53 protein-coding genes, 1 tRNA gene and 1 pseudogene (2 of these 55 only partly in view) are annotated in these 54,964 nt (G+C 65.6%); 26 read left to right on the plus strand and 29 right to left on the minus strand.

Going from position 1 to position 54,964, the window contains the following annotated elements:
* The 3 genes from ACQR1H_RS07435 to ACQR1H_RS07445 form a co-directional block, all read right to left on the minus strand.
* Window positions 1-275: the 5' end (the start) of a Bug family tripartite tricarboxylate transporter substrate binding protein gene (locus ACQR1H_RS07435; protein WP_434907356.1), read on the minus strand. 712 nt of this gene lie to the left of the window's left edge; 275 of the gene's 987 nt are visible here — the first part of the coding sequence; it begins with the start codon at window positions 273-275; the stop codon falls past the left edge of the window.
* An 86-nt stretch (window positions 276-361) separates the two neighbouring features.
* Window positions 362-1,558 carry a CaiB/BaiF CoA transferase family protein gene (locus tag ACQR1H_RS07440; protein WP_434907357.1) on the minus strand — a complete coding sequence of 399 codons (1,197 nt, stop codon included), beginning with the start codon at window positions 1,556-1,558 and terminating at the stop codon, window positions 362-364.
* Between the two features lie 17 nt (window positions 1,559-1,575).
* Complete coding sequence (locus ACQR1H_RS07445; protein WP_315805583.1) at window positions 1,576-2,463, minus strand: IclR family transcriptional regulator; 888 nt, start codon at window positions 2,461-2,463, stop codon at window positions 1,576-1,578.
* A 189-nt stretch (window positions 2,464-2,652) separates the two neighbouring features.
* Here ACQR1H_RS07445 and ACQR1H_RS07450 point away from each other — a divergent pair, with 189 nt between their 5' ends.
* Window positions 2,653-3,048 (plus strand): rhodanese-like domain-containing protein, encoded by a 396-nt coding sequence (locus ACQR1H_RS07450; RefSeq protein WP_315805584.1) that lies wholly within the window; start codon window positions 2,653-2,655, stop codon window positions 3,046-3,048.
* 2 nt (window positions 3,049-3,050) lie between these two features.
* Here ACQR1H_RS07450 and ACQR1H_RS07455 read toward each other — a convergent pair whose 3' ends face one another.
* The 6 genes from ACQR1H_RS07455 to ACQR1H_RS07480 form a co-directional block, all read right to left on the minus strand.
* Window positions 3,051-4,280 (minus strand): MFS transporter, encoded by a 1,230-nt coding sequence (locus ACQR1H_RS07455; protein ID WP_316239590.1) that lies wholly within the window; start codon window positions 4,278-4,280, stop codon window positions 3,051-3,053.
* Window positions 4,277-4,606: a hypothetical protein gene (locus tag ACQR1H_RS07460; protein WP_315805586.1), complete on the minus strand. Its 330-nt coding sequence runs from the start codon at window positions 4,604-4,606 to the stop codon at window positions 4,277-4,279. Before ACQR1H_RS07460 ends, ACQR1H_RS07455 begins: the two co-directional genes overlap by 4 nt.
* Window positions 4,603-5,175 carry an isochorismatase family protein gene (locus ACQR1H_RS07465; protein ID WP_434874775.1) on the minus strand — a complete coding sequence of 191 codons (573 nt, stop codon included), beginning with the start codon at window positions 5,173-5,175 and terminating at the stop codon, window positions 4,603-4,605. Before ACQR1H_RS07465 ends, ACQR1H_RS07460 begins: the two co-directional genes overlap by 4 nt.
* 50 nt (window positions 5,176-5,225) lie before the next feature.
* A complete protein-coding gene (locus tag ACQR1H_RS07470; RefSeq protein ID WP_316239592.1) occupies window positions 5,226-5,681 on the minus strand; it encodes a MarR family winged helix-turn-helix transcriptional regulator in 456 nt (151 codons plus the stop codon).
* 212 nt (window positions 5,682-5,893) lie between these two features.
* Window positions 5,894-7,450, minus strand: coding sequence for a glycine betaine ABC transporter substrate-binding protein (locus tag ACQR1H_RS07475; protein WP_434907358.1), 1,557 nt, complete (start codon window positions 7,448-7,450; stop codon window positions 5,894-5,896).
* Window positions 7,447-8,241 (minus strand): ATP-binding cassette domain-containing protein, encoded by a 795-nt coding sequence (locus ACQR1H_RS07480; protein ID WP_315805590.1) that lies wholly within the window; start codon window positions 8,239-8,241, stop codon window positions 7,447-7,449. The genes ACQR1H_RS07475 and ACQR1H_RS07480 overlap by 4 nt, the downstream gene beginning before the upstream one ends.
* Before the next feature lie 154 nt (window positions 8,242-8,395).
* Here ACQR1H_RS07480 and ACQR1H_RS07485 point away from each other — a divergent pair, with 154 nt between their 5' ends.
* The 6 genes from ACQR1H_RS07485 to ACQR1H_RS07510 all read left to right on the plus strand — a co-directional run bounded on the left by ACQR1H_RS07485 (window position 8,396) and on the right by ACQR1H_RS07510 (window position 14,406).
* Window positions 8,396-9,202 (plus strand): ABC transporter ATP-binding protein, encoded by an 807-nt coding sequence (locus tag ACQR1H_RS07485; protein WP_315805599.1) that lies wholly within the window; start codon window positions 8,396-8,398, stop codon window positions 9,200-9,202.
* A gap of 215 nt (window positions 9,203-9,417) precedes the next feature.
* Window positions 9,418-10,203, plus strand: coding sequence for an ABC transporter permease (locus ACQR1H_RS07490; RefSeq protein ID WP_315805591.1), 786 nt, complete (start codon window positions 9,418-9,420; stop codon window positions 10,201-10,203).
* A 220-nt stretch (window positions 10,204-10,423) separates the two neighbouring features.
* Window positions 10,424-11,437 carry an ABC transporter substrate-binding protein gene (locus ACQR1H_RS07495; protein WP_434848271.1) on the plus strand — a complete coding sequence of 338 codons (1,014 nt, stop codon included), beginning with the start codon at window positions 10,424-10,426 and terminating at the stop codon, window positions 11,435-11,437.
* Window positions 11,438-11,440: 3 nt separating this feature from the next.
* Window positions 11,441-12,157 carry an NUDIX hydrolase gene (locus tag ACQR1H_RS07500; protein ID WP_434907359.1) on the plus strand — a complete coding sequence of 239 codons (717 nt, stop codon included), beginning with the start codon at window positions 11,441-11,443 and terminating at the stop codon, window positions 12,155-12,157.
* A complete protein-coding gene (locus ACQR1H_RS07505; protein ID WP_315805594.1) occupies window positions 12,154-13,074 on the plus strand; it encodes a polyphosphate kinase 2 family protein in 921 nt (306 codons plus the stop codon). The genes ACQR1H_RS07500 and ACQR1H_RS07505 overlap by 4 nt, the downstream gene beginning before the upstream one ends.
* A gap of 177 nt (window positions 13,075-13,251) precedes the next feature.
* Window positions 13,252-14,406, plus strand: a complete 1,155-nt coding sequence (locus ACQR1H_RS07510; RefSeq protein WP_315800429.1) for an IS4 family transposase — start codon at window positions 13,252-13,254, stop codon at window positions 14,404-14,406.
* Window positions 14,407-14,580: 174 nt separating this feature from the next.
* On the opposite strand, the gene ACQR1H_RS07515 is transcribed toward ACQR1H_RS07510, so the two are convergent.
* The gene (locus ACQR1H_RS07515; RefSeq protein ID WP_434907360.1) at window positions 14,581-17,331 is read right to left on the minus strand and encodes an EAL domain-containing protein; all 2,751 of its coding nucleotides are present in this window, start codon (window positions 17,329-17,331) and stop codon (window positions 14,581-14,583) included.
* Window positions 17,332-17,483: 152 nt separating this feature from the next.
* Window positions 17,484-18,761, minus strand: coding sequence for a FecR family protein (locus tag ACQR1H_RS07520; protein ID WP_434907361.1), 1,278 nt, complete (start codon window positions 18,759-18,761; stop codon window positions 17,484-17,486).
* A 127-nt stretch (window positions 18,762-18,888) separates the two neighbouring features.
* Between ACQR1H_RS07520 and ACQR1H_RS07525 the strand changes: the two genes are divergently transcribed.
* Window positions 18,889-20,685, plus strand: coding sequence for a ShlB/FhaC/HecB family hemolysin secretion/activation protein (locus ACQR1H_RS07525; protein WP_434907362.1), 1,797 nt, complete (start codon window positions 18,889-18,891; stop codon window positions 20,683-20,685).
* A 137-nt stretch (window positions 20,686-20,822) separates the two neighbouring features.
* On the opposite strand, the gene ACQR1H_RS07530 is transcribed toward ACQR1H_RS07525, so the two are convergent.
* Together ACQR1H_RS07530 and ACQR1H_RS07535 are read right to left on the minus strand one after the other, a co-directional pair.
* Window positions 20,823-21,005, minus strand: coding sequence for a hypothetical protein (locus ACQR1H_RS07530; protein ID WP_316179851.1), 183 nt, complete (start codon window positions 21,003-21,005; stop codon window positions 20,823-20,825).
* Window positions 21,006-21,279: 274 nt separating this feature from the next.
* Complete coding sequence (locus tag ACQR1H_RS07535; RefSeq protein WP_315803783.1) at window positions 21,280-22,527, minus strand: multidrug effflux MFS transporter; 1,248 nt, start codon at window positions 22,525-22,527, stop codon at window positions 21,280-21,282.
* Window positions 22,528-22,732: 205 nt separating this feature from the next.
* On the opposite strand from ACQR1H_RS07535, the gene ACQR1H_RS07540 reads away from it, so the two are divergent.
* From ACQR1H_RS07540 to ACQR1H_RS07550, 3 genes are all read left to right on the plus strand, one after another.
* Window positions 22,733-23,053: a hypothetical protein gene (locus tag ACQR1H_RS07540; RefSeq protein ID WP_315803782.1), complete on the plus strand. Its 321-nt coding sequence runs from the start codon at window positions 22,733-22,735 to the stop codon at window positions 23,051-23,053.
* Window position 23,054: 1 nt separating this feature from the next.
* The gene (locus ACQR1H_RS07545) at window positions 23,055-23,687 is read left to right on the plus strand and encodes a CAP domain-containing protein (protein ID WP_434907363.1); all 633 of its coding nucleotides are present in this window, start codon (window positions 23,055-23,057) and stop codon (window positions 23,685-23,687) included.
* 169 nt (window positions 23,688-23,856) lie between these two features.
* Complete coding sequence (locus tag ACQR1H_RS07550; RefSeq protein WP_316239601.1) at window positions 23,857-24,213, plus strand: hypothetical protein; 357 nt, start codon at window positions 23,857-23,859, stop codon at window positions 24,211-24,213.
* A 64-nt stretch (window positions 24,214-24,277) separates the two neighbouring features.
* Here ACQR1H_RS07550 and ACQR1H_RS07555 read toward each other — a convergent pair whose 3' ends face one another.
* Window positions 24,278-25,003, minus strand: a complete 726-nt coding sequence (locus ACQR1H_RS07555) for a Crp/Fnr family transcriptional regulator (protein ID WP_315803779.1) — start codon at window positions 25,001-25,003, stop codon at window positions 24,278-24,280.
* Window positions 25,004-25,125: 122 nt separating this feature from the next.
* Between ACQR1H_RS07555 and ACQR1H_RS07560 the strand changes: the two genes are divergently transcribed.
* Window positions 25,126-25,362, plus strand: coding sequence for a hypothetical protein (locus ACQR1H_RS07560; RefSeq protein ID WP_315803778.1), 237 nt, complete (start codon window positions 25,126-25,128; stop codon window positions 25,360-25,362).
* 6 nt (window positions 25,363-25,368) lie between these two features.
* Here ACQR1H_RS07560 and ACQR1H_RS07565 read toward each other — a convergent pair whose 3' ends face one another.
* The gene (locus ACQR1H_RS07565; protein WP_434883285.1) at window positions 25,369-25,956 is read right to left on the minus strand and encodes a TetR/AcrR family transcriptional regulator; all 588 of its coding nucleotides are present in this window, start codon (window positions 25,954-25,956) and stop codon (window positions 25,369-25,371) included.
* 199 nt (window positions 25,957-26,155) lie between these two features.
* Here ACQR1H_RS07565 and ACQR1H_RS07570 point away from each other — a divergent pair, with 199 nt between their 5' ends.
* On the plus strand, window positions 26,156-26,446 hold the full coding sequence (locus ACQR1H_RS07570; protein WP_315803776.1) for a hypothetical protein: 291 nt from the start codon (window positions 26,156-26,158) through the stop codon (window positions 26,444-26,446).
* 127 nt (window positions 26,447-26,573) lie between these two features.
* Window positions 26,574-27,137, plus strand: coding sequence for an HXXEE domain-containing protein (locus ACQR1H_RS07575; RefSeq protein WP_316239604.1), 564 nt, complete (start codon window positions 26,574-26,576; stop codon window positions 27,135-27,137).
* 10 nt (window positions 27,138-27,147) lie between these two features.
* Here ACQR1H_RS07575 and ACQR1H_RS07580 read toward each other — a convergent pair whose 3' ends face one another.
* From ACQR1H_RS07580 to ACQR1H_RS07610, 7 genes and pseudogenes are all read right to left on the minus strand, one after another.
* A complete protein-coding gene (locus ACQR1H_RS07580; RefSeq protein WP_434874863.1) occupies window positions 27,148-28,320 on the minus strand; it encodes a PepSY-associated TM helix domain-containing protein in 1,173 nt (390 codons plus the stop codon).
* A 17-nt stretch (window positions 28,321-28,337) separates the two neighbouring features.
* Window positions 28,338-30,635 carry a TonB-dependent siderophore receptor gene (locus ACQR1H_RS07585; protein ID WP_316239606.1) on the minus strand — a complete coding sequence of 766 codons (2,298 nt, stop codon included), beginning with the start codon at window positions 30,633-30,635 and terminating at the stop codon, window positions 28,338-28,340.
* A 347-nt stretch (window positions 30,636-30,982) separates the two neighbouring features.
* Window positions 30,983-32,434 carry a sensor histidine kinase gene (locus tag ACQR1H_RS07590; RefSeq protein ID WP_315803773.1) on the minus strand — a complete coding sequence of 484 codons (1,452 nt, stop codon included), beginning with the start codon at window positions 32,432-32,434 and terminating at the stop codon, window positions 30,983-30,985.
* A gap of 235 nt (window positions 32,435-32,669) precedes the next feature.
* On the minus strand, window positions 32,670-34,226 hold the full coding sequence (locus ACQR1H_RS07595; RefSeq protein ID WP_434907364.1) for a serine hydrolase domain-containing protein: 1,557 nt from the start codon (window positions 34,224-34,226) through the stop codon (window positions 32,670-32,672).
* 117 nt (window positions 34,227-34,343) lie between these two features.
* A pseudogene (locus tag ACQR1H_RS07600) lies at window positions 34,344-34,638 on the minus strand (type II toxin-antitoxin system RelE/ParE family toxin).
* Window positions 34,635-34,880 carry a CopG family ribbon-helix-helix protein gene (locus tag ACQR1H_RS07605; protein WP_315803771.1) on the minus strand — a complete coding sequence of 82 codons (246 nt, stop codon included), beginning with the start codon at window positions 34,878-34,880 and terminating at the stop codon, window positions 34,635-34,637. Before ACQR1H_RS07605 ends, ACQR1H_RS07600 begins: the two are co-directional and overlap by 4 nt.
* 98 nt (window positions 34,881-34,978) lie before the next feature.
* Window positions 34,979-35,710: an alpha/beta fold hydrolase gene (locus ACQR1H_RS07610; protein ID WP_434907365.1), complete on the minus strand. Its 732-nt coding sequence runs from the start codon at window positions 35,708-35,710 to the stop codon at window positions 34,979-34,981.
* Between the two features lie 996 nt (window positions 35,711-36,706).
* Here ACQR1H_RS07610 and ACQR1H_RS07615 point away from each other — a divergent pair.
* From ACQR1H_RS07615 to ACQR1H_RS07650, 8 genes are all read left to right on the plus strand, one after another.
* Entirely contained in the window at window positions 36,707-36,832 is a 126-nt protein-coding gene (locus ACQR1H_RS07615; RefSeq protein ID WP_315803769.1) for a hypothetical protein, read from the plus strand.
* Between the two features lie 127 nt (window positions 36,833-36,959).
* Entirely contained in the window at window positions 36,960-38,534 is a 1,575-nt protein-coding gene (locus tag ACQR1H_RS07620; RefSeq protein WP_316179867.1) for a 2-isopropylmalate synthase, read from the plus strand.
* Window positions 38,535-38,824: 290 nt separating this feature from the next.
* Window positions 38,825-39,841 carry a TRAP transporter substrate-binding protein gene (locus ACQR1H_RS07625; RefSeq protein WP_315803767.1) on the plus strand — a complete coding sequence of 339 codons (1,017 nt, stop codon included), beginning with the start codon at window positions 38,825-38,827 and terminating at the stop codon, window positions 39,839-39,841.
* A gap of 121 nt (window positions 39,842-39,962) precedes the next feature.
* Window positions 39,963-40,529, plus strand: a complete 567-nt coding sequence (locus tag ACQR1H_RS07630; RefSeq protein WP_315752772.1) for a TRAP transporter small permease — start codon at window positions 39,963-39,965, stop codon at window positions 40,527-40,529.
* Window positions 40,526-41,851, plus strand: a complete 1,326-nt coding sequence (locus ACQR1H_RS07635) for a TRAP transporter large permease (RefSeq protein WP_315756319.1) — start codon at window positions 40,526-40,528, stop codon at window positions 41,849-41,851. Before ACQR1H_RS07630 ends, ACQR1H_RS07635 begins: the two co-directional genes overlap by 4 nt.
* Before the next feature lie 149 nt (window positions 41,852-42,000).
* Entirely contained in the window at window positions 42,001-42,600 is a 600-nt protein-coding gene (locus tag ACQR1H_RS07640; protein ID WP_434907366.1) for a Spy/CpxP family protein refolding chaperone, read from the plus strand.
* 165 nt (window positions 42,601-42,765) lie between these two features.
* A tRNA-Lys gene (locus ACQR1H_RS07645) sits at window positions 42,766-42,841 on the plus strand.
* A gap of 986 nt (window positions 42,842-43,827) precedes the next feature.
* Window positions 43,828-44,259: a glycosyltransferase gene (locus tag ACQR1H_RS07650; protein ID WP_434907386.1), complete on the plus strand. Its 432-nt coding sequence runs from the start codon at window positions 43,828-43,830 to the stop codon at window positions 44,257-44,259.
* 158 nt (window positions 44,260-44,417) lie between these two features.
* On the opposite strand, the gene ACQR1H_RS07655 is transcribed toward ACQR1H_RS07650, so the two are convergent.
* Window positions 44,418-45,743, minus strand: a complete 1,326-nt coding sequence (locus ACQR1H_RS07655) for an ATP-binding protein (RefSeq protein WP_434907367.1) — start codon at window positions 45,741-45,743, stop codon at window positions 44,418-44,420.
* Window positions 45,740-46,402: a response regulator transcription factor gene (locus ACQR1H_RS07660; RefSeq protein ID WP_315803763.1), complete on the minus strand. Its 663-nt coding sequence runs from the start codon at window positions 46,400-46,402 to the stop codon at window positions 45,740-45,742. The genes ACQR1H_RS07655 and ACQR1H_RS07660 overlap by 4 nt, the downstream gene beginning before the upstream one ends.
* Before the next feature lie 168 nt (window positions 46,403-46,570).
* On the opposite strand from ACQR1H_RS07660, the gene ACQR1H_RS07665 reads away from it, so the two are divergent.
* The 4 genes from ACQR1H_RS07665 to ACQR1H_RS07680 all read left to right on the plus strand — a co-directional run bounded on the left by ACQR1H_RS07665 (window position 46,571) and on the right by ACQR1H_RS07680 (window position 50,893).
* Entirely contained in the window at window positions 46,571-46,975 is a 405-nt protein-coding gene (locus ACQR1H_RS07665) for a PepSY domain-containing protein (RefSeq protein ID WP_316179878.1), read from the plus strand.
* A gap of 238 nt (window positions 46,976-47,213) precedes the next feature.
* Window positions 47,214-47,684, plus strand: a complete 471-nt coding sequence (locus tag ACQR1H_RS07670; protein WP_434886352.1) for a DUF2271 domain-containing protein — start codon at window positions 47,214-47,216, stop codon at window positions 47,682-47,684.
* A 16-nt stretch (window positions 47,685-47,700) separates the two neighbouring features.
* Complete coding sequence (locus tag ACQR1H_RS07675; RefSeq protein ID WP_434907368.1) at window positions 47,701-49,905, plus strand: PepSY domain-containing protein; 2,205 nt, start codon at window positions 47,701-47,703, stop codon at window positions 49,903-49,905.
* Entirely contained in the window at window positions 49,886-50,893 is a 1,008-nt protein-coding gene (locus tag ACQR1H_RS07680) for an FAD:protein FMN transferase (protein ID WP_434907369.1), read from the plus strand. Before ACQR1H_RS07675 ends, ACQR1H_RS07680 begins: the two co-directional genes overlap by 20 nt.
* 159 nt (window positions 50,894-51,052) lie before the next feature.
* On the opposite strand, the gene ACQR1H_RS07685 is transcribed toward ACQR1H_RS07680, so the two are convergent.
* The 5 genes in view from ACQR1H_RS07685 to ACQR1H_RS07705 are tightly spaced (at most 27 nt apart) and all read right to left on the minus strand, a layout consistent with a single transcriptional unit that may run on beyond the window.
* Window positions 51,053-51,904 (minus strand): F0F1 ATP synthase subunit gamma, encoded by an 852-nt coding sequence (locus tag ACQR1H_RS07685; protein WP_434848129.1) that lies wholly within the window; start codon window positions 51,902-51,904, stop codon window positions 51,053-51,055.
* 3 nt (window positions 51,905-51,907) lie between these two features.
* Window positions 51,908-53,440 carry a F0F1 ATP synthase subunit alpha gene (locus tag ACQR1H_RS07690; RefSeq protein ID WP_315803757.1) on the minus strand — a complete coding sequence of 511 codons (1,533 nt, stop codon included), beginning with the start codon at window positions 53,438-53,440 and terminating at the stop codon, window positions 51,908-51,910.
* Window positions 53,437-54,153 carry an ATP synthase F0 subunit B gene (locus ACQR1H_RS07695; RefSeq protein ID WP_315803756.1) on the minus strand — a complete coding sequence of 239 codons (717 nt, stop codon included), beginning with the start codon at window positions 54,151-54,153 and terminating at the stop codon, window positions 53,437-53,439. The genes ACQR1H_RS07690 and ACQR1H_RS07695 overlap by 4 nt, the downstream gene beginning before the upstream one ends.
* Window positions 54,154-54,180: 27 nt before the next feature.
* Entirely contained in the window at window positions 54,181-54,426 is a 246-nt protein-coding gene (locus tag ACQR1H_RS07700) for a F0F1 ATP synthase subunit C (protein WP_315803755.1), read from the minus strand.
* Window positions 54,423-54,964, minus strand: the 3' portion of a protein-coding gene (locus tag ACQR1H_RS07705; RefSeq protein ID WP_434907387.1) for a F0F1 ATP synthase subunit A. It continues 145 nt past the right edge of the window; only the last 542 of its 687 coding nucleotides appear in the window; its start codon lies beyond the right edge, outside the window; the stop codon is at window positions 54,423-54,425. Before ACQR1H_RS07705 ends, ACQR1H_RS07700 begins: the two co-directional genes overlap by 4 nt.

Raw genomic sequence — 54,964 nt, forward strand, 5'->3', positions numbered from 1 at the left:
CCGTCGGGTGCGGCGCGGGCGACGACGTCGTTGGCGATGCGGCTGCCGGCGCCCGGCTTGTTCTCGATGATGAACTGCTGACCGAGGTGATGTTCGAACTCCGTCGCCAGAAGGCGCAGTGAGATGTCGCTGGCGCCTCCGGCGCCATAGGGACAGATCAGCCGCACCATGCGGGTCGGCCACTCGCCCTCGGCGCGTGCGGGATGGCTGCGGCCCAGGGCCAGCGCGGCCCCGGCACCGAGCAGGCCACGGCGCGTCATCGTCAACGGTCTCATCGCGCATCTCCCTGTCTGCTGCATCCCTTGTCCGGGCTGCTCCGGCGCGTTCTTCGCTGCGCCTGGTCGTATCTGCTCGCGCCGCGTCAGATCACCTTCCTGCGCGCGAGATCGTCCATCTCCTGGTCTGACAGTCCAAGCCAGCCCTGGTAGATCTCCAGGTTGTCCTGGCCGACGTCGCCCGCGGCATGGCGCAGCGCCGCGGGATCGTTGCCAAAGCGCGGTACGACGTTCGACATTGCCACCGAGCCGAAATCGCGGTCGGGCACGCGCGTGATCATCTCGCGCGCGATCGCCTGCGGATCAGCTGCGATCTGGTCGATCGCATAGATCGGCGCGATCGTTCCCTTGGCCGCGGTGAAGCGCGCGACGACATCATCGAGGTCATGCGCGGCGCACCAGGTGGCGAAGATCGCGTTGAGCTCGGCCGAATGCTTCACCCGCGAGGCATTGTTCGCGAAGCGCGGATCCTCGATCAGGTCAGGACGGTCGATCGCGCGACAATTGGCGGCGTAGAGCGCGTTGGTCGAGCCGGCGAGCGTCACCCAGCGATCGTCGCGGGTGCGATAGACCGCGGCCGGCGCCGAGTAGCCGTTGGCATTGCCGATCCGGCTGCGGCTGAAGCCGAGCTGGTCGTGCTCGACGGGCAACACGTCGAGCAAGCGGAAGACAGCCTCGGTCAGCGCCAGATCGATCTCCTCGCCCGGCGCCTCGGGATCGCGCGCCCGCTTCCACAACGCCGCGAGCACGCCGAGTGCGCCGAAGGTGCCGCCGATGGCATCGCCGATCGGATAGCCCGGATGGGTCGGCTCGCCCTCGGCCTCGCCGGTGATGTAGGTGAGCCCGCCCATTGCCTCGAAGATGCGGGCAAAGCCCGGACGGTCCTTGTACGGCCCGTCCTGCCCGAACGCGGTGGCGCGCAGGATGACGAGGCGCGGCTGGATCGACCACAGCACCTCTTTCGTCAGCCCCCAGCGATCGAGCGTGCCGGGGCGGAAGTTCTCGATCAACACGTCGAAGCGCGGCAGCAGCCGCTTGAACAGCGCGAGCCCGTCGGGCGTGCGCAGGTCGAGCGTCGCGAAGCTCTTGTTGCGATTGGCGGTCTTCCACCACAGCGGCTTGCCGTCCTTGAACGGCGGAAAGGTGCGGACACCGTCGCCTTGGCCCGGCATCTCGATCTTCAGGACGTCGGCGCCGTAATCGGCGAGCAGCGTGGCCGCGAACGGCGCCGCTATGATCGTGGCGATGTCGAGAACGCGCAAACCCTGGAGTGGCCCGGCCATGTCGTGATGCACCTGTCTCAGCCGGCTTCGGCCGCAAGCGCCGGCTCCGGCGCGCGCCTGATGATCTCGGGCTCGGCTTCGTTGATGAGCGCCCGGATGCTGGCGGCGAGCGCCGTGATGCGCGGGCCGATCTCGGCCTCGAGCTGGCCCGGCTGCAGCCGGAAGGCGGGAATGCCGCAATTGATCGCGAAGGCGCGGCCGGAGCTGGCCGCGTAATGCAGCGGCGCGGCCACGGCGTGAATCGCCGGCATGTATTCGCCGATGCAGGTGCAGAAACCGCGATCGGCACATTGCGTGATGCCGCCGAAATAGAGTGCGGAAAAATCGCTCCATTGCTCGGCGTCGCCGGCGGCGAGCTGCGCGTCGAAACGCGCGGCCGCGCCTGGCGGCAGGATCGACGACGCGGCGCGCCCCATCGCGGTCGCGACCACCGAGATCGGCATGCCGATGTCGGGAACATGCGGGCCGACGTCGCCGGAGCGCGCGGTCTCGACATAGACCACGGCGCTGCCGTCGAGCAGGCCGATCGACACCGTGCCGCGGACGCTCGCGGCGAGATCCTGCATCAGCGGCCGCGCGATCTGCCGGAACGGCATGTCGGCGAGCAGCGGATGCGCCATCCGCAACGCGCGGATGCCGAGGCGATACTTCGCGAGCGCCTGATCGAACGAGAGGTAGCCGAGTTCGGTGAGCGTGTGGGTCAGCCGGGCCACGGTCGGCCGTGGAATCCCGGTCCGGACCGAGATGTCCATGTTGCCGAGCACCGCCGACCCGGTCCCGAACGCCTCCAGCACGAACAGGCCCTTGGCCAAGGTCGTGGCAAAGGCGGCATCGCTGGCGCTGTCCGCCAGCATCGTTTCGACGGCGCGGTCGCGGTTGATCGGGACAGGACGGGAAGAGGACATGGTCGAAGAATGACCGATCAACTCCCATGAGTCCATATGCTTGTTCTATATTGCTATTATCGTCCACTATGTGGACAAATCCGGCGAGCGCAACGTCCTTTGCTGATCCGGCGCCGGTCCCCTGATCGAGGGTTGTGAACCGGCCGGCGGCCCGCTACCGCTGTTTCGTCAACGTCCGGGAGGAAATCGATGTCGACCTCAGTCAAGCAGATGCTGGAAGCCGCCAACGCCGCGGTGCCGAAGATCACGCCGGCCGAGGCGCAAGCGATGATCGCCAAGGGCAACACGCTGGTGCTCGACGTGCGCGATGCGCCGGAGGTCGAGAAGAGCGGCAAGATCGAAGGCGCTCACCACGTCTCGCGCGGCATGCTCGAATTCCGCGCCGATCCGGACTCACCCTATCACGACAAGAATTTCAGCAAGGACAAGAGCGTCATTCTGTATTGCGCCTCCGGCGGCCGCTCGGCGCTGGCAGGGAAGACGCTGAAGGACCTCGGCTACGACAAGGTCTTCAATGTCGGCGCGTTCAAGGATTGGGCCGAGAGCGGCGGCGCGGTCGAGAAGCCGATCGAGCCGGGGATGTGAGATCACGTTCGATGCGGCGTTCGCATCGCTGCGATGGCAACGAGCGCGGCAGCGAGACCTGACGCCGCGCCGACGCCGAGCGCCCAGCGCGGGCCCAGGCTGTCGGCCACCCAGCCCACGATCGGTGCGCCGATGGGCGTGCCGCCGAGTGCGACGCCGACGCGCAGCGCCATCACCCGGCCGCGCATGGAGGGCTCGGTCGCAAGCTGCATCAGGCTGTTGGTGGTGTTGGTGAACATGAGCGCCGCGACGCCGATGACGACGAGCGCGGCGCCGAATAGCCAGATGGTCGGGGCGAGCGCGGCCAGCGTACAGCCTAGTCCGAACAGGCCGCTGCCTGCGAGCAGCGCGCCAAATCTCGGCCGGTGCCGGCTGGCGTTGAACAGGGCGCCGGCAACCGTGCCGACGGCCATGACCGAGGACAGCAGGCCGTAGCCGCGTGCATCGCTGTGAAAGACCTTGATCGCCATCGTCGAGACGAAGATCTGGAAGTTGAGCCCGAACGTTCCGATCAGGGCGAGCATGATCAAAGTGGCCCGAAGCTCCGGGTGGGACCATGCATAGTCAAAGCCGGCGGTGACGCTCGCCAGGACGTTCCCCTTGGCGTGCTGCGCCCGCGGGTTCGGACGCAGATCGGCGATGCGGAGCAGGTTCAACGACGCCAGCACGGCCATGAACGACGCGCCGTTGATCAGGAAGGCCCAGCCGGTGCCGAACGCGGCGATCACCATGCCGGCGATTGCCGGGCCGATCATCCGCGCGGCGTTGAACGATGTCGAGTTGAGCGCGATCGCGTTGGGCAAATCGTCGTTCCCGACCAACTCGGCGACGAACGTCTGGCGCACCGGAGCGTCGAAGGCTGCCGCGCAGCCGAACAGGAATGCGAACACGTCGACTTGCCAGAGCTGGACGACGCCGGTCACGGTGAGAAGGCCGAGGATGAGCGCGAACGCTCCCATCGTCGCCTGGGTGGCGATCAAGACCCGTCGCTGATTGAAATGGTCGGCCACGTAGCCGGTCAGAGGTAACAGCAGGAGCTGCGGCCCGTACTGCAGCGCCATCACCGTGCCGACGGCGGACGCGTTATGCGAGGTGAGCTGGATCAGCACCAGCCAAGTCTGGGCGGTGCGTTGCATCCAGGTGCCGATATTGGAGACGAGCGCGCCGGCCGCCCAGACCCGGTAGTTGAACTTGTGCAGCGACCGGAACATGCCCGGCGCCTTGCCCGTCATGATCGCTTCCGCAGATCGCCACCATGGAGCGCGCCGAAGTGTCGCGCGAGCATCAGGCCGATGGCGAGCGAGCCGAGGCCGAGAGCCACGACATCGCTTGTGTTTCTCAGTTCGAAATCGCCGACGCGGCAGACCAGCAGATAGCCGACGGCGACGTTGAACAGGCCCCAGAGCACGTTCACCGTCGACGAGGAGAGGCCGCGTCCCGAAGGTTTCGCGAACGGGCTCTGGAACGGCTGACCCATCAGGCCGGCCACGACATGCGGAACGGCGTTGGCCAGGAAGGCGCCGCCGAAGAAATAGGAAAAGAGATCAAGCCAGGTCATGTCAGGGGGGTCCTCGCGTCGAGCAGTCGGATGATGTCCGCAGACGTGCCGGTTTCGCCCAGTCGCGGAAAGACATGGGTGAGGCTGTACTGGTGCGCCTCGGGGCGCGTGTCGGTCATGGCGTCGACGGCGAGCGTGACGTTGAAGCCCTGCTCATACGCTTGCCGCGCCGTGGACTCGACGCCGGTGCCGGTGGCCACGCCGGCAACGACCACCTGCGTCACGTCGCGCGCCTTCAATCGTGTCTCCAGATCGGTGCTGGCGAAGGCGCCCCAGGTCCGCTTGGTCACCACGATGTCGTGCGGTTGCCGGTTCAGCTCGGGGATGAGATCGGCCCAGTCCGCAGGGAATGGCGCGGTGAGACGTGGCGGCCGCTCGGTCCGTCCCGGGGCGGTGCCGGCGACATTGACCAGCACGACCGGAAGCCTGAGCGCGCGGAAACGTTCCGCCAAGGCGGAAGCGCGTGCGATGACCTCGCCGATCGGATGCAGCAAGGACGCGCCGACGATGCCTTTCTGCAGATCGACAACGATGAGCGCGGTATTCAGATCGAGCTGCGTGAGCGCCATTGATGATCTCCTCTTGCACGGGGCGCGCGTTTGCGCGCGGCCGTCACGCGTCAGTCGTCGACCAGGCGCCTGAGCAGCACGATGGCTGAAGCGAGTTGCTGCTGCTCCGCTGGCGAGAGCCGCGCCGCGATGGTGCGCGACAGCCAGTCCTGCCGCGCGGCGCGTCCTTCGTCGATTCGGACGCGGCATGCCTCTGTCAGCGAAAGGATGGTCTGCCGGCCGTCCCCCGGGTCCGGCGATCCGCGCACGAGGCCGGCGCTTTCCAGCGCTGCAATGATTGGCCCCATCGATTGCGGCCGCATCCCCTCGATCCGCGCGAGATGCGAGGCCGTCGTGGGCCCGTCTTTTTCGAGGCGAAGCAGCACCGATACCTGAGACGGCGGCAGATCGCCCGCGTCAGCCTGCTCGCGCAGCCGGCGCTTCAGCTTGCCGGCGACCGCCCGCAGCTCGCCAGCCAGGGCATGGGCAGCGGGCGGGGGGACCTTCCGGGGTGACTGTCGGCTCATGCCGCAAGGCTATGGCAGGTCAGTTATGAAGTCAATCTTATAAGTTTAACTGATGATATGCAGGGTCCCCGGGGCGTTGTGGCTCGAACACGTTCGCTCGCTCTGCAAGAGCCCTTATCGGGCTCGCGCGCGAGAGATGATTGCGATTGAATTGGCCGGACAAGCAGTCGTAACGTCGGGAGCGATCAGGCAGAACTCGGAAAGCGGATGATCTACTTCCCGATCTTCGCCCACAGCCAGCGCGCCACCGCCTGCGGCGAGGACTCCGCGTCGCTGCCCGAGGCCCGCAGATTGGCCTGCTGCATCGTCGCGATGTCGATGCGGCCGAGCAGCGGTCGTAACGCATCCTGCAACGCGCGGTCCTCGGCACGCTTCGGCGACAGCAGCAGGATCGCGTCGTAAGGCGGGATCGCCTGCTTGGGGTCGTCGAGCACGACGAGATCGTATTTCGCGATCAGGCCGTCGCTGGTGTAGCCGGCGATGACGTCGACCTCGCCGGAGGCGGCCGCGGCATACATGAAGTCGGGCTGCATCTGGCGCTGGGCGCGGAAGGCGAGGCCATACGCGTCGCGCAAAGCCGCCCATTCCGGGCGCGAGAAGAACTCGTAGTCGCCGGCGATCGACATGTCGCTGGTGTGACGCGCGAGGTCGGCGATCGAGCGGATGCCGAGCGCCTCGGCCGTCTTGCGCGGCATCACCAGCGCGTAGGCGTTCTCGAAGCCGAGCTCGCCGAGCAGGCTCACCTTGTCGTTGGCGAGATCCTGCTTCAGCGTATCGAGCAGCGCGGCGCGCGGCAACGGCTCCTTGCGGTGAAACTGGTTGGCCCACAGCGTGCCGGAATAGTCGACATAGGCGTCGATGTCGCCGTTTTTCAGCGCCTCATAGATCACGCTGGAGCCAAGCCCGGCGCGTGTCGTCGCCGAGAGGCCGGATGCCTGCAGCCGCTCGCTGATCAAGGCCGACAGCACATATTGCTCGGTAAAGGTCTTGGCGCCGATCACGTAGCGTGCCGAGCCGCCGGCCAGCGAGGGCAGGAGACTGGCGCCGACCATGAGCGCGATGGTTGCGGTGCCAAGCCCGACACGGGCACGGCTGCGCCTGCGCAGGCCATGCTCGATCAGCGCCAGCAACTGATCGATGGCAAGCGCCAGCACGGCGGCGGCGACGCAGCCGAACACGACCAGCACCCAGTTCTGGGTCTGCAGCCCGGCAAAGATGTAGTTGCCGAGCGAGGTCTGGCCGATCGGCGTCGACAAGGTCGCGGTGCCGATCACCCACACCGCAGCGGTGCGGATGCCGGCCATGATCACCGGCAGCGCCAGCGGCAGCTCCACCATCGTGAGCGCCTGGCGCTCGGTCATGCCGACGCCTTTGGCGGCCTCGATCAGGCTTGCGTCGACGCCGTTCAGCCCGGTGATGGTGTTGCGCAGCACCGGCAGCATCGAATACAGCGCCAGCGCCAGCACCGCGGGCAGGAAGCCGAAGGCCGAGAACGAGAGCCCGAACCAGCGCAAGGTGAGTGCCGTCAGCGCCAGCAGCAGCGGATAGAACAGCGCCAGCAGCGCCAGTCCCGGCACCGTCTGCACCACGCTGGCGACGCCGAGCAGCAGATTGCGCAGGGCAGGGCGATTGCGCGCGAGCAGCGCCAGTGGAAAGCTCACGGCAAGGCCGAGCGCCAGCGCGGCGAGGCTCACGCGCAGATGGCTGCCGAGATAGTCAGGGAGATGCGACAGCGCCTCGGTGAAGCGTGGATCGGACAGGGCGCTCATGCTGCGCCGCTTTCGGGCAGCAGCGCGGCCAGCCGCGCCGCCTGCCGGCGCGGCGTCGTCATCAGCTCCGTCACGTAGGGTTCGCGGCTGGCCGCGAGCTCGGCCGGCGTGCCGATCTCGATCAGGCGTCCGCCGCGCATCACTGCGATGCGGTCGGCGAGCAGCAGGGCCTCGGTGATGTCGTGCGTGATCATGATCGTGGTCAGCGCGAACTGCTCATGCAGGGCGCGGTAGTCGCTGCCGAGCGCATCACGCGTCAGCGGATCGAGCGCGCCGAACGGCTCGTCCATCAGCACGATCTTCGGCCGCGCCGCGAGCGCGCGGGCGACGCCGACGCGCTGGCGCTGGCCGCCCGAGAGCTCGTGCGGCAGCCGGTCGCGATGCGCCTTGCGGTCGAGCCGCACGAGGTCGAGCAGCTCGCCGACGCGCGTGGCGATCTCGGCCGGCGGAGTCCCCAGCAGCCTGGGGGTGATGCCGATGTTGGCGGCAACCGTCATGTGCGGAAACAGCGCCCCGTTCTGGAACACGGTGCCAATCCGGCGACGCAGGCTGACAGGATCGAGGCCGGCGATATCCTCACCGGCAATCCGGATCGCGCCGCCGTCCAGCTCGATCAGGCGGTTGGTCAGCCGCAGCAGCGTGGTCTTGCCCGAGCCGGAGCCGCCCACGATCGCCAGGAACTCACCCTCGGCGACCTCCATCGATACGCCGTCGACCGCGGTCACGGTGACCGACGGACCAGGAAAGCTCTTGCGGACGTTGGCGTAGACGATGAACGGCGTGCGCGGCATGCGGCCTTGCGGAACGGTTGGCCGAGGTGTTGGCGGAGGTGTTGGCCTTGGGCTCAGTCAGATGACCTAGCACGTCCGGGCCGCGCGTTGAACTTCGCCGCGCAAGCGGCTAAGCCGTCCCGGCCATTCTCCGGGGAGGAACTTGGACGTGACGATGCCCACGGCCGCCGCGGTCGCGCTGGAGCGAACGACGGTGGCATTCCGTCTCGCCGGCGGACGCACCTACACCGCCGTCGAGACGGCGGATCTGGCCGTCGCCGACGGCGAGTTCGTCGCCATCGTCGGGCCGACCGGCTGCGGCAAATCCACCCTTCTCAACGTGGCGGCGGGACTGCTGAAGCCGGCCGCCGGCCAGGTGCGCATCTTCGGCCAGCCGCTGGCCGGCCTCAATCGCGACGCCGGCTACCTGTTCCAGGCCGATGCGTTGTTCCCATGGAAGACCGCGCTGGAGAACGTCGCGATCGGGCTCGAGGTCGCGGGCTCGCCGTCGAAGGATGCGGCCGCCAAGGCGCAGCAATGGCTGACCTCGGTCGGCCTCGGCGCCTTCGGCAACCGCTATCCGCACATGCTGTCGGGCGGCCAGCGCAAGCGCGTCGGGCTCGCCCAGGTGCTGATCCGCAATCCCCGCATCATCCTGATGGACGAGCCGTTCGGGCCGCTCGACGCGCAGACGCGGCAGATCATGGGCAATTTGCTGCTCGATCTCTGGAATGCCGACCGCAAGGCGGTGCTGTTCGTCACTCACGATCTGGAGGAGGCGATCGCGCTCGCCGACCGCGTCGTCATCATGTCGGCGGGACCGGCCTCGCGCATCATCGGCGACTGGCGCGTGACCCTGCCGCGCCCGCGCGACATCTTCGAGGTGCGCATGAAGCACGAGTTCCACGAGCTGCATCGCGAGATCTGGCAGACGCTGAAGTCCGAGGTCGAGAAGACCTACAAGCAGGCGGAGGCGGTGTGATGGGGGCGGCAATGAGCTTCGTGGGAGCCCCGCTGTTTCGGCGCGTGCAGTGTGCTCCCTCCCCCCTTGTGGGGGAGGGTCGGGGAGGGGGGTACCCCGGAAAGACTGGTGGTTGGGGGACCCCCCTCCCCAGCCCTCCCCCACAAGGGGGGAGGGAGCGCAGCGGCGCAAGTGGCGTCGGCCGTGGACCCCTCACGCAGCGCGAGGCGGCCTGAATGTCGCGTCTTGGTTTGCTCGCGCTGCAGCTGCTGGTCGCCATCGTCGCGATTGCGCTGTGGCAGTTCTTCGCCACCGTGCCGGTGTTCGGGCGCATCTGGCTTCCGCCATTCTTCTTCTCCAATCCGGTCGACGTATCAGCGCAGGTCGTCAAATGGTTCTCGACCGGCGCGATCTGGAAGCACCTCGCGATCACCCTGTGGGAATCGATCCTGGCGTTCGCGATCGGCTCGCTCGGCGGCGTCCTGGTCGGCTTCTGGTTCGCGCGCAAGCCGCTGGTGGCCGCCGTGTTCGATCCCTACGTCAAGATGGCCAATGCGCTGCCGCGCGTGGTGCTGGCGCCGATCTTCACGCTGTGGCTGGGCTTGGGGATCTGGTCCAAGGTCGCGCTCGGCGTGACGCTCGTCTTCTTCATCGTGTTCTTCAACGTCTATCAGGGCGTGAAGGAGGTCTCGACCGTGGTGCGCGACAATGCCCGCATGCTCGGCATGAGCGAGCGGCAGTTGATGCGCCACGTCTATTGGCCGTCGGCGCTGTCCTGGATGTTCTCGTCGCTGCACACCTCGGTGGGCTTCGCCGTCGTCGGCGCTGTCGTCGGCGAATATCTCGGCTCGGCCGCCGGCCTCGGCTATCTGATCCAGCAGGCCGAAGGCATCTTCGACGTCGCCGGCGTGTTCGCCGGCATGTTCGTGCTGTCGGCGTTCGTCATCCTGATCGACATCTGCGTCACGCTGGTGGAGCGGCGGCTCCTGGTGTGGCGGCCTGACGCGGCGGATGGACGGTGAGGGGCGCGGTGCTCCCACATCCTCCGCCGTCGTCCCGGCGAACGCCGGGACCCATACCGCGTGATATCGCGGTTGGAAAAGACGGGTCGTCCCGTGTGCCCAAACCACTCCCTGGGGTTATGGGTCCCGGCGTTCGCCGGGACGACGGCGGTGGGTGGCGCAGCCTTCTAAAGCCACATCAACACGCCTAATCTGACCAACGACAGAACGGAGGAAACACATGAACAAGATCATCGGCCGGGTCACCGGCGCGCTGCTGGCGCTTTCGCTGAGCACCGGTTTCGCCTCGGCTGCCACCAAGGTCACCATCGCAATCGGCGGCGGCGCGTGCCTGTGCTATCTGCCGACCGTGCTGGCCAAGCAGCTCGGCGAATACGAGAAGGCCGGGCTCGACGTCGAGCTGGTCGATCTCAAGGGCGGCTCGGATGCGCTGAAGGCGGTGCTCGGCGGCAGCGCCGACGTCGTCTCCGGCTATTTCGATCACTGCGTCAATCTCGCGGCCAAGAAGCAGGAGATGCAGTCCTTCGTCGTCTACGACCGCTATCCCGGTCTCGTGCTGGTGGTGGCGCCGTCGCACAACAAGGAGATCAGCTCGATCAAGGATCTCGCCGGCAAGAAGGTCGGCGTCAGCGCGCCGGGCTCCTCGACCGATTTCTTCCTGAAGTACATGCTGAAGAAGAACGGCCTCGATCCGTCGGGTACCGCGGTGATCGGCGTCGGCCTCGGCGCGACCGCGGTGGCGGCGATGGAGCAGGGCCAGATCGACGCGGCCGTGATGCTCGATCCCTCGGTCACCGTGCTGCAGGGCAAGCATCCGGACCTCAAGATCCTCAGCGATACCCGCACCCAGCACGACACGCTGGAGGTGTTCGGCGGCGAATATCCCGGCGGCGCGCTGTACTCGACGGCGGCCTGGATCGCCGGCCATGACAAGGAGGCGCAGGCGCTGACCAACGCCATCGTGGCGACGCTGGGCTGGATCCATTCGCATACGCCGGAGGAGATCATGGCGAAGATGCCGGAGGAGCTGGTTGGCAAGGACAAGGCGCTGTATCTCGCGGCGCTGAAGAACACCATCCCGATGTACTCCCAGACCGGCAAGATGGATCCGAAGGGCGCCGACGCCGTGCTCGCGGTGTTCTCGACCGGCTCGCCCGACGTCGCCAAGGCCAATGTCGACGTCAGCAAGACCTTCACCAACAAGTTCGTCGAGCAGGCGAAGGGGGCGAAATAGCGGATGACGGACGTCGTCATCCAGCGCGTCACCACGCTCGACCTCAAGGTCGAGCCGTGGGACTGGCCGTTCGCGAACCAGCGCCGCGACGACATCGCGGCGCATTTTGCCGAATGCCGGCGCGCCAGGCCGGGCCTGTGGAACGGCCGTGTGCTGCTCGGGCGCAATCCGCGCATCGCGGATGGACGTTTTTCGGCGAGCTATTTCGAGACCGATTTCGCCAGCCTGCTGGCGTGGCGCGACTGGGGCTTTCCGGATCGCACCGCCTTCAACGGCTTCGGCATGGGCGCGCTGCGGTCCGCGGACGGCGCCTTCGTGCTCGGCGAGATGGGCGCGCATACCGCCAATGCCGGCCGGCTGTACTTTCCCGCCGGCACGCCGGATCTCGACGACGTCAGCGACGGTGTGCTCGATCTCGCCGCCAACGTCGCGCGCGAGGTCGAGGAGGAGACGGGACTCGCGCCATCGGACTATCAGGCCGCGGCGCATTGGGACTGTGTCGTGACCGGCGCGTCGATCGCGCTGATGCGTGTGCTCGACGCCTCTGACATGGGCGAGGCTCTGCAGCGCCGCATCGAGGCCAACCTCGCGGCCCAGGGCGAGCCGGAACTCTGCTCGATACGGCTGGTTCGAAGCAGGAATGATCTGACTGCGGCGATGCCGCGCTTCGTGACCGCCTTCCTCGAAACGCAATTCAGCCCCGGAGAGCCGTCCTCATGAGCAAGAAACCGCGCACGCTGGCCGATGAGCTCGATGGTTTCATCTCGCCGTTCCGGATCGATGGCGGACACAAGTTTCATCTCAAGTCGCACAAGACCAAGGTCAAGGGCGGCCTCGCCAAGGAAGAGGGCGAGGCGATCATCGAGCAGAACCGCCAGCGGCTCGCCGACTTCCAGGAGAAGCTCTACGCGCAGGACCGCTGGTCGGTGCTGGTGCTGCTGCAGGGCATGGACGCCTCCGGCAAGGACAGCGCGATCAAGAGCATCTTCGAGGGCGTCAATCCGCAGGGCTGCGAGGTCACCTCGTTCAAGCAGCCGACCTCCAAGGAGCTCGACCACGACTTCATGTGGCGCAGCGCCATCGCGCTCCCCGAGCGCGGCCGCATCGGCATCTTCAACCGCTCCTACTACGAGGAATGCCTGGTCACGCGCGTGCATCCGGAGATCCTGAAAGCGGAGAAGCTGCCGCCGAGGCTCGTCACCAAGAACATCTGGCACGAGCGCTTCGAGGACATCTCCGCGTTCGAGCGCTACCTCACGCGCAACGGCACCGTGATCCTGAAGTTCTTCCTCAACATCTCCAAGGAGGAGCAGCGCGAGCGCTTTCTCGACCGGCTGGAGGAGCCGGCGAAGAACTGGAAGTTCTCGATGGGCGACGTCACCGAGCGCGCGAGGTGGAATCGCTACCAGGCGGTCTATCAGGACATCGTGCGCCACACCTCGACGCCCTATGCGCCGTGGCATGTCGTTCCGGCCGACCACAAATGGTTCGCCCGTGTCGTCATCGGCTCGACCATCGTCGCCGCGCTGGATGGCCTGGACCTGCATTTTCCGCGCGTCGACGCCGGCTCGCGCGAGGAGTTCAAGGCGGTGCGCAAGGCGCTCGAGAGCGAAGGCAAGGGCGGCAAGAAGGGCTGAGTGCGAAGCGCTCGTCGCACTCTCTCGTTCGTCCGTGGCACCCGCTAGTCAGCTCGTCATGCCCGGGCTTGACCCACGGCTGTCCGGTTCAGACAGACTGGACATGGTGCATGGCGTGGATTCTTCTGCGGTCTTGAGCATCGCCAAATGTTCGAGACACACCAGGAAGGTCCCGCCATGCCGCATCAGAATACAGTATTCCGAGACATTCTGAAGTTGGTCCCCTGGCATCGCTTCGAGGCGCTTGTGGACGAGCATGGCACGGACGCGCGGATTCGACGGCTTTCCACCAAAGACCAATTTGTGGCGCTGCTGTACGGTCAGCTTTCGGGGGCTTCCAGTCTGCGTGAGATTGTCACCGGGCTGTCGAGCCACACCGCGCGGCTTTATCACCTGGGTGGGGGCCCTGTCCGCCGCTCGACTTTCGCGGACGCCAATATGAATCGGCCTGCGGAGATGTTTGCCGCCCTGTTGGCCATCATGATGAAGCAGGCCCATCGCCGGTTACGCCGCAAGCTTGCCGAGACGACGTATTTGATTGATTCGACCAGCGTACGGCTGACAGAAGCCAGCGCTGGCTGGGCACGGTTCTCTACCGGTGTCTGCGGTGCCAAGGTGCATGTGATCTATGATGCCGACGCCGACCGGCCGATTTATGCGGCAATCAGCGGAGCCAACGTCAACGACAATACTGCAGCGCATCAGATGCCCATCGAGCCGGGAGCAACCTACGTCTTCGATCTCGGCTATTATGAATATGCTTGGTGGGCTCAACTGGACGCCGCCGGTTGTCGAATCGTGACCCGGTTCAAATCCAATACGCCGCTGCGGGTCGTGGAGGAGTTGCCTGTCATCGCGGATGGCAACATCCTCTCCGACCGCATCGGCTTCCTTCCACAACGCCAAGCCTACAGCCGCCGCAATCCAATGCAGACTGCGGTGCGCGAAGTGCGCGTCACCTTGGAAACGGGAAAGATCCTGCGCATCCTGTCGAACGACCTCGATGCCAGCGCTCAAGAGATCGCCGACCTCTATCGTCGCCGCTGGGCCATCGAGTTGTTCTTTCGTTGGGTCAAGCAGACCCTCAAGATCACCAGGTTCCTCGGGACTTCTGAGAACGCCGTTCGTATCCAGATCGCCGTTGCCCTGATCGCCTTCCTCTTGCTTCGCCTCGCGCAAGACCTTCAGAAGGCAATCCAAAGCCCCTTGGTCTTTGCCAGATTGGTCCGCACCAACCTCATGCATCGCCGCCCCATCGATCAATTGCTCACGGGGCCACCCCAACTTGCCAAAAACCCACAACAGTTGAGCCTCGCAATATGCGGAAGCTGAACCGGACAGCCGTGGGTCAAGCCCGGCCATGACGGATCAGTGAGTCAGGCGCTCGCATGGGCCCAACCTTGAACTGGGCGCCCGGACATAACGGTGGATTAGTGCTCGACACGCGAGAGATGCGAGCGTGAACACGCATGGCCCATCCGCTCGCATCAATCCCGCCATCTCACCTCACGCCGCGCCGGCTTGGCGTGTGTCCTCGTGCACCTGCAGGAACCGCTGCGTGAAATCCGCTGCCGGCATCGGCTTGCCGAAGTGATAGCCTTGTCCCTGCTCGCAGCCGAGCCGCAGCAGGAACTCGGCCGTCGCCGCGTTCTCGATGCCCTCGGCGATCACCGACAGGCCGAGCTGCTTGCTCAGGCTGACCGTCGAGCCGACGATGGCCGCGTCGTCGGCCTGGGTCAGCACGTCGCGCACGAAGGAACGGTCGATCTTCAGACCGTCGAGCGGGAATTTCTTCAGATAGCTCAGGCTTGCATAGCCGGTGCCGAAATCGTCGAACACCAGGCTGACGCCGAGTGCCTGCAGCCGGTTGAACGTCTGCAGCACGCCCGGTTCGTCGTGCAGCAGGATGTCCTCGGTGACTTCGAGCTCGAGCAGGCGCGGCGACAGGCCGGTCGAGGTGAGCAGCTTGCTGACGAAGGCCGCGAGGTCGCCGGACTGGAACTGGGACGGCGAGAGGTTGACGCCGACGCGAATGTCGTGGCCGGCGAGCTGCCAGTCCCGCGCCTGCCGGCAGGCGGTGGCCATGACCCAGGTCGCAACCGCCTCGGAAAGATGCGAGGTGTTGACGACCGGAATGAAATCACCGGGAGGCACGAGGCCGCGGGTCGGGTGACGCCACCGGATCAGCGCCTCGGCGCCGATCACGCGGCCGTCCAACAGCTCCACCTGCGGCTGGTAGAACAGCTCGAATTCGTTCCGCTCGACGGCGAGCGCAAGCTCCGCCTCCAGCGTCAATCTCTGCTCGAGCTCGTGGCGGATGGCGCTCTCGAACAGCACATGGCCGCCCCGCCGGTCCATCTTGGCGCGACAGAGGGCAAGGTGGGCATTGCTGAGCAACTCGTCTGCCGAGTGCCCGCCCTCGGGATGCACCGCGACGCCGAGGGTGACCTTGACGCGCTGCTGGCGCGTGCCCGCGTCCAGCGGCGCCTCGAACAAATGCGACAGGTGATCGGCGAGCTCGGCCACCGTGCCGCCGATGGCGGAGCAGGGAATGGCGACGGCGAACTCGTCGCCGCTGAGCCGGGCGACGCGGCCCATGCTGCCGATCTCGGTGCGGAGCCGCTCGGCCGCCGCGCGCAAGACGCCGTCGCCGAAGGCGTGGCCGAGCATGTCGTTGATGCGCTGGAAGGCATCGAGCCCGACCACCAGCAGCGCCACGCGGTCGGACGCGGCATCCGCGGTCGCGATCATGGCGGCGAGCTCGCTCTGCAGCGTGTTGCGGTTGATCAGCGCGGTCAGCGTGTCGTGCTCGGCGAGGTAGCGGATGCGCTCGGCCTCGCGCTTGCGCGCCGAGATGTCGCGCAGGATCACGCCATATTGCAGGCCGTCGGCGCCCTGCCAGGCGGAGAAGCTCGCCTCGACCGGAAATACCTCGCCGTCCTTGCGCCGGCCGTCGAACTCGATCGTGGAGCCGTCGGGCATCAACGTCGCCGGCAGCGCCGCCTCCTGCTGCGGAAACAGGTCATGGGTGTCGCTGCCGTCGGCGCGCAGACGCGCAAAGGGCTGGCCGATGATCTCGTCGGCACCGTAGCCGAAGATCGCGACTGCGCCCGGATTCCACACCGTGATGCGCCGGTCGCGGTCGGTACAGACCAGCCCGTCGCCGATCGACATCGCGATCCGCTCGAAACGGCTCTCGGCGACGTGCCGCAGCAGGCCGCGGAAGTCGATCTCGTCGAGGGCCGTGGCCGCGAGATAGGCGACCAGCGCGATCTGCAGCATCGAGGTGTCGAGCACCAGGGCGTAGCGGTCGTGCAGCAGCAGCGCCACGGCCTCGATCAGGACGCTGATCATGGCGATCAGCAGCGCGCGCCGCGCCGCCGAGAGGTGCCGCCAGCTCGCCAGCATGATGATGACGATCAGCAGCAGGCCGCCCAGGGTGGCGGCCGTCGACGTCGAGAGCAGCGTGCGATGCTGAATGATGGACTCGGCCGCCAGCGCCTGCAGCATGACGCCGGGCAGGACGCGGCCGTTCGGCACGCTGTAATAGTCGCCGAGCTCGATCGCGGTGGCGCCGACGATCACCCGCTTGTCCTTGATCCGGGCCAGCGCCGCCGCGTCGCCACGGAGGACGTCGACATACGACACCCGCGGCAGCGACGACAGATCGATGCCGTAGTCGACCAGGAAGGAGCTGTCCTTGACCGCATCGCTGCCGGCGAGGAACGCGCCCATGGACTGCAGGAAGGTTTTGCCCCCGCCGGTCTCGCAATATTCGCCGAAAGCATAGCTTCTGACGCGGCCATCGCGCGCCACCTCGATATTCACGAAGGCCGACCATGCGAGCTGCTCGAATTGCGGCAGCGGCCGGTTGAGGTGAATGGCGGTGTCCTTCCCGGCCGCATCGAGCTGCCTGAAGGCCGGCAGCACGATCGAGCTCTTGGCATTCTGCAGCGCGGTCAGGAAGGCCTGATCGCCGGCCGCGTCGGACGGCGTGCTGAAATCCACGTCGAAGGCGACGTCGCGGACGCCGGCGCGCTGCAACTGCTCGAGCAGGCGCGCATGCTGGGTCCGCGGCCACGGCCAGACGCCGATGGCTTCGATCGAGCGCGGGTCGATCGCGACCACCGCGATCTCGCCGCTGGCGGGGCGGTTGTCGAGGCGAAAGCGCAGATCGACGAGGGCGTTGCTCACCAGCTCGTGGCCGCCCGACAGGCCGACCGTCAGCAGCGCAACGACGACCAGAATATGCGGCATGAACCGCCTGAACGTCCCGTCTCTCGAATGACTGCGTGCCACGTCGATCCCAATCTCATCCCGCTCCGCGCACAGAGCCATCAGGATCCCTGCTGGCCTGCGCTCCCCCCATGAGCACGCATGACGTCGGCGTGACGCTCGATGGCGGATACTCAGTTCTTGTTGTGACCGTAAGCGTAGGCATTGCCGTTGCCATGGTTGCCGCTATTGCCGTGACCGCTGTTTCCGCTGTTGCCGTTGCCGCTGTTGCCGTTGCCGCTGTTGCCGTTGCCGCTGTTTCCGTTGCCGCCGTTGCCGTTGCCGTTGTTGCCCTGGCCGTTGTTGCCGTTGCCACTTCCGTCATTGTTGCTGCCGCGGCTGCCACCGTTGCCGTTGCCATTGCCGGCGTCGCCATTGCCGGCCGCATTGGCGCTGGCGGATCCGCTCGGCGAACCGATCGCCGCGGTGACGGCGGCCGCGATCGAGGAATCTCCCGACGAGCCGTTCGCGGTCGCCGAGTTGCTCGTCGAATTGCCGCTGTTGCCGCGCGCATCATTCCAGGCGGTGCTTCGTCCTGCACCTGCGGCCGGCGTATGGGCGCCATGGGCGAGGCCGCGCGTCGCCTTCTGGATGTTCAAATTGACCTCGCCGATCGATGACGAGATCCGCACCACGCCGGGCTTCGCGCCGCCGAATCCGGTCGCAGAATGCCGCTGAGCGGCGACCGTTGTGCCCGGACGCGCGGGCGGGCCGTTGACGTTCAGCGCGTGGATCACGCTGCCCTTGGCCTCGCGCGGCGCCTGCAGGCCGTCGCGCGGCACCGGAACGCGATCGATGGTGGAGGCGCGCGGCGGGCCCTGCTCGATCGGGCTGAAGGTGCCGGCGCCGGACAGGCTGAGGCCGGAGCGGCCGGTCGCAAAGGCGGTGGCGGCCTGGCCCGGCATCACCTGGGCGATCTGGCCGGTCTTGAAGTCCGACACCTGCACCTGGCCGCGGCTGACCTCGACCTTGGTGCTGCGGCCTGAGATCGTGACGCTGAACTGCGTGCCCTTGACGACGGCGGCGAGATAGGGCGTCTCGACCTCGAAATGCTGGACGTTGCGCTTCTCGACGTCGAGCAGAATCGAGCCGGCGCGCTGCAGGATGGTCGTCGCCATGCCGTCCTTGGCCGCGGCGGGCAGGCCGACCTCGGAGTTCGGCGCGATCACGATCGTCTCGGCGCCGCGGGTCAGGCGGACGCGGCCGGTCGGCCCGGTGCGGATCGTATCGCCTGGCTTGAGCGGGTCCTCGCGGCCGAGCGATACCTGCGCTGCGCCCTGGGTGGTGACCCAGACCTCACCGGACGATTTGCTCACCAGCCACGGCTCACCGTCGGCCGCGAATGCGGCCGGCATTGCACCGAAAAGGCACGCGGCGATCAGTCCCGGTATCAGGAAGCGCTTGGATGACATGGCACGAACTCGCATCGTTGGCGGCTTTTGAAACTAATCGAAATGTTTCAAGAGACCCTTAGGAGTTGCAGCCGTGTTTTCCTCACGCATTTACGCTTCGTTGACCTTAACAAACTAAAAACGAGGCATGCGCGCTGGTTGTGTCGACGGAACTGGGAGGACTGCGGGTTGGCGCGACTTCGCGGCCGTACCGCACGGCTTGCTACGGCTGCGTGGAACCGCGATCGCCGCCGGCATTTCCCTGTCGGCGTTGCTGTTCGCAGCGACGGCCCATGCGCAGCAGGTCGGCCAGCCGAGCTTCGATCCGCGGCAGACCGAGCGATATTTCGACGAGCAACAGTCGCGGTCGACGCAGCCGCCGCCGCGGCCGCGTGCGCCGCAATTCGCGCCCCAGGGCGGCGGCGATCGCAAGCCCTTGTTCACCATGCGCGCCGTCACGCTGACGGGGGCGTCCGCGCTGCCCGCCGAGCAGCTCGCCGCGAGCTATCAGCCCTATCTCGGCAAGCCGGTGTCGCAGGCCGACCTCGCGGCGATCACGACCGCGATCAGCGATCAGTATCGCGCCGCCGGCTACCATCTCAGCCGTGCGATCATACCGCCGCAGGACATCCATGATGGCCGGGTGCGCATCCAGATCGTCGAAGGCAGCATCACCGAGGTGACCCTGAAGGGCGCCGGCGCGGAAGAGTTCGGAATCAGGCCGATGCTCGGCCCCGTGCTGGCGGAGCAGCCGTCCCGGCTCGCGACACTGGAGCGGCAGTTGCTGCTGATCAACGGCCGCGGCGGCGTCCGTCTGGTCGATTCCGCGCTGGAGGAGATCGGCGGCACCACCGGCCGGTTTCGCCTGGTGATCGAGCTGCAGACCTGGCACGTCTACGGCTTCGCCGGCGTCGACAATTTGGGCTCATCGACCGTCGGTCCCTGGCAGAACTACGCCGCGGCCGCCTTCAACTCCTATCTGCTGCCGGGCGACACGCTCACCGCCAACCTGTCGACGACGCCGGGAGATCCGCGCCAGCTCGCGTTCGGCCGGCTGTCCTATGAGGTGCCGGTCGGCATCGACGGCGCCTATGTCGGCGCCTCCGCGCTGTACAGCGAGGTCCGGCCGGGCGACCGGAGACGGCTGTTCAACGACAATACGGTGACCGAGACGCTCGAGCTGCGCGGCGGCCTCGCGCCGATCCAGTCGCAGCGCGCCTCGCTGAAACTGAATCTCGCGGCCGCCTTCAGCGACGTGACCGAGCGCGACCTGTTCGGCATCTGGTATCGCGATCGCATCCGGACGCTGACCTTCACCGCCGACTACCGCTGGAAGGATGATGTCGGCGGCGACAGCTACCTGACGCTGGCCTACCGGCAGGGCCTGAACGCGTTCGGGGCGACGCCGCTCGACGATCCCCTCGCGTCGCGCGCGGGTGCCTCGCCGAGCTTCTCGGTCTTCAACGGCTGGTTCGCGCGCTATCAGACATTGTCCGAGGCGTGGTCGTTGAAGCTCGCCGCCGCCGGCCAGCTCGCTTCGGGTCCGCTGTACAATTCGCAGCAGTTCTATCTCGGCGGCCTCGCCTATGGCCGCGGCTATGGCAGCGCCGAGATCAGCGGCGACAACGGCGTCGCCGGCACGTTCGAAGTCCGCTTCGAGCAGAAGCCGAACTGGCAATATCTCACGAGCTACCAGCTCTACAGCTTCTTCGATGCCGGGCTCGCCTGGAACGACGGCTTCCGGCCGTCCGACGGCGTGGCGCTGACCTCGGCGGGAGCCGGGATCCGCTTCACCTTCCCGAACGACTGGCGCGCCGACCTCGGCGTCGCCGCGCCGCTCAGCTACCGTGCCCCCGACAACACGACGCGCAGCGCGCGCCTGCTTCTGACGCTGTCGAGCGTGCTCAAGCTGTGCCCGCAGCGCGGGCAGGGCCCCTGCATCTGAGAACTGGCGGGATCGGTGCGGCGGCGGATGTCCGCTTCTCCCATTGGGCGAGGACGGATTGCATCAGACGCAATCGATGATGCGTTCATCGTGACTAGCCGCCTCCGGGGTACCGCGCCGTTGGGGTTTGTGAGGTCTCAGATGAGGCCGAAGGTGATCGCGATCAGGAAGAACACGATCAGCCCGACGCTGACCAGCTTGAAGATGTAAGCGGCCTCAACATCGCGCCCAAACCACTCAAAGTCTGGCCCCCATAGGACGGTTGCGACGAACCCCAGAACGAGGGTCGTGATCAGCAGGATCACGTAGACGGTGTCCATTGATTGAGCCTTCACTCGCGGACACCGAATGTCCCATCAGCATTCTGGTGATGTCCCGGAGGTCTTCACGCACAGTATCGGCATGCCAAGTTACCAACCTTGGCAGAAGAAGTTGTGTGTAGCAAATGCAACGCAGTCTGCCGTGCGTCCGATCGAAAAATCTCCGTGCCGAAGGACGCGGCCCATCAACCGGAGCTACGCACCGACCTCTCCCGATGGAGCGAGGCGAAACGAGAGCGTGGCTGACCGCTCGGATCAGCCAAATGCCTCAGATCTAGACCGGCTTGCCATGGCCGTGGAACAGCCGGCCCTTCTCGGTGATCAGGACGATGACCAGCGCGCTCGACGTGCAGGCCAGGAAGCCCGCCGCGAACGGCAGCGCGCTGCCGTCGAAGGCCTGGCCGACGACGGCGCCGGCGGCCATGCCGAGCAGGGTGGTAATCGAGCCGTACAGCGACGACGCAGTGCCGGCATTGGCGCGCTGCGGCTCCATCGCCAGCGCGGTGAAGTTCGCGAACATCAGGCCGAACGTGAACATCATGCCCGCCGACAGCAGCATGAACAGCCACAGCGGCAGCATGCCGAGAACCGCCGCGCTGAAACAGGCCAGCGCGATGACGACGCTGCCGACCAGCGCGCCATGCGAGATCATGCGCATGCCGAGCCGCCCGACGAGGCGGGCATTGAGGAAGCCGGCGACCGCGATGGTCACCGCGATCGCCGCGAAGGCGAGCGGGAAGTAGCGGCCGAGATGATAGACGCCGGTGAACAATTGCTGCGAGGACAGCACATAGCCGAGCACGGCGCCGAAGATGCCGCTCGCGGCGAGCGCATAGCCCAGTGTCTGGCGGTTGGTGAGGGTGTTGCGGAAGGCCGCGATGATCTCCTTGACCGAGAACGGCTTGCGCTCGCTCTCGGGCAGCGTCTCGGGCAGCCGCATCGCGGTCCACAGCAAGGTGACGATGCCGTACAAGGTCAGCACCACGAAGATGCCGCGCCACTGCGTCAGCAGCATCACGGCCTGGCCGAACGACGGTGCGATCACAGGAATGGCGATGAACACCATCATCGCCAGCGAGACCACGCTCGCCATGCGGCGGCCGGCATAGCAGTCGCGCACGATCGAGGTCGCAATCACGCGCGTCGCCGCGGTGCCGAGGCCTTCCAGCGCGCGCGCCAGCAGCAGCATCTCGAAGGACGGGGCGGCGATCGCGAGCAGGCTGGCGACCGCATACAGCACCATGCCGCCGATCAGCACCGGGCGCCGGCCGAAGCTGTCGGACAGCGGGCCGATCACGAACTGGCCGAGGCCGAAGCCGATGACGAAGGCCGACAGCACCGTCTGCAGCCGGTTGGCGATGTCGATATGGAACGAGGCGCCGATGTTCGGCAGCGCCGGCAGCATCATGTCCATCGCCAGCGGATTGAGCGCCATGATCGCCGCGACCACGATGACGAATTCGGTGAAGCCCATCGGCCGGTGGCGGACGATCTCGATGGTGTCGGCACTGGTATCAGCCAAGGCGCGGGCCTTCCACGGTGTTGGGAATGCGGGAGAGAGAACCGATAGATATCGGGTTTGCTGCGTCGCACAAGGCGTGTTTCGGAATGGCTGCTCACCGGTGCCGGCGTTGGCGTGATTGTGACTGCCCGTGAGCCGCGGAAAATTGCGCCGGCGGCGCCGCGATGGTAACGGCCGTGTGATCGACGTCCGGATCCAGGCCCGCATGAAGACCTACAAGATCGTCGTCCATGTCCCGGAAGCGGCGGGTGACGCCGTGCGCCACGCGATGGGCGAGGCGGGCGCCGGCCGCATCGGCAACTATGATCATTGTTCGTTTACCTCGAAGGGCACCGGCCGGTTTCGCCCGCTCGCCGGCGCCAACCCGGCGATCGGCGCGGTCGGCCGGCTCGAGACGGTCGAGGAGGAGCGCATCGAGGCCGTGTGCGCCGGGGACAGGCTGAGGTCCGTGATCCAGGCGATCCGCAGTGCGCATCCCTATGAGGAGCCGACGATCGACGTCTATGCGCTCGAGAGGGTGGACTAGCATGCCGATGCTTCATCTCATGCTGCGCGGCTTCCGCACTCTCCTGATCGCGGCGCTGTTCGCCACGACCGCAGCGTCCGCGGCGCGGGCCGGCGACGCCGCGCCGGCCGACCAGATCTCGGCGTTCCGGCTCGCCCATGGCGAAGGCCGCGTGACGCGCGACGCGACGCTCGACCGCATCGCGATGGAGCAGGCGCGCGCGATGGCCGACAAGGACGATCTCAGCCACGAGGTGCTCGCTCCCTTCACCCGCCGCGTCGCGCCGTCGAAGGCCGGCCGCGCCGCCGAGAACATCGCCTACGGCTATGACAATTTCGACAAGACGCTGGGGCAGTGGATCAACTCGGCGGGGCACCGCAAGAACCTGCTGCTGCCGAAGGCGACCAAGGTCGGCATCGCCAGCGCAAGGAATGCCAGCGGCAAGCGCACCTATTGGGCGATGGTGATCGCGGGCGACTACGACGCCGAGAAGCCGAAGGGCGCTCCGAAGAGCAAGGGCAAGGCCGTGGTCGCGCGGACGGCGACACGATCCGGGAAGGGCGACGCCAGGCCGGTGACGCGCTGGGGCGCCAAGCCGGCGTCCTCCGCCAAGGACTGCCACCTCAGCATCAAGGTGATCGGTCTCTGCATCTGAGCGCAGTGACCTGCGGCCATGGCTGAACGCGACGCCCGCCGCGCGATCACGCCGTTGTGCGAGGGAGGCTTGTTGCCGAGGCGAGTTTCGTCGGATATGCAAGCAATGGTTGTCTTTTGGACAGCCAGTATCGTGAAGATTTTTCATCTCATTTTGAACGGAGACCATCATGGCAGTCATTGAGCAGACCTCGGCCACCAGCACCAATCCGCAGACCGTCTCGGCGCCCTACCAATGGTCGCTCACGTCCTACGAGGAGCAGGGTAATCTGTGGCTCAAATGGAGCACGAACGCGCCGTTCCGCGCGCAGCAGGGGCAGATCTCCGTCTACAGCGGCAGCAGCTTCCCTTCCGATCCTCAGAAGGACCGCAAGGCCTGGTCGTGGGACAACGAGCACGGCGGCGGCTCGGGATGGGACACGGGCTTGCGCTACGGCTCCGACTGGCATTGCGCCTGGATCGCCGAGAAGAGCCCGAACGGGCCCTACGCCTACGCGGTCAAGCTGATCACCAAGGTCGCCGCCTGACCTGAGGCGGCGTGAGAGGTGGGCTCGACGAGCCCACGTACTTCGCCGCGCTGAGACCTGTGCCTCAGCGCGGCTGCTTCTTCAGGTGCAGATAGCCGGGATCGAACTCGCCGATCGCGCATAGCCGCGTCCAGTCGTGCACCGTCAGCATGCCGCTGCGGAAATCGACCGCGCGGCTGGCGCGCAGCTCGAGCAGCGTGCGGTTGACCGTCGCGATCGCCATGCCCAGCGCCTCGCCGAGCTGCACGAGGCTGACCGGCAACTGCAACTGATCGTCCCGGACGTGTCCGAGCGCGCGGGCGCGATAGAACAGTTCGCAGAACATGTGCGCCATGCGCGCCGGCTTGCTCCGCGCGCTGTTGTTGGTGATGGCCTCGCGGAAGATCGACGCATCGATCAGCGTCTCGCGCCAGATCGCAAAGCCGAGCGTCGGCCGCCGGCTGATCGCGCGGGTCAGCTCCTTGTGCGCAATGCTCGCCACCACCGCCGGCCCGATCGCGCAGACGGCGTGATCCATGCGGTCGAGGAAGATCGCCTGGGCATCGGGCCAGTCACCCGGCATGTGAAAGGAGAGATACTGCCGCTGGCCGCCGGACAGCAGGTGATAGCGCGCCACCCATCCGGAGATCACGACGACGGAACGGTCCGGCTCGTCGCCCTGGCGGATGAGGTCCTCCTGATCGGCAAGCTCGCGCAAAGCGAAGCTGAAATGCCGGATCTCGGCGATGTCCTCGCCGGTCAGCTTCGAATGCTCCCTGAGCTTCTCGGTGACGATCCGGTCCGCATCCATGAAAATCGTACCGTCCGGGCGCTGTTTTGTATCAAATGAGACGACGGAGCCGGCGATGCCGACTAAGGTGGCTTTCAGCAGATGCGGTCGAAGTTGCCGGTCGCCGCATCGGGAGAACAGCCGTGCCCCACATCGCGTTCCTCTCCCGGCTCCGCCAATTGTTCGGTGGCACGGGGCCGCATATCGAAACCATCGCAGCTGCCCTCGCCGACGGCCGCATCAAGCAGCCGGCGCATCCGATGTCGGATCAGGAGCTGTCGCGCGCGATCCGCGAGTTCCAGAGCCGGCCGGCCTCGGAGGAGGCCTTGAGGAAGCTCGCGGAGCGGCTGGCGGCCGCGAAGCCCGACCGCCCCTCGTGACGGCTCTCATGACGATCTGGCGGGATCCGGCTCCAGCAGGAACAGCATCAGCCGCACCAGTTCGTCCTCGAGCTCGCGCGTGCCGACGAGGCGATGCTCGCGCATGACGGCAGCCCGGATCGGGCCCAGCGCAGCGCGGACCAGGATGAAGCGGCGCGCGGCCGGCATCGCCTCGCTCCGCAAACCCACCGTCTGGATCAGCCGTTCGGTCATGCGGTCCACCATCTCGTGCAGCGCCTTCTGCAGCTCCGCGTCATTGCCCAGCAGGCCGAGCAGATAGCGCCGCACACGGTGGCGGCCGGCGAACGGGGCGAAGCCCTGGCGCACCGCTGCGCGCACGATCGCCTCGCGTCCAAGCCCGCGATGCGCCTCCAGCGCCTCCCCGAACTCCGCCTCCTGGCGAGCGAACTCGCGCAGCACCAGCGCACGCAACAGTGAGGTCTTGTCCCTGAAATAGCTGTAGAGCGTGCCGATCGAGAAGCCCGCGCGCTCGGCGATGGCGTTCGTGCTCAGGCCCTTGCCGCCGCCGCTCTGCAGAAGTTGAGCGGTTGCCTCGAAGATCACGTCGAGGGTCTGCCGCGTGCGCTTCTGCACCGGGGTTTTTCGAAGTATTTCAGGAGCTTGCTGCACGGTCTGAACCTCGGCGGGCGGACGGGCGAAATCGAGTAGGCGTTGCTGCCGGCTCGGGTTAGATCAGAGCCCGCATGCAGGCGGCCGGACAATGAGTGGATGTGCTCCGGACCGGGCCTGCTTGCGCCGGGCTGAACCTCATTTGAACGAAGGACTGATTGCCATGCTGCGCGTCGCATTCCCGTTTGTCACATTCATCGCCGTCTCCCAATGTCTTCTGTCGCAGGCCGCGCTGGCCGGCAACCGCGCCGCCGCCGACAGCTGTGCCGCCAAGCTGTCGCCGGTGGCGAAGCAGATCTACGACGCGTCTGCGCCGGCCATCGGCCCGGACAGCGTCGTCAAGGACGTCATCGTCGAGCGTGTCAGGCCGCTGGTGATGGCCGGAAGGTTCGATCGCGACACTGCCCGCGCCAACGCCACGCCGGCCGGCGAATGCCTGGTGCTGCTGAAGTAGGTCGCGCCGCGCCCCGCAAGGTTTGGAGGCTGCGATGGGACATCAGGCCGCAGCCTCCCGGAGCAGGCGGCGTCGCTCCGGGGCAACCCGGCTTGGCAAGTTCAGCCGACTCGCGCATCACTAGGTGATGCTGGAGCTTCTCACCCGTCACTGGGTTGCCGGCGCCGTGTTCATGGCCGCGGCGCTGCTGGCGTTGGTGCCGCTGCTGGCGGCGGACTGGCCGCTCGCGCTGCTGCTGATCTTCCTGCATTCGCCGGGCTACATGATCCACCAGGTCGAGGAGCACACCGGCGACCGCTTCCGCAGCTTCGTCAACACCGTGATGTTCGGCGGCCGCGAGGCGCTGACCACCGGCGACGTGCTTTGGGTCAATTGCGGCGCGGTCTGGGGCATCGACCTGATTGCGCTCTACGTCGCCTGGATCGCCGGCCCGGCCTGGGCGCTGGTCGCGCCCTATCTGATGCTCGTCAACGCGCTCGGCCATATCGGCCCGGCGCTGCGTTTTCGCGGCTACAATCCTGGCCTCGTCACCGGCATCGTCCTGTTCATTCCGCTCGGCCTCGTCACCGTGCTGACGATCCCGGCCACAGCGGCGCAGCATGCCCTTGGCTTCGGCCTGTCGCTGCTGCTGCATATCATCATCGCCGCCAACGCGATCCGTCGCGCGTCGCGGGCCCGCGCCGTGGCCTGAGCGCGCGGCCTCATTCGCCCGGAACGAGCTGGATGGCGCGTGCCGGCTGCGCCGGCCGCCGCAAGCGCCGCCGCGACAGATAGAGCAGCGTGCCCGTTACGGCGAACAGCGGCATCAGCGCGGCAGCGAGCATGAAGGCGAGCTGGCCGGGCCAGCCGAGAATGCTGCCGCGGTGGATATCCAGGATGCGGGCGAGCACGCGTTCGCCGGCGGTCTTGTCGGCGTAACGCTCGGCCGCGAGCAGCCGGCCCGTCGCGCCGTCGATACGGAATTCGTCGCGCCGGCCGTCATGCGCCTCGCTCGGCCAGGCGCGCACGCGCACCGCCGCGCCGGCGGCCGCCGGCAAGGTGAGCTGCATCACCGCGAAGCGATCCCCGATCTGCTCGCGCAACGTGGCCCACACCAGATCGAGCGCGACAGGCTTCGCGTCCGCAGACCCGGAGCGGCCCTCGCGCGGAGCTTTGCTGGGCATCGATGCTCCTGATGTCGCCGGCGCGAGCAGCGCGGTCAGCCCGGCCTTGTACCAGGCGTAGGAATAGGACAGCCCGGTCAGCGCGATCACCAGGTAGACCGGCAGCACCCATGTGCCGATCACGCTGTGCAGCGAGCGATGCAGGCCGCGTCCGCTCAGTCCGAGCTGCGGCTTCAGCCATGCGTTCGCGCTCGTGGCGCGGCGCGGCCAGCGCAGCACGATGCCCGTGATCAGCAGCACGACGAGGCCGAGCACGGCGGCGCCGGTGATCTGCCGGCCGGCGCCGTTGCCGTCGCCGGGCAGCAGCAGCCAGCGATGTAGGTGGCGCACGGTCGTGAAGAACGCCTCGCCGCGGGGCTCACCGAGCACGCGGCCGTCATAGGGATCGACCAGCAGCGAGGAGGGATGGCCGCCGTCATCCTTGCGCGCGAAGCGGACGCGCGCGGCGGCGGAGGGATCGCGCGACAGCGTGATCGCGGAGACCTTGCCGATCGCCGGGTCGGCCTGCAGCCGCGCCATCAGCTCGGCGGGCGAAAGCGGCGCTTCCGAACGCGGCGCGACGTGGGACAGTCTGGCGTTGAGACCGGCCTGGATCTCGTCCTCGAAACTCATGATCGCGCCGGTGATGCCCATGAAGGAGAGGATCAGCGCGGCCGCAAGACCCAGGACAGAGTGGATCTGCAGCAGCGCCGGTTTGATGAAGGACGTCACGCACGCTTCTCCTTGGCTCAGAACTTCACCGTGGCCGACAGCGACACCCGCCTCGCATCGCCGACCGCGACGGTCAGCGCGCTGTTGGCCGAGGGGTAGTAGACGTTGTCGAACAGGTTCTTGACGTTGAGCTGGTAGATCACCGGCAGGTCATGGTGCCTGGTCTCGTAGCTCGCGAACACGTCGGCGACGACGTAGGACGGCAGCACGAAGCTGTTGGCGGCGTCGCCGGCGCGGTCGCCGACATAGCGCGCGCCGCCGCCGAGCCTGAGCTGGCCGGGCAGCGCCGTGCCGAACTCGTAGACGAGGTAAAGCGAGGCGGTGTTGAGCGCGACGTTCTGCAGCCGGTTGCCGCGATAGACCGGGTCGTCCGTGACCCTGGCATCGGTGTAGCCGTAGCTGCCGATCATGGTCCAGTGCTCGGCGATCTTGCCGGTGACGTCGACCTCGGCGCCGCGCGAGCGCACCTTGCCGGCGGTGGTGTATTCGACGACGCTGCTGGCATTGGTCTGCGACACCAGCACGTTCTGCTTGTCGATGTCGTAGACCGCGACGGTGCCAGACAGCCTCTTGTCGAGATCGAACTTGAAGCCGGTCTCCCACGCCGTGCCCTGCTCGGGCGCGATGTTGGAGCCGAGCACGACGCCGCCGGTGAGCGGCGCGATCGTCGAGTTCGGCTTCAGCGACTGCGTGTAGCTGGCATAGAGCGAGAGCTGGTCGTTGAGCTTGAGGATGGCGCCGCCGAGCGGCAGCACGGTGTCGGCGGCGACGTCGGTATTGGCCTTGAACGGTCGGCCGCGGCCGGCGATCTGCTCGTAGTCCATGTAGCGCACGCCGCCGACGAAGGAGAGCTTGTCGGTGAGATGCAGCGTGTCCTGCACGAACAGCGAATACTGGCCGAGCTTGTCGGTCTGATCGCTGTCGCTGGCCGAGACCAGCGTGCCGGGTTGGATCAGCCCGTAGACCGGGTTGTAGACATTGAACACGCTCGTGACCTTGTCGCGGATCAGGTCCTGGCGATAGATCGTGCGATATTGCGCATCTCCGCCGAACAGCACCTCGTTGCGCAGGCCGCCGAGCCAGAAGGCGCCTTGAATATAGGACGTGCCGTAGCTGACCCGGCTCAGCGAGCCCCAGGTGCCATCATTGCTGCGGGTCTCCTGGCCTTTGGCGTCGATCGCGGTGATGCGCAGCTGGTTGGCGCTGGAGCTCTCGGTGTTGTAGCTGTAGGCCGCGGTGAGCTTCCAATCGTCGTTGAGCTTCTGCTCGACCGAGGCCTGGACCAGGTCGGACTGCCCCCATGTGTTGTTGAAGGGCTCGTCGAGCCGCCGCGTCGCGGGGATTGCCAGCGGCGCGCCGTTGACAAAGGCCGTGCCGCGATCGAACGGGGTGATGAACTCGCGATGCTCGTAGTTCAATTGCACGGTCGTCGTCTCGCCATACCAGGCGAGCGACGGCGCCACCAGCATCTCGCGATGGCGGCCGAAATTTCGCCAATAGTCCTCGCTGACGCCATAGCCGATGAAGCGATAGGCGAGGCCGCCATCGCCGATCGGGCCGGTGACGTCGAGCGTGCCGTCGGCGCCGGTCCTGCCGTTGGCGTAGGCCGAGCCGAGCAGGGTGACCGAGCCGTGTTGATACAACTCGGGGCGCTTGCCGATGGTGTTGACGATGCCGCCTGGATCCATGATGCCGTAGAGCAGCGACGCCGGGCCCTTCAGCACCTCGACGCTGTCCACGGCCGCATTGAGGCTGCGGCTCTGCACCAGCGGCAGGCCGTTGCGCATGATCGAGCCGTCGCGGTTGTCGCCGAAGCCGCGCCGCATCACGGCATCCTGCGTGCCGGCGAGCGTGTTGGCCTGGGTGACGCCGCTGATATTGGCGAGCGCATCGTCGATGTTGCGCGGCAACTGGTCCCTGATGACCTGCTCGGGCACGACGTTGACGGATTGCGCGGTGTCGAGCGGCGACGCGCCGCTGCGCAGCGTGGTCGCGCTCGGCATGGCGCGGTAGTTGAGCTTTGCAGCGTCGAGCACGGCGGCCTCTGCCGCGGCGCGTTCCGCGCGTGTCGGCATCGGCGGCGGCATTGCGCGCCGTGACGGCAGCGCACGCGCCTGGCGCTGCGGCGCGCTGGCGGCGCTCGCAGGCTTGCGCTTCGGCGCCGGCACGTCGACCGTCACCGGCGGCAGCGTCGCCTGCGCAAACACGGGAGAGGCGGACCAGAGGATGTCTGCGGTCAGAGCACTCACGAGCGCAATCGCGCCACGCATGCCGGTACGAGCGCGCGCATCGCGCCGGACTTCACACTTCGTCATCGTTCACTGCACTTCCACGTCGCACCGTTCGAGGGAACGGTCAGCTTGATGCGACGTCTAGCAACGCAGTGCAGCGAAAGACACAACGCGCCGGATTGAATTGCTCTAAGCCATGCGGTGTTGAAGTGTTCTAATTGGTTCGGAGATGCGCAGGTCGCGGCGTCTCTGCGGCATTGCGCATTTGATGATCACGATCGACGCGGAGTGATTATGATCGTGCGCGATATGATGCGTGACAAGCGCTCCACCCGAGCCGCGGACGGAGCGCTGCGGGTCTCGTTTTCCGGGACTGCGTGCCGAGGACTCTGAACGCTTGGAACCGGTCGTTGATGCGCGCGCGGCCGAGCCTATTGCGCTGCTGCGAGCTCCAGCTCGGCCGGCTTGCCCGGCCCGATCAGCGGAATGTCCAGCGTGATGCGCGTGCCCTGCTGCGGCCGGCTGTCGAGCTCGATGCGGCCGCCGAGCGTGGATGCCACGAGGTTGAAGGCGATGTGCAGGCCGAGGCCGGCATTGCCCTTCTCGCGGCGCGTGGTGAAGAACGGGTCGAACACCCGGCCGCGCACCTGGTCGCGCATGCCGACGCCCTGATCGGCGCAGACGATGCGCACCGACTCATCGCTGGGCTGTGCGACCTCCACGGTGAAGACGCCGCTGCTGTCGCCAGGATAGGCATGCGTCGCCGCATTGAAGGCGAGGATGCTGATGACCTGCCCGAGTGCGCCGGGATAGCTGGTGAGCACGATGCCCTCCGGGCAGGACAGCACGACCGTCAGTCCCTGGCGCACCAGCAGCGGGCGGAGCTTGGCGACGTGATCGGTCATCCAGCTTTGCAACTCGAAGGTCTGCAGCGCCTCGTTGGCCTGGTCGACGGCGACCTGCTTGAAGCTGTGGACCATCTCGGAGGCACGATGCAGGCTCTGCGTCGTCAGGTGCAGACCCTGCTGCAGCCGCGCGACGCCCCGCGCCAGATCCGAGCGCCGCACCGGGCCGCCGCCAAGCATGCGCGTGATCGCCTGGACGTCGCCTTCCATCGCCGTCGACGTGGTCAGCGCCAGCCCAAGCGGCGTGCTGACCTCATGGCCGACGCCGGCGACGAGCTGGCCAAGCGAGGCCAGCTTCTCTGCCTGCACGAGATGGGCCTGCGTGGCATGCAGATCGCGCAGCGAGGTCTCGGAGCGCTCCTTCTCCCGCTGCAGTGCCTCGGCAGTGCGGAACTGCTTGCGCGCCTGGTACTCCCGCGCCCCGACCGCATAGAGCGAGAGCAGGCAGGCATTGCCGACCAGCGAATGATCGATGAAGCGCAGGCCCGGCGGCAGCGGCTCCGTCGCGAGACTCTCGGCGACCGCCAGCGCGCTCCAGCTCGTCGCGCAGAAGATCGCGTAGGAGCCGGTACGCAGCGGCAGCATGGTGGACACGAACAGGATGACGATGATCATGCCGGCCGCGGAGTAGGTGAAGCCCGACGGCAGCACCCAGTAGATCGTCGGCAGCACGCAGCCGGGGATCACGCAATAGACCAGATGGATCGGCTCCGCCCATCGGCGCGCCGGCGTCGACAGCAGCGCCGTCAGCGGCAGCAGCACCAGCACGGCGGTGCCGCCGCGGATCGCGAGCGTCGTTGGCACGATCTCGGGATAGAGCACGAAGTCCCACAAGGTGTAGCCGGCAAAGGTGAGCGCACCGAGCAGCATCGCGATCTGCGTCCAGGCGGTATTGCCATGAACAAATTGATCAACGAAGCGCCGCTCCTCGACGGCATCCTCGAAACGCAGCCCCAGCCGCTCCAGCAATCCCAACATTATGCCACCGCAATCGAAAAACGATCCCCCACCGCAGGACGAGCCGCGGCGGGAGGGCAGACATACACGAGATGAGCTGCTCGCGAAAACGACGGGAGATCGCAGCCGTGGCCTGCGGCACGCGGAAGGTTATTAGAACTGTTCCAAACTGTTTCCGGCCCGGTCTGCCGGTCCGTCAGCACCAAGGCATCTGGACTCCGCTGCTATCAGGAGTTTGGCGGAGCCGATCGGGGACTCATGGCGCCGCCTGACCTTCGATCGCCAGATCCTTGCCATAGCGGCCTTTGGTTCTGAACATCACCTTGTCGCCATCGAAGGTGAGCCGCCAGTTGCGCTCCTCGCCCTGGCCGATGAATTGCACGTCGATCGCGAAGGTCGTCGCATCGATCCAGTTGCCCTTCATGGCGCGGTACACATAGGGCTGCCAGGGATGGGGTGGCGCGGTCTTGCGATAGAGGCCGTCGAGGCCGATCGGACTCTGCAGATGCACTGTTCCCCCCGTGCGGTCTCGCGACGGGATGTCCCAGGTGACTTGCGGCTCAGGTCCGGTAAGGTTGAGGGTGATCGTGTTGATGCCGAGCGGGCCGGGCGGAAATGTATAGGTCTTGCCCGAGATCGTCGCCGCGATATCCGGAACACTGCCGACCGTGCCTCGCGTCTCCGTCGCGGCCTCGCCGATGGCGGCCGCCAGGGCCTCCTTGGCTTCATTGGCAGGCAGGGCCTCGTTCGATTTCACCGCGGCCAGGATCTCGTTCGCGAGCTTGCGGAACGGACAGAAATTGCGCGCGGTCATCACCGCCACGATGTCAGGGTCCGGCAGCACCATGATGACCTGGCAGTGATAGCCCACCGCCATGAACACGTGTTTGTCCGGCAGGGCCCAGAACTGATCGGCGTAGGAGAGTCCCGGATCGAACGTCGCATTCATGCTGACGGTGGCGTGGTTGACGGCTTCGATCCAGTCGAGGGGCAGCAATTGCTGCTCGCCCCAGCGGCCATGCCGGAGATAAAGGTAGCCGATCTTCGCCATGTCGCGCGGCTTCAGCGCCAGTCCGAAGCCCCCCGCGGAAATTCCCTTGGGATCCTTGAACCAGGGGTGCTCGGTGATGCCGAGCGGCCCGAACAGCCTCTCCTTGGCGAAATCCTCCGCGCTCTTGCCGGTCAGCTTCGTGATGATCGCCGAGAGCAGATGCGAGTTGCCGCTGTTGTAGTAGAAGGTCTCGCCGGGCGCATGCGCCATCGGACGGTCGAGCACGTACTGCACCCAGTCGGGGCTCCGGCCCATCTCGTAGAGCGATGTCTCGGCGCCGCCATCATAGCCTTCGTCCCAGTCGAACCCCGAGGTCATGTTCAGCAGATGCTGCACCGTGAGCGCCTGCTTGCGCGCGTCGACATTGTCGATCTTGCGATCCCCAAAGAAGTCGAGCACCGGATGATCGAGGCTGTCGAGCACGCCATCCTTGAGCAGCATCGCGATCAACGTGGCGACGACCGCCTTGGTCGAGGAGTTGATGATGTGCAGCTCGTCGTCCTTGTAGGGCGCGTAGGACGCATCGAGCACGACGCGGCCGTGGCGTGTGACCAGCAGGCTGTCGAACCTCATGGTCTTGCCGGCGGCGACGAGCTTCGTCAGCGCCGCGGAGTCCATGCCTTCTTCCTCGGGCGAGGCGGTCGCCCAGCCGGGCCGGGGGAAGCGGGAGAGGCTGGTGTCCTCCGCCGAGGCCGTGTCGGCGAAGAGACCAGCAAACAAGGCCGCCGCGACCAACAAGACGTCAATCCTGAGACGCACCATGCCGAACGTCCTCTGTTGAACATAGCGATGATACGGTATCAGAAGACCCCAATCCATCAAAGATTGTGTGACAATCATATTGCGCGCGGCAGCACCCGCGTATTGCCGGTGACAGGGTCAGAACCCGTCCGGCCATCTCTGAGCCGAGTGCATCACGGTCAGAATCTCGATGCCGGCCGTCGTCGGGCGATAGGGCACGATGTAGGGGATATCTGTGAGCACGAGCTCACGGGTGCCGGCCACGCGGCCGGGGCGTCCGATGTCGGGGCTCTCAGCAAGGGATTCGACCCGCAAAAATGATGCGCGCAACGACACGGGCGGCAGCTGCGGGATTGTCTTCGGCAATGTACGAGCCGGTCTCATCGAGGCGCCGCAGCGTTCTTCTTGTCCATCGGATGGGACGTTGGCTCATCCTCGTCCGGCTGGCTTCACGTATTTGGCGATGACCTTCGCCACTTCCGCGTCGCTGGCGAAGTCTCCTTGCTCAGCTTCGGCCAGACCCGCCTCGATCTCGGCAAGTTGCCAGGCTTGCCGGTGCACGAATTCCTCAATGGCACCCGCAGCGACTTCGGAGCGCGGACGGCCGAGCCTCTCGGCGAGTTCGTCGAGCTTTGCAGACGTCGCATCCGAGACGCGGACAGTGAAGGCAGCCATGGGATTTGTCTCTCGGTTGGCGCGGGTTGTGTGTGAGACCAACCGTCCGGTCAACGGCCTCCGTCAAGGATCGTCGGATCGTCCGAGCGTTGTCGCGCTCACGCCCAATGCGCCCGCAGCGCCGCCGCGATGCTCTTTGGCCGCTCGACGATGCTCCAGTGCCCGGCGTCCTGCTCGACGTGCAAGGACGCGCCGTGGTGTTGTGCGAAGCGGCTGAGCGTGTCGAGCGGCACGTAAGGGTCTTGCGTGCCTGAGATCACGAGGCCGCGTCGCGGAAGCTGCGCCAGCCGCGCGATCCAGTCGCCACTGAAGCAAAGCCCGTTCGCCGAGCGATACAGCGCGAGGATCGCGCGCTTCGTCGGCGACTGCCAGGCCGCGGCTTCACGTGCGGCGAGGTCGGCCGGCAGTCCGCTCTGGCGGAACATCCGCGCCATCAAGCGCTGCGACGACAGCGTCATGAAGATCTCGCCGAGGACCGGCGTGTTCCAGATCCGTGCGATACGATGGCCGCGATAGGCGGCATCGAGGACGCCGCCGGCGACGGCCCACGAGCGCACCAGCTCAGGCCGCAGCGACGCCGCACGCAACACCAGCAGTGCGCCCCAATCATGCCCGACCAGGTCGAGCGGCCCGACCGCCGCATGCTGCGCCTCCATCAGCGCGACCAGCCAGTCGGCGTAAGCGTCCTTGCTACATGCAAAGCCGGCCGGGGCTTCGCCGCAGAAGCCGGGCAGGTAGGGGACGGCAACGGTCTCCCCGAGCGCCGCGATCAGCGGCCCCCAAATCACCGGCGTGTCAGGGACGCCGTGGAGGAGGATACGGTTGGTCATGACCTCAATGTATCACGGGCGCGATCTTCGTATTCCGCGAAATTTTTTCTTTCCTTTTTTCAGAAATCATGCTTATCTCCGGCCATCCCGCCTCATCGGAGAGGGGCGTACGCGTCGTCACGATACGTGGAGTGCGGGGAGCGATGGCCGTGAGGCGCCGGTGGACGACTGGCGGTTTGCGGACGGCGAAGTCGTGTGGTCCTGGCGCCCCGAAGCTGGCGTCAAGCCGGCGGCGTTCATGACGAGCGCGCCGGTGACGGGGGCAATCAAGCCGGTCCCCGGGGAGAGCGCGAAGTAAGCCGTAAAGCCGTTGCGCAGGGAAGGCCGGGTTGTCCTGGCCGAGCCTGTGGTTCCTGCCCCGTGCACTTCTTTCCGCACGGGGGCCGCGGGTGTCGGCAGACGCCCGGCCTTCCCTGCACCCTCGAATTGCAGAGGGTTTGATGTCGAGGATCAACCCGGGCGCGGACGTGCCGCGGGGATGATGAGGTGCGTGCTGATGCAGATGCCGACACCGCGAACCACACCCTCACTGTCATCCCGAACAAGCGCGCGGCACGCGCGCGCCGATCCGGGATCCATAACCCCAGGGGAGATCTGCGAGGCGCGATGGCCGCTTCATCCCATCCAGCCACACCCGTCACGGCGTATGGATCCCGGGTCGGCGGCCACCAACGCTTCGCGCTGGCGGCCTTGCCCGGGATGACACCGTTTGTGTGGTGGGCCGGTGCTGGCCGATCGGGACCCCTGCAGATGCCGACACCGCCAAACATGCCCTCGAGGTCGGCCCGGACGAGTGTGCGGCAGACGCGCGCAGATGGATCCATAACCACACGGAGATTCGCGACGCAGACGCCGCAATACGTCACCCCTTCTGACCCTTATTCGGCGTTGCGACGCCCTCCCATTCCCGGTAAAAGCACCGTCGAGGGCACCCCGGCAACGATCCATCAATGGTTTTGCCGCAAAGTTTTCGTGTCTTCGCAAAAGGGTTTGGCAATGCTGATTCGCAGCGCAGAGATCGAGGCCATCGCCGGGGCAGACGCCCGGTCGATCGCGCTCGCCCCGCTGCCGGCTCGCGGCCTGACCGGCGCGCTCGAGCTTCTGCTTCTTAGCTGCCCCTGAGGGCCGGCTGGGCGGGATGCGCCTGGGCACTCAGGGGGCTGCTTCGACACCGAAACACCCTTCAGCGCCCAATGTTCAGAGATCCTGACCGACAAGCGCACCACCCGACAAAATTCGAGGAAAGCCAATGTCCAATCCCGTTCAGTCCGACAAGGACCGCGTCGTCATTTTCGACACCACCCTGCGCGACGGCGAGCAGTGCCCCGGCGCCACCATGACGTTCGAGGAGAAGCTCAACATCGCGGCGATGCTGGACGACATGGGTGTCGACATCATCGAGGCCGGCTTCCCGATCGCCTCCGACGGCGACTTCGAGGCCGTCAACGAGATCGCGAAGCGCTCGAAGAACGCGGTGATCTGCGGCCTGTCGCGCGCCGGCGCCAAGGACATCGACCGCTGCGCCGAGGCGATCCGCCCGGCCAAGCGCGGCCGCATCCACACCTTCCTGTCCACCTCGCCGGTGCACATGAAGTACAAGCTGCAGATGGACCCGCAGCAGGTGTTCGAGCTGGTGGTCTCCTCGGTGACGCGCGCGCGCAATCACACCGACGACGTCGAGTGGTCGTCCGAGGACGGCACCCGCACCGAGTTCGACTTCCTGTGCCGCTGCGTCGAGGCCGCGATCAAGGCCGGCGCCACCACCATCAACATCCCGGACACCGTCGGCTACGCCGTGCCGGAAGAGTATTACGACCTGTTCAAGCGTGTGCGCGAGAGCGTGCCGAACTCCGACAAGGCGGTGTTCTCGGTCCACTGCCATAACGACCTGGGCATGGCGGTCGCCAACTCGATGGCCGGCGTGCGCGCCGGCGCCCGCCAGATCGAATGCACCATCAACGGCATCGGCGAGCGCGCCGGCAACGCGGCCCTGGAAGAGGTCGTGATGGCGATGCGCGTGCGCAACGACAAGCTGCCGTTCTGGAACAAGATCGACACCACGCAGCTGACCCACGCCTCGAAGGTGGTGTCGGCCGCGACCTCGTTCCCGGTGCAGTACAACAAGGCCATCGTCGGCCGCAACGCCTTCGCGCATGAGAGCGGCATCCATCAGGACGGCATGCTGAAGAACGCGCAGACCTACGAGATCATGCTGCCGGAGACGGTCGGCGTGAAGCAGACCTCGCTGGTGATGGGCAAGCATTCCGGCCGCCACGCCTTCGTCCACAAGCTGGAGGAGATGGGCCACAAGCTGTCGAGCAATCAGGTCGAGGACGCCTTCGTCCGCTTCAAGGCGCTGGCCGACCGCAAGAAGCAGATCTACGACGAGGACATCGAGGCGCTGATCGACGAGGGCATGGTGAGCGCCCATGACCGCATCAAGCTGTTGTCGCTGTCGGTCATCGCCGGCACCCGCGGTCCGCAGCGCGCCACCATGAAGCTCGACGTCGACGGCGTGACCAAGATCGAGGAGAGCGAAGGCAACGGGCCGGTCGATGCCGTGTTCAACTGCATCAAGTCGCTGGTGCCGCACGAGGCCAAGCTGGACTTGTACCAGGTCCATGCCGTGACCGAGGGCACCGACGCGCAGGCCGAGGTCTCGGTGCGGCTGTCGCAGGACGGCCGCTCGATGACCGCGCGCGCGGCGGATCCGGATACGCTGGTGGCCTCGGCCAAGGCCTATCTGGGGGCGCTCAACAAGCTGGTCATGAAGCGCCAGCGCGACGTGGCGCAGGGGCAGGGCGCGACGGCGGCAGCGGGCTGATCGACAACGTCATTCCGGGGCAGCCGCGAGAGCGGCTGAACCCGGAATCCGGAGCTTGGTTTGCATCCTGCTCTGGCCATATCGAGGTTCCCCGATGCGCAAATTGCGCATCTGAGGTTCGGCGCTTCGCGCCGCCCCGGACGACGCGAGGATGGTGCGTTGCAGCACGGGAATCCCCGGCTCTGCGGCTAACGGTCAATGGCATTCCGGCCGGCGACCCGCTAACAATGTCCCTGGCATACAAAGCGGGGGCATCATTGCAATGTCCCCCGAAACGTCGGGAGGACACCTTGCACTTCAAGTTTCGCCATGTGATCGCCACCGCCGCCTCGCTCGCGGTGCTCGCGCTGGCCGGCCCGGCCCTGGCCGCCGACAATCCGATCGTGATCAAGTTCAGCCATGTGGTGGCCTCGAACACCCCGAAGGGCCTCGCCGCCGACAAGTTCAAGGAGCTGGCCGAGAAGTACACCGACGGCAAGGTCAAGGTCGAGGTCTACCCGAACTCGCAGCTCTACAAGGACAAGGAAGAGCTCGAGGCGCTGCAGCTCGGCGCGGTGCAGATGCTGGCGCCGTCGAATTCCAAGTTCGGCCCAATCGGCATCAAGGAATTCGAGGTGTTCGATCTGCCCTACATCCTGCCCGACCTCGCCACCCTGCGGAAGGTCACGGACGGCCCGCTCGGCGCCAGGCTGCTGAAGCTGCTCGAGCCCAAGGGAATGATCGGGCTGGCCTACTGGGACAACGGCTTCAAGCAGATGAGCGCCAACAAGAAGCTCGTCGATCCCGCCGACTACAAGGGCCTGAAGTTCCGCATCCAGTCCTCGAAGGTGCTGGATGCGCAGTTCCGCACGCTCGGCGCGATCCCGCAGGTAATGGCGTTCTCGGAAGTCTACCAGGCGCTGCAGACCGGCGTCGTCGACGGCCAGGAGAATACGCCCTCGAACATCTATACCCAGAAGATGCACGAGGTGCAGAAGTACATCACGCTGACCAATCACGGCTACATCGGCTACGTCGTGGTCGTGAACAAGAAGTTCTGGGACGGCCTGCCGCCGGATATCCGTGCCGCCTGCGAGAAGGCGATGAAGGAAGCGACCGCCTACGGCAACAGCCAGTCGGCGAAGGAGAACGACGACGCGCTCGAGGAGATCCGCAAGTCCGGCAAGAGCGAGCTGGTCAAGCTGACGCCGGCCCAGGACGAGGCGATGCGCAAGGCGATGATGCCGGTGTACAAGGACGTCGCGGGGCGCGTCGGCCAGCCGCTGATCGACGAGTTCCTGAAGGAGACGCGCGGCTCGACCAACTGATGGCGTGAGGCGAGCGGTGCGCGGGCCATGGTCCGCGCACCGAGGGGGCGAAGCGCTCGGCGCGCAAGAAGGCAGACGGCGCAGCCAAGCGCCGCGGACGTTTGATTGTGGGGGAGGGGACTTGGGCTTTCTATTGCGCATCCTCGATCGGCTCGAGGAGATCCTGATCGCATTTCTGATCGCGGCGGCGACCTCGATCATCTTCGTGGCCGTGCTGCACCGCTATCTGGTCGGCGTGCCCTTCCTCTATCCCATCCTGTTTCCGATCGACCTGTCCTGGGCGCAGGAGCTCTGCATCTACATGTTCGTGTGGATGGCGAAGTTCGGCGCCGCCTATGGCGTGCGCACCGGCATCCATGTCGGCGTCGACGTCGTGGTGAACATGATGCGGCCGTCGCTGCGCAAGGTGACGATCCTGTTCGGCCTGCTCTGCGGCGCGCTGTTCACCTCCATCATCGGCACCATGGGCGCCAAGTTCGTCTACGGCCTGTCGCAGACCGACCAGGTGACGCCGGACATGGAGCTGCCGAGCTGGCTGGTCTATCTCTGCATCCCGCTCGGCTCCTATCTGATGTGCTTCCGCTTCCTGCAGGTGGCCTGGCACTATCTTCGCCATGACGAGCTGCCGCATCACGACCACGCCTATGTCGAAGGCGTCGACCCGACGGCGACGGAGGCGCTGCGATGAGCAGCCTCCTCATCTTCAGCCTGCTCATCTTCCTGATGCTGACGGGCATGCCGATCTCGATCGCTCTCGGCCTCACCGTGCTGTCGTTCGTGTTCTTCATGACCAACGTGCCGACCGAGTCGGTCGCGCTGAAATTGTTCACCGGCATCGACAATTTCGAGATCATGGCGATCCCGTTCTTCATCCTCGCCGGCAATTTCCTGACCCATGGCGGCGTCGCCCGAAGGATGATCAACTTCGCGACGTCGATGGTCGGGCACTGGTATGGCGGCCTCGGCCTAGCCGGCGTCGTGGCCTGTGCGCTGTTCGCCGCAGTCTCCGGCTCCTCGCCGGCGACCGTGATCGCGATCGGCTCGATCATGCTGCCGGCGATGGTCAAGCAGGGCTTTCCCAAGCGCTTCGGCGCCGGCGTCATCACGACGTCAGGCGCGCTCGGTATCCTGATCCCGCCTTCGATCGTGATGGTGGTCTATGCGGTGGCGACCGGCGGCAGCATCGCGCTCGATCCGGCCGGCCACCGCGTCTCCTCGGCCTCCGTCGGCCAGCTGTTCATCGCCGGCGTGATCCCCGGCCTGATGCTGGCGAGCCTGCTCGGCTTCACGACCTTCTACCGGGCCTGGAAGAACGACTACCCTCGGATGCCACGGGCAAGCTGGGCCGAGCGCTTCACGGCCTTCCGCAAGTGCGTGTGGGGTCTGCTGCTGATCGTGATCGTGCTCGGCGGCATCTACACCGGCAAGTTCACGCCGACTGAGGCCGCGGCCGTCAGCGCCGTCTATGCCTTCGTCATCGCGGTGTTCGTGTATCGCGATATGTCGCTGAAGGACGTGCCGAAGGTCTTGCTCGGCTCGGCCAACATGAGCGCGATGATCCTCTACATCATCACCAACGCCGTGCTGTTCTCGTTCCTGATGGCGAACGAGAACATCCCGCAGCAGATCGCCAACTGGATGGCGGCGGCCGGCGTCAACTGGATCGTGTTCCTCCTGGTCGTCAACATCCTCCTGCTGCTCGCCGGCAACGTGATGGAGGCGACCTCGATCGTCTTGATCATGGCGCCGATCCTGTTCCCGGTGGCGGTCAAGCTCGGCATCCATCCGGTGCATCTGGGCATCCTGATGGTGGTCAACATGGAGGTCGGCATGTGTCACCCGCCCGTCGGGCTCAACCTCTACGTCGCCTCGGGCATCGCCAAGATGGGCATCACCGAGCTGACCATCGCCGTCATGCCCTGGCTGCTGACGATGCTGGGCTTCCTCGCGCTCGTCACCTACGTGCCGGAAATCTCGCTGTGGTTGCCGCGCATGCTGGGGATGCTTTGAGGCGCAGACATGAAATGACACCGAATTGCAAAAACAGAAAGGTATTTGAAGCAATTACATCTTCGTAAGGTCGTACACTCTGTCCAAACTGTAAGTTGAAGGTGCGGAACGGCGGGCTCATTCTGATCCGACTTTCCAAGGAGGTTGGCATGAGAAGGTTCACCATCGCCGCTGTCGCCGTGCTCGCCATCGCCGGCTCGTCCGCGGTCTACGCCCAGCGCGGCTGGTTTCATGATCACATGCATCATGCGCGCATGAATCCGGAAGATCGCGCCGCCATGCTGGATGCGCGCATCGCTTCCGTCCATGCCGGCCTGAAGCTGACGGCGGACCAGGAGAAATTGTGGCCGCCGGTCGAGAGCGCGGTGCGCGATCTCGCCAAGCTGCGGTTCGACCGCGCCAATGCGCGGATGACCGACGCAGCCCAGGACAAGGACATCGATCCCGTGGCGCGGCTGCGCGAGCGTGCCGATACGATGGCGGTCACCGCGGATGCGATGAAGAAGGTCGCCGACGCTGCCGACCCGCTCTACAAGACGCTCGACGACGGCCAGAAGCGCCGGCTGTCGATGCTCACCCGGCCGATGGGGCGCATGATGGGAACGGACGGTCCGCGCCATCACCGCTGGATGGAGCGCGGCGAGGGCGGCATGGAGGACGGTCCGCGCTTCGGCGGGCATCGCTTCGGCCCGGGACCGATGGGCCACATGGGCTGGTCCGAGGAGGAACGCGAGTCCGGACGGCTCTGAGCGCCGGTTAACGATCCTTCTGATTTCACTTGGGGAAAACCGCCGCCCGCCGGCGGTTTTTCTGCATCGAAAGTGACGAAAAATCGTCATGGATCGCTGGACATCCCGGAATCGCTTTGCTAAACGACCGGCTCTCGCGGAAGGGTTTCTCCGGATGCAAGATCCGGGCGCATAGCTCAGTTGGTAGAGCAGCTGACTCTTAATCAGCGGGTCCTAGGTTCGAGCCCTAGTGCGCCCACCAAGCCTTCCAAAGATGTATGGCTAATCTGCAAAGCCATTCCGACAAGCGGGTCAGCGGCTATTCCGACACGCCGGCTGCTTCTGTTTGCTCCTGCCGCCGCTTCTTCGACCTGAGATCAACTGCTTGCGGGTCCGTTCTGGATAGGTCGGTAGCTGTCGACTTGAGCAGTGGCGGCCCGCGACACGCAGCTCGGCGTCTGTCAGATCGTGGATTGCGGTCGGGTCCCCGGGCGTGGTGTAACTCGGTAGAGCAAAGCCGTTCGCCCGCGCGCTCCCCTTCGCGTGCTCGCGGAGAAGGCCCCGGACACCGATCTTCTGCGCGAGTGATCGGCTTTGCTGCCCATCGCTTGATGGAGATGGAGGACGCCGGGCTGACCGGAGCGGCCAACGCCACGCCGGATGGTCGAGGCGCTGACGGCCGTTGTCCAGGAGGCCTGCGTACACGAGGGCGTTCGACCCGCTCGCGTTCACTTCGTCACATGTATGGCCCAACGCGTCCTGTCGGACGATATCGTTCGGCTCGCGCACGCCGGTGTACGCGGATGGTTGCGAGCCGCCGGCGCCGAGTGATCCTGAGCGGTACGACCTATCAGGAGCTGGCCGCCAACGCGGCCGAGGCCCAGGGGGGGCCGCTTGCCGCCCTGCATTACTTCCCCGTCAGGGCGAACAACCACATCCTGCCGATTCGATTGCCCCCGAGTTTGGTCGAGTCCTTGTGGTCAGTCGCCAAGTGGTCGCACTGGCGCCTATTGAGGCCGGCCTATGATGAACAGCGCCGGGTTCTGCGGCTTCCGGACTCCAGAATTCGCGCCGTGCGCCGTATCGTCGAATCGGGCGCGCTGGAGATTCAAGCCTATGACAAGGTGTTTTTTCCGGACTCGAGGCGCGATGGGACTGGGAGAGACCATTGGTCGGCACCATGACCTTGGAATCCGCCACCGGCTTCGATGAGTCCGTGATTTCCTGGATCGGCGCCGGCCGCCCCCAATCTACTTCGGGTTCGGCAGCATGCCGGTCGACAGACCGGCGGAGACCGTTGCGATGATCGCAAATGTTTGCCGCGAACTCAGCGAGCGTGCGCTGATCTGTTCGGGAGTCCTACGGCTTGAAGACACGGTCCCCACGCAGGACGTCATGATCGTGCCTGCGACCGATCACGCCGCTGTCCTGCCGCGCTGCCGGGCCATCGTTCACTATGGCGGCTCCGGCACCACGGCCGCGAGCGTTCGCTCCGGCGTCCCAACTCTTGTCCTCTGGATCGGCGCCGACCAGCCGGTATGGGCGACACGGATCAGACGCCTGGGTATCGGCACCTCGCGTCGTTTTTCGGCAACGACGCAAGCGACCCTTCGCCATGAACTGCGGACCGTTCTGGAGCCGGGATGCCCACTCGGGCGCGCGAGGTGGCCAATCAGATGACGCCGCCGAGCCGAAGCCTAGCGGCTACCGTAGCGCTTCTCGAAGAGCTGGTCGCCACGCGCGCATGATTCGCCCCCCGGCCTGCTAATTGGCCGCAATTGCCACGTCCCAATCTGCTCCCAATTTCTCGAAAAATCATCGACTGGCCGCCGATGAACTCACTGCGCGGAAAACCTCGCCTGGAAGCCGCCCTGCGCTCCAGGCAAAGGCGACGTCAGGACGAGCTCGGCACCAACTCCGGAGGCGATGGCTTTTGCGATGGCGAGGCCCAACCCCGAGCCGTCAGCATCGGTGCCGCCGCGCTCGAACGGGCGAGACAAGCGTTCCAGCAACTCCGGCGGAACGGCTGTTCCCTCATTTGTAACGGTCAGCACGCCAGTGTTGGAAAGAGTTACAACGACTGGCGCGTGGGACGCTCCGTGCTTGAGGCCGTTCTCAATGAGATTGCGCGCTAGAATGGCAAAGGCATCCGTATCAATATCGAAGAGAACCGGCGTCGCAGGAATGTTGACAGCGAGTCGACCGGCCGCAGCCGGATCGCGCATCATCTCCCCGATGACCAGTTTCAGCACCGATGCGATGTCAGTCGTCTCCTTGCCCTGAAGCCGTCCACCCTCCGCCTTCGCGAGTTGCATCAACTTTTCAGACAGTTGCGAAAGCCGCCGCAGCGCCACCTCGATCTGCTGGGCCCGGGTTCGGGCTGCGGTGTCCCGGGTCTCGGCGATGAGCCGTTGCGTCTGCGCGAGCGCGGCAGCCACCGGCGTACGTAGTTCGTGCGCGGAATTGGCCGTGAAACTTCGCTCGGCTTCCAGGGCGCGCCGAAGCTTCTCCAGCAGGCCGTTCACGGCGTCGGCGATCGGCCCGATCTCGGAGGGCAGTCCCGCGGCTGGAACCGGAGACAGGTCGCCGGTGCCGCGCGCTTCAATGTCGCCTCGCAGGCGCCTGACCGGGGTCATCGAAACGCGCACGACGCCCCATACGGCGAGAAGACTGAGGGGAATGAGCAATCCCAGCGGCCAGGCAAGCCCGAGGAGCGCCTGGTTCGCGACCTCGCGACGATGTGTCAGCAGCTCCGCCACCGCGATCGTCATCGTGCCTCGCACTGCAGTGTCGAAGTAGATTCGATGGGTTGGGGTGTCGACAAACCCCATTCTGGAGAAAGGAGGAAAGATCGCGTCATCGGCACCGTGCGAGCGCAGCAGGACGGTGCCGCGGTCGTCGCGGACCACATAGGTGAAGTACTCGTCGTGCTGCCTGAGCGTGGCGATACGCTGAGACGTGCCGTCTGCCTCACGGCCGAGGATATCGAGCACCGCAAGCGGAAGAATCCGCTGAGCCGTCTCCTCAAGCGCGCTATCGAATACCTCGTTCATTTCGTGACGCAGCCTTTGGCCGGTCACGACGGCTGCAACAATCCAAAGGAGCGCGACGCCAAGCCCGAGCCACAGCGAGATCTGCCACTGCAGACTACGCGGGCCTTTCATGAGGCGATTCCCAGCCGATAGCCGAGACCTCGCACGGTCTCAATGACGGCGTGTCCGAGCTTCTTGCGAAGCCGGCTGACATGTACCTCGATGGTGTTGCTCTCGATCTCTTCGCCGAAGGAATAGAGCCGTTCCTCGAGCAGCGATTTGGACAAAACCTGTCGCGGACGCTGCAAGAAAGTCTCGAGCAGCACCCATTCCCGCGCCGTCAGGGCGATGTTCTTTCCTGCACGCGCAATCGACCGAGCGGCCAGATCGATCTGAAGATCGCCAATTCGGATCAGCGGGTTCGGATTGCCGGCATAGCGGCGAGCGACGGCATTCAGCCGCGCCGTAAGCTCCGAAAGATCGAAGGGCTTGATCATGTAATCGTCTGCGCCGGCGTTGAGCCCTTCGATCCGGTCGGACAATTGATCGAGCGCCGTCAGGATGATGACCGGCGTCACGTCGCCCTTGGCGCGTCGATCCCGCAGCAGTCCGATACCGCGGCCATCCGGCAGCATCAGATCCAGGAGCAAGAGGTCATAGGCCGCGGTGTCAAGATATTCCCTTGCCGCATCCAGGCGGGTCACCCAGTCCACGGAATGGCCATCCGACACAATCTGGTCGCGTACTGCCGCCCCCAGAATCGTGTCGTCTTCGATCAGCAATATCCGCATCGGGTCATTCCGCCCAGCCCGTCGACCTGTAAGCGATAATCATAGAGGAGATCCTGACGTTGACCTGAAGCATAAGTCGCGGCGTCTTCAGGTCAACGTCAGGAAACCGGCTCAAGAAGAAGACGGGCAGGAGCCTTGAAGCGGGAGCAAGAGAACGTGAACAGGACAATGTTGATTGCCGCCATTCTGCTGGGGGCGCTGACGCCCGGCATGGCGCTGGCCGATGATGACGATTGTAACGTGCCCATGGCGCAGTGGCAGCCGCGCGAAGCGGTCGAGCAGATGGCGAAGGCGCGCGGCTGGACCGTGCGCAGAATCAAGATCGACGATGGATGCTATGAGATCAGGGGACAGGACGAAGCCGGTCGCGCCATCGAGGCAAAGATTGATCCTGCATCTCTGGCTGTGATCCGCGTGAAGCAAAAGCGCGGAGAGCACGACAAGGATCATGATCAAGGTGACCGAGAGCGGCGAGGCGATCAGTCGGGACCAGGACGAGCAGCCGCGCCTACGGCGCCGCCCACCAACGGACTTATTCAGGGCGGCGCGGCTCCCAAGGTCCAGGTTCAATAAGGGTCCGGAAGCCGCGAGCATCCTGGGACGCAAAAGGCCGGCCTGACCGACGGACGTCGCCTGAATCGAGTGAACGCGACATCGCGTTCAAGCGCGCCCCGCCTCGTGCGGGGCGTTTTCTTTTGGGGAGAGCGCCAACCTGACGACGACCTGAAGCAGAATCGGATCGACCTTCAGGAGCACGTCAGCCGCGCCATTCAGTTAGGGCGCGATAGAAGCGCCACTGTCGGAGACAAAGATGAAATCGATGATTGCCGCCCTTGCCGTGACCACCGCGCTGACCGCCCCCGGGCTGGCCATGGCGCGACCTGTCACGTTGACCACGACGCTTAATAACTACGGCGGGAACGGCGCGTATTTGGCGCTTTACGTCACCGACGCGACCGGAGCTTACAAAGGCACGCTGTGGATAGCTGGCTCCAAGTCCAAATATTACAGCCATCTCAGCGGCTGGGAGCGCAGTTCTCGTGGAAACCTTGCCGATATCAACGGCATCACCGGCGCAAGCGTCGGAGCCGGCCGTACGCTGAAGATCACGCTCGATCTTGCGGATGCGCTCTTCGACGCGGGCTACAAGCTGCATATCGACGCCGCCGCCGAGGACATGCGCGACAGCCCGTCCGAGGTGGTGGTTCCGCTGACATCCGCGGGCGCGGGCCGGCCGCTGGCAGGGCGCAGCTACATCCGCTCGTTCACTTACGACAAGTAGCCTTGGGATGGGTGTGATGCTGCGCTTGATTCATAGGGGCCTGGCCCTTGCCGTCGTCCTGCCGCTGATGGTGCTTGTCCTAAGCGGCGCGGTGCTGTCGGTGATCCCGGCTTGGGAAAGAGCTGGGGCGATATCGCCAGACAGCATGAGCGTCGCCGACCTCGCCGGCCGGATCGCCCACAGATATCCTGGCGTCGAGCAGATCAAGCGACTGACCTCCGGCAAAATCATCGCCTTCTACTCCGGAACAGCCGGCCCGGCCGCGAGCGTGGTGGACCCTTCCAGCGGCAAGCCGGTTTCGGACTACGTGCGCTCCCCGTTCGAGCGCTGGATGACAAACCTGCACCGCTCGTTCTTTCTGAGCGATGGCGGACGCATGGCCGCAGGCGCGAGCGCATTCGCCATGCTTGTCCTGGCGCTGTCCGGTCTGCAGATGACGGCCCGGCGCATGGGAGCGTGGCGGCATGTTCTCGGCCGCTCCCGTGGCGGCGGCATGCAACGCCTGCATACCGATCTCGGTCGGCTGGCGGCCGTCGGGCTCGTGCTGTCGGCGATGACGGCGCTGTATCTGTCGCTCACGACGTTCGGACTGATCCCGGACGGCACGGCGCAGCTGTCCGCATTCCCGAGCGTGACAAGCAGCGGCCCGGCTCTTCCGGTCGAGCAAATCGAGGCTTTGCGTAGCATCGATCTTTCCCAACTGCGTGAATTGACGTTTCCCAACGCCGCGAATCCGAACGATCTCTTCCATCTGGTCACCGCTGCAGGCGAGGGCTACGTCGACCCGGCCAGCGGAGAGCTGCTGGGCTGGCAGGACAATTCGGTCGCCCGGCAGATCTACGAATTCATCTACATGCTACATACCGGGCAAGGGCTCTGGTGGCTTGGGTTGCTGCTCGGCGTCAGTGCCCTCGGTGTGCCGGTGCTCGGGTTGAGCGGAGCCGTGGTGTGGTCGAGCAGGAAGCACGCTCACGCTCCCATCAGCGACAACGTTCCTGCCAAAGATGCCGACACCGTGATCCTGGTCGGCAGTGAAAGCGGCAGCACATGGGGCTTCGCCTGCACGCTGCATGCCGCGCTGACGGCCAACGGGCACAGGGTTCACGTCGCTCCAATGGACAGCTTGTTGCGATCCTATCCGTCGACCCAGCGCATGTTCGTGCTGACGGCAACCTATGGCGACGGCGCAGCGCCGGCGACAGCCGGCGCATTCCTCAAACGCCTCGACGCGATCACCGCGCCACCGCCTTTTCCGGTCGCAGTCCTCGGCTTCGGTGATCGGCAATTCCCGCAATTCTGTCAATTCGCCCGCGACGTCGAGGCGGCCCTGGCGCGTAAAGGCTCGCGATCGTTGATGCCGCTGGACACGATCGACCGCCAGTCTGCGCAAGAGTTTGCGCGGTGGGGCAAGGCCCTGTCAAATGTCATGGGTGAGGACCTTGTGCTGATCCATGTGCCGGAGCGGCCGCGGACTCATATGCTAACGCTCATCGAACGCATCGATTACGGCGCGGAGGTGCAGGCGCCCACCTGCGTGCTGCGCTTCGCGCTGCCAGGACGCGGCATGTTCGCGCGCCTCATGGGGCATGGCTGGCCGCGCTTCGCCGCAGGCGACCTGATCGCGGTTCTGCCGCCAGACTGCAACTTGCCGCGCTACTATTCGTTGGCAAGTTCGACCCGTGATGGCTTCGTCGAGATCTGCGTCCGCAAGCATCCGGGCGGACTTTGCTCTGGTCTGCTTCACGGCCTTCAGCCGGGCGACAAGATCGAGGCCTTCGTGAAGGCAAATCCCGCTTTCCGTCCGGCACATGGACGAAAGCCGGTGATCCTGATCGGCGCTGGCACCGGCATAGGTCCGCTGGCAGGATTTGTTCGTGCCAACGGCGGGTGCCAGCCGATGCATCTCTATTTCGGCGGGCGCGATCCAGCCTCTGACTTTCTCTATGAGCGCGAAATCGATGGCTGGCTCGGTGAGAAACGATTGACGAGCCTCACCACTGCCTTCTCGCGCGTGAAGGGCGGCGGCTATGTGCAGGATCGCCTGCGCGGTGACGCGGATCGCCTGCGCGCGCTCATCACCAACGGAGCACAGATCATGGTCTGTGGCGGGCGCGACATGGCAGCGGACGTCATGCAGGCGGTGGCGGACGTATTGGCGCCCCTGGGTCTGACGCCTGTCGCACTCAAAGCCCAAGGGAGGTATGTTGAAGATGTCTACTGACCTGCACCGTCATGTATTGAGCGGCGCCACCATGGGAACGCGCTGGTCGGCGCTGCTCTATGCACCGCCGTCGACCAATCTTGCCGCGCTGGAAACCGCATTGGCTCACGCCGTCGATTGCGTCGACCATCAGATGTCCACATGGAAGCCGGACAGCGACCTGATGCGTTTCAATGCAGCGTCGCCGGGCACCTGGGAATCCTTGCCGATTGAACTCATGCGGGTCTTGGAGCGGGGAGTTGCAATCGGACGCGCCTCGGACGGAGCCTTTGACGTCGGGCTCGGAACTCTCGTCAATGCCTGGGGTTTCGGACCTCCCTGTTCGGCGCCAGACGCGCAAGCGTTTCGCGCGGCTCTTCGCGAGCGGCTGCCACCAACCCACACTGTTCTTGAACTGGATGTGCCGGAACGAAGGGCGCGCAAGCACAGCCACTTCGCCCTCGATCTTTCGGGTATCGCCAAGGGTTTCGCCGTGGACGAGATGATGCGCGTGGTCGAGTGCTTCGGCGTCTCCAACGCGCTGCTCGGTCTCGATGGAGAGTTGAAAGGGCGAGGCGCCAAGGCAGACGGATCCTCGTGGCGAGTAGCGGTGGAAGCGCCTGACTACGAACTGCGCGGTCCGCTCGGCGTGATCGAATTGCGTGATGCGGCGGTCGCGACCTCGGGCGACTATCGGCGCTGGGTCGATATCGGGCGAAAGCGCCTCTCTCACGCGATGGACCGATCGCGCGGCGGCCCGGTAGACAATGGAATTGCGTCGGTTTCAGTCGTTGCCGCCAGCTGCATGGATGCCGATGCTTGGGCCACTGCGCTCATGGTTCTCGGTCCGGAGCGAGGCAAGGCCCTGGCGCTGAAGCAAGGCCTCGATGCGCTGCTGATCCAGCGGCAAAACGAGACGTTCTCAGAGATTCCTGTCGGTCCCTTGTTCCATGAACCTCGGGGCGCGCGGCAGGAAATGAGCCGGCACGAACGAGTGCCGGCTTTCTGAAACGGCCGGACGGTGGCGCCGATGTCCCGCCACAAGGATCTCCCGGTGCGCATGGTGGCCATTGCGGGCGAGAGCTCAGGCCGGCCGCCATCTCCACGATGCCAAAGGGGGCCGTTTGATCGCGGGGCCAGTTGTCCCTTTCAAAATGCGTCGTTCATTTCAGCGATCCGCCAGGGCCTCGGCTCCGGCGGCGAGCTCGACGATCTCATTTGTTATCTCTTCCTGCCGGAGCTGCTGCTCACGCTGTCCAAGCGTGACGAGGCGGGTCCCGATGTTGTGCCGGGCTGCCGTCATCGTCATCATGCGTGCCTGGTTTTCGGCTTCATAGGAATGCATGGCTGCCTCGCAAAGCCGGGCATAGACATACTCGGCCGTGAGTCGTTCGAGCAATTCCCGCGGCTCGAGTGTTGTCAACGGCGGCAGAGTCTCGGAGTCACTGGCAAAGCGCGCAAGATCAAGTGGAAGCAGCGAGTAGCGTTCAATCTGGACGCCGACGCCGGAGATTGATCGCGGCACGATCATTTGAACGGTTGATGGCGTACCGCTTGCGATCTGCGCGTACAACGCGTCGGCGATGTTGTTCGCAAGTGAAGGAACAGCATCCACGTGGCTGGCCATCGGAGTCGACCAGGACGGGTTCAACCCACGCTCGCGGGCGATGACAAGGCCACGCGTTCCAATCAGGAATGTGGTTGCGTTTGCGAGATCGCCCCCTGCAGCGTTCAAAACACGTTCGCTGAATGCGCCGGCGAAGCCCTGTTCCGCACAAAAGAGGATCACGCCGGTTGTCGCTCTTCTTCTTTCCGGCAGATGTCGAAAATCTGCCGGCAGCAGCGTCAGGGCCTGTCCGATGGCCCGGGAAACGACAGCGCTGTAGGAATCGATGCCGTCAAGGAGGGAGCGTGCTCGCTGCGCGCGCGACGCGGCGATGCCGCGCAAGGCAGTGACCACGGCCTCCAGTTGACGGACGTTCTGGATTTGGGCGGAGATCTCAGCGAGCCGTTCCACCATCATTCAGATCCGATCGGCGCGCGGTCGGGCACACTTGGCGGCAAGCCCCGTGAGCGCCGCTGTCATGGCTGCTCTCTGCGGGTCATCGAGTTCGCCTGTCCGCTCGATGGCCGCCACGGCCTCCTTTGCCTCCTTGTCGATCCAGGACGAGAGTTCGGTGCGAAACCTTGCGATGTCGTCCAACGCCACGCGGTCAAGAATGCCGGTCTGCAGCGCCGTGACGAGCGCGACCTCGTCCGCCAAACGAACCGGCGAATATTGTGGCTGGGCCAGGATGCTCCGGATGTGTCGCCCGCGAGCGATCTTGTCCTTGACTTGGGTGTCGGTCACTCCGCCAAAGCGCGTGAACATTTCCAGTTCCAGAAATTGCGCGTAGTCGAGGCGCAGAGCGTGCGCGGCTTCGCGCAAGGCTGGAGCCTGAGTCTTTCCACCCACTCGGCTGACGCTTGTGCCGACATCGACGGCCGGCTTGTGACCTTCGTGGAAAAGACGCGCATCGAGAACGATCTGGCCGTCGGTAATCGATATCAGGTTGGTCGGAATGTAGGCGCTGAGATTCCCGCCATCGAGTTCAGCGATGGGCAGCGCGGTCAGCGAACCTCCCCCGGCCGCCTTGGAAAGCTTTGCCGCCCGCTCCAGCAGCCTGGCATGAACATAGAAGACGTCGCCGGGGTAGGCCTCGCGACCGGGCGGTTGGCGCGTCAGCAAGGCGATTTCCCGATGGGTGGCCGCATGTTTCGTCAGATCGTCGATGGCCACCAGCGCATGCTGGCCACGGTCGCGGAAGTATTCGGCGATGGTGAAAGCGGCGAAAGGGGCGATCCATTGCAGGCCGGGCGAAGCGGAAGCGCCGGCAACGACGAAAATGCATCGCTCGGGAGCGCCGTGTGCCTGTATCGCCTGTATCGCCCGCTTCACGGTCGACGACTTCTGACCGATAGCGACGTAGACACAAACGATGTCGCTGAACTTCTGATTGATGATGCAGTCGATCGCTATTGCCGTCTTGCCGATTGCGCGATCGCCGATAATGAGCTCGCGCTGGCCGCGGCCGAGCGCGAACATCGAATCCAGCACAAGAATTCCGGTCTGCAGGGGCTCGCTGACAAGGTCGCGATCGATGATCGACGGTGCCGGCCGTTCGATCGGCTCATATGCGCCCGACTCGATCGGTGCTCCGCCGTCCAGAGGACGCCCCAGCGGATCGATCGTCCGGCCGAGCAGAGAAGGTCCGACGGGGACGCGGACCACTTCGCCGCTGCCGTGCACCTGATGGCCCGCCTTGAGGCCTGTGGGGTCGTCGAGCAGGACGCATCCGAGCAGATCGCGGTCGAGCGTGGTGGCGTAGCCGACCTGTCCGTGCTCGAAGCGTACGAGCTCATCAAGACGCACATCGGGCAGGCCTGACACCAATGCGATCCCATCGGCAACGGATTCCACGCAGCCAATCTGCTCGGTTACCGGTGCAAGCGTCGCAGCATCAACGCGCGCCTCGGCTTCCCGTAGCCAGCTGTCGAGAGGGGCGATGGCCGTCATCGGTCCAGCTCTCTTCGAATGATCTCGAGGTCGGCCTGCCAGTTGTTGCGCACGACGATATTCCGGCCTCTGATTTCGAAACCAGCGATGAGCCTGGAATCGCACGAGAGACGTATCGGTGGCTCACTGCCGAACGCTGCGTGGATCGTCTCCCGCAAGCTGGCCGCCTGCTCGTCATCCAGTTTCGCCGCTGCGACGACGTCGAGCGGGTGAGCCGGATCCGATCCCGCAAGGCGATTGCGCGAGTCCACCGTCAGCCGGCCCAGTTCAGCACCAAGACCATCGAGAAAAGCGGAGAATGCAGCGCTTGCTGGAAGCCGTTCTAGTAGTCGGCGTGCAATCCGCACCGAGAGCTCGCTCGCTCGATCGAGCACAGCGTGCTGCATGGCGATGCGCTCTTTTTCGATCGCGACTGCCGCATCCTTTCGGTGCTGATCGAGCTCGCTCGACAGTTGGGCGAGCGCGGACGCTTTCTCCGCCTCCGCGTCCTTGCGGGCCTGTGCGAGCAAGCGATCGCGCTGCGCGTCGATCCCGGCGCGGAGTGTCGTTGCTTCGGCGCGAAGGTCCCCGGCCTCCTTTCGAGCCGCGTCGGCGTCCGCAAGGAGCTTAGCCGCCTCTTCTCGCCGTTTCGCTACGAGATCGGCGACCGGACGAAAGAAGAACCGGCCCAGGATCCAGATGAGGATGAGGACATTGACGGTCTGGAGCGCCAACGTCCACCAGTCGATATGCATATCGGCCTAATGGATGAAGGGGTTGGCGAACAACACGAGCAGCGCGATGACGAGACAGTAGATTGCCATGGTTTCGATCATGGCAAGACCGACGAAGAGGGTGCGCGAGATCGTCCCCGCCGCCTCGGGCTGCCGGGCGATGGCATCCATTGCTGCGGCGACCGCGCGACCTTCGCCAAGTGCCGGCCCAATCGCTCCAAAAGAGACCGCCATGGCCGCTGCAAAGATGCTGACAATCTCGATCCAGTTCATGATGACTTCCCTTTCGTGGGAGCGCGTCCCTCGTTCAACGCGCTGCCGATGAATACCATGGCGAGAACGGTGAAAATGTATGCCTGAACCGCGCCGGTCAGGAGATCGAGCGCCATGAGCGGAATAGGCACGAGTAGACCGGCAAGGGACAGAACAATGCCGACGACAAAAACACCGCTCATCACGTTTCCGAACAGGCGCACGATCAGCGAAAACGTTCGCGTGAACGTTTCGACGATGTTCAGGGGAACCATGATGAAGGTGGGCTCGGCGAAGGTCTTGAGATATCCGACCAGCCCCCGTGCCCGAACACCGAAGTAGAAGATGGCGACGAACACGATGAGCCCCAGCGCCGCATCTGTTTCAATGTGCGCAGTTGGCGGCTCGACACCGGGGATCAGCGAGCACCAATTTGCCGCCAGAATGAAGAGAAAGAGCGTACCGATCATCGGGACATATGGCGCCGGCGCCACGCGCATGGTCTCGTGGACTTGATTTTCGATGACGTCGACAACCGTCTCGACGATCGCCTGGGCAG

This window comes from Bradyrhizobium sp. HKCCYLRH2015, from assembly GCF_051168215.1.
Classification (GTDB): Bacteria; Pseudomonadota; Alphaproteobacteria; order Rhizobiales; family Xanthobacteraceae; genus Bradyrhizobium.

Excerpts from the sequence above, each read along its gene's own strand:
- ACQR1H_RS07440 (WP_434907357.1), bottom strand. The coding sequence starts at position 1,558 with ATGGCCGGGCCACTCCAGGGTTTGCGCGTTCTCGACATCGCCACGATC.
- ACQR1H_RS07445 (WP_315805583.1), bottom strand. The coding sequence starts at position 2,463 with ATGTCCTCTTCCCGTCCTGTCCCGATCAACCGCGACCGCGCCGTCGAA.
- ACQR1H_RS07450 (WP_315805584.1), top strand. The coding sequence starts at position 2,653 with ATGTCGACCTCAGTCAAGCAGATGCTGGAAGCCGCCAACGCCGCGGTG.
- ACQR1H_RS07455 (WP_316239590.1), bottom strand. The coding sequence starts at position 4,280 with ATGACGGGCAAGGCGCCGGGCATGTTCCGGTCGCTGCACAAGTTCAAC.
- ACQR1H_RS07460 (WP_315805586.1), bottom strand. The coding sequence starts at position 4,606 with ATGACCTGGCTTGATCTCTTTTCCTATTTCTTCGGCGGCGCCTTCCTG.
- ACQR1H_RS07465 (WP_434874775.1), bottom strand. The coding sequence starts at position 5,175 with ATGGCGCTCACGCAGCTCGATCTGAATACCGCGCTCATCGTTGTCGAT.
- ACQR1H_RS07470 (WP_316239592.1), bottom strand. The coding sequence starts at position 5,681 with ATGAGCCGACAGTCACCCCGGAAGGTCCCCCCGCCCGCTGCCCATGCC.
- ACQR1H_RS07475 (WP_434907358.1), bottom strand. The coding sequence starts at position 7,450 with ATGAGCGCCCTGTCCGATCCACGCTTCACCGAGGCGCTGTCGCATCTC.
- ACQR1H_RS07480 (WP_315805590.1), bottom strand. The coding sequence starts at position 8,241 with ATGCCGCGCACGCCGTTCATCGTCTACGCCAACGTCCGCAAGAGCTTT.
- ACQR1H_RS07485 (WP_315805599.1), top strand. The coding sequence starts at position 8,396 with ATGCCCACGGCCGCCGCGGTCGCGCTGGAGCGAACGACGGTGGCATTC.
- ACQR1H_RS07490 (WP_315805591.1), top strand. The coding sequence starts at position 9,418 with ATGTCGCGTCTTGGTTTGCTCGCGCTGCAGCTGCTGGTCGCCATCGTC.
- ACQR1H_RS07495 (WP_434848271.1), top strand. The coding sequence starts at position 10,424 with ATGAACAAGATCATCGGCCGGGTCACCGGCGCGCTGCTGGCGCTTTCG.
- ACQR1H_RS07500 (WP_434907359.1), top strand. The coding sequence starts at position 11,441 with ATGACGGACGTCGTCATCCAGCGCGTCACCACGCTCGACCTCAAGGTC.
- ACQR1H_RS07505 (WP_315805594.1), top strand. The coding sequence starts at position 12,154 with ATGAGCAAGAAACCGCGCACGCTGGCCGATGAGCTCGATGGTTTCATC.
- ACQR1H_RS07510 (WP_315800429.1), top strand. The coding sequence starts at position 13,252 with ATGCCGCATCAGAATACAGTATTCCGAGACATTCTGAAGTTGGTCCCC.
- ACQR1H_RS07515 (WP_434907360.1), bottom strand. The coding sequence starts at position 17,331 with ATGCCGCATATTCTGGTCGTCGTTGCGCTGCTGACGGTCGGCCTGTCG.
- ACQR1H_RS07520 (WP_434907361.1), bottom strand. The coding sequence starts at position 18,761 with ATGTCATCCAAGCGCTTCCTGATACCGGGACTGATCGCCGCGTGCCTT.
- ACQR1H_RS07525 (WP_434907362.1), top strand. The coding sequence starts at position 18,889 with ATGCGCGCTGGTTGTGTCGACGGAACTGGGAGGACTGCGGGTTGGCGC.
- ACQR1H_RS07530 (WP_316179851.1), bottom strand. The coding sequence starts at position 21,005 with ATGGACACCGTCTACGTGATCCTGCTGATCACGACCCTCGTTCTGGGG.
- ACQR1H_RS07540 (WP_315803782.1), top strand. The coding sequence starts at position 22,733 with ATGAAGACCTACAAGATCGTCGTCCATGTCCCGGAAGCGGCGGGTGAC.
- ACQR1H_RS07545 (WP_434907363.1), top strand. The coding sequence starts at position 23,055 with ATGCCGATGCTTCATCTCATGCTGCGCGGCTTCCGCACTCTCCTGATC.
- ACQR1H_RS07550 (WP_316239601.1), top strand. The coding sequence starts at position 23,857 with ATGGCAGTCATTGAGCAGACCTCGGCCACCAGCACCAATCCGCAGACC.
- ACQR1H_RS07555 (WP_315803779.1), bottom strand. The coding sequence starts at position 25,003 with ATGGATGCGGACCGGATCGTCACCGAGAAGCTCAGGGAGCATTCGAAG.
- ACQR1H_RS07570 (WP_315803776.1), top strand. The coding sequence starts at position 26,156 with ATGCTGCGCGTCGCATTCCCGTTTGTCACATTCATCGCCGTCTCCCAA.
- ACQR1H_RS07575 (WP_316239604.1), top strand. The coding sequence starts at position 26,574 with ATGCTGGAGCTTCTCACCCGTCACTGGGTTGCCGGCGCCGTGTTCATG.
- ACQR1H_RS07585 (WP_316239606.1), bottom strand. The coding sequence starts at position 30,635 with ATGACGAAGTGTGAAGTCCGGCGCGATGCGCGCGCTCGTACCGGCATG.
- ACQR1H_RS07590 (WP_315803773.1), bottom strand. The coding sequence starts at position 32,434 with ATGTTGGGATTGCTGGAGCGGCTGGGGCTGCGTTTCGAGGATGCCGTC.
- ACQR1H_RS07595 (WP_434907364.1), bottom strand. The coding sequence starts at position 34,226 with ATGGTGCGTCTCAGGATTGACGTCTTGTTGGTCGCGGCGGCCTTGTTT.
- ACQR1H_RS07605 (WP_315803771.1), bottom strand. The coding sequence starts at position 34,880 with ATGGCTGCCTTCACTGTCCGCGTCTCGGATGCGACGTCTGCAAAGCTC.
- ACQR1H_RS07610 (WP_434907365.1), bottom strand. The coding sequence starts at position 35,710 with ATGACCAACCGTATCCTCCTCCACGGCGTCCCTGACACGCCGGTGATT.
- ACQR1H_RS07615 (WP_315803769.1), top strand. The coding sequence starts at position 36,707 with ATGCTGATTCGCAGCGCAGAGATCGAGGCCATCGCCGGGGCAGACGCC.
- ACQR1H_RS07620 (WP_316179867.1), top strand. The coding sequence starts at position 36,960 with ATGTCCAATCCCGTTCAGTCCGACAAGGACCGCGTCGTCATTTTCGAC.
- ACQR1H_RS07635 (WP_315756319.1), top strand. The coding sequence starts at position 40,526 with ATGAGCAGCCTCCTCATCTTCAGCCTGCTCATCTTCCTGATGCTGACG.
- ACQR1H_RS07640 (WP_434907366.1), top strand. The coding sequence starts at position 42,001 with ATGAGAAGGTTCACCATCGCCGCTGTCGCCGTGCTCGCCATCGCCGGC.
- ACQR1H_RS07655 (WP_434907367.1), bottom strand. The coding sequence starts at position 45,743 with ATGAAAGGCCCGCGTAGTCTGCAGTGGCAGATCTCGCTGTGGCTCGGG.
- ACQR1H_RS07660 (WP_315803763.1), bottom strand. The coding sequence starts at position 46,402 with ATGCGGATATTGCTGATCGAAGACGACACGATTCTGGGGGCGGCAGTA.
- ACQR1H_RS07665 (WP_316179878.1), top strand. The coding sequence starts at position 46,571 with ATGTTGATTGCCGCCATTCTGCTGGGGGCGCTGACGCCCGGCATGGCG.
- ACQR1H_RS07670 (WP_434886352.1), top strand. The coding sequence starts at position 47,214 with ATGAAATCGATGATTGCCGCCCTTGCCGTGACCACCGCGCTGACCGCC.
- ACQR1H_RS07675 (WP_434907368.1), top strand. The coding sequence starts at position 47,701 with ATGCTGCGCTTGATTCATAGGGGCCTGGCCCTTGCCGTCGTCCTGCCG.
- ACQR1H_RS07680 (WP_434907369.1), top strand. The coding sequence starts at position 49,886 with ATGTTGAAGATGTCTACTGACCTGCACCGTCATGTATTGAGCGGCGCC.
- ACQR1H_RS07685 (WP_434848129.1), bottom strand. The coding sequence starts at position 51,904 with ATGGTGGAACGGCTCGCTGAGATCTCCGCCCAAATCCAGAACGTCCGT.
- ACQR1H_RS07690 (WP_315803757.1), bottom strand. The coding sequence starts at position 53,440 with ATGACGGCCATCGCCCCTCTCGACAGCTGGCTACGGGAAGCCGAGGCG.
- ACQR1H_RS07700 (WP_315803755.1), bottom strand. The coding sequence starts at position 54,426 with ATGAACTGGATCGAGATTGTCAGCATCTTTGCAGCGGCCATGGCGGTC.